This window comes from Peribacillus sp. P4_D6 (assembly GCF_056401795.1).
In genome coordinates this window covers 1-57671 of the sequence record NZ_JBFUIQ010000023.1, presented here as the reverse complement: position 1 = coordinate 57671, position 57671 = coordinate 1, and the positions used below count along the sequence as shown (strand labels likewise).

The window sequence follows — 57671 nt, the reverse complement described above, 5'->3', positions numbered from 1 at the left end:
CCTTCAACATCGCCACCGCTTCCTGAACGTCCGCACAAGATTCAACAATCAGTCTGCCAATCATGCAGCAGATGAAACCATCACCAGGGTTCTTGCGATTCATGAAGTTATAGCCTATCACCAACCCTTTTTCGTTCATTCCATCCATCCGGCCAGTCCCTCGCTGACTAGGGCCGATACTTGAATACCCTTGATCGGTTGGCTGGAATAAGACATAGCGTCCTTCATAAGTCTTCGGGTGGTAATCATAATTGCGAATGAGATAATCATTGCCTGTCATGATCGAACAGCCCGACCGGACATAATCCAATCGGTATCCACCGAACTCTTGCAGTACGCGGTCCATTGGCCATTTCAACGCTTCTTGCAACCCCAGTAATTCTTCCCAAACTCCAGGGGCGAATTGTGTAATGGCTCTCTTGACCTCTTCTTCTTCAACTGTAAACCTCGGCTGCCTGATCTTCCATTGATCTTCACGGTTCTTTACCGTTAGTGAATCTTTTAATTCCTCCCCTTGCATGTATCCAAACTTATAATGTGTACCCCGAAATTGTATGACATCACTATATATTTGCTTCACGGCTTATCCCTCATTTACAGTAGTAGCTATTCAAATTAAGGATACTTGAACTATTGTTGAAAATAAAGAAGATAAGCCTGGAATCATGTCATTAGTTGAGATATCAAGGAAGTATTTTGCCGTTATCTTACTATTGATGGAGACACGAATAAAGGCAGTGTAACAGATAAAAAGCATCTTCATAAATTAGGAAAACAAGCGGTTTTTTCGTGCTATATTAGTTATAATATAAATTTTTGAAATAAAGGAGGGGCTTACTTTGAAGGTACTCATTGGAACAATACTTTTATCAATTAGCCTTTTATTTTGGTCTTTTTCTAATTTTGACAATTACTATCCAACAAGAGAATTTATACATGTACATATAATAGTTAGTATCGTTGCCATTTATATATTACTGTCATCATTAATACAATATATTAAAAATCCAAATGAAAAAATATAAAAATGATGCCCCACTTATACAATTGGGGGATATCTCCCCACCCTGTTTAAACCATCTGAGTATTGCTGTACACTGATAGTCAATTCCTCACAACAAACTTTTTACTTACGGAATAAACTAAATTTATTTAATTTGTTATAATTTAGCCCCTACTCTAGATGAGTAAGGGCTCAGACTATTGAAAACGTATAAATAAAAAAGGCGAACTTCTCAGTTCACCTTTCAATCTACTTTTTCTTCTTTAATTTTCTACTGACTGTTTTTACGATCTTCACAATAATAAATACCACTACAACAAGAATAATGATATCAATTATACCATTTACTATATTAATACTGTGCAATGTCTTCCACTCCTTAAAATGCGTATTATTAAATGTACCAGTTTTAGTTTTAGTAGCAACTTGTACATACGCATCGGTATATGTGTATACGACTACTAATCCAGTATATTTAACTGTTTTATCCATACTAAATTCTTCTTTGTTAATGAATGATGCTATACAAGGTGGATAATTGTTTTCGTGCGCATTGAATAATTTCCTTTTTACTTTAATTTTCCAATTCTATCGACTCTGTGGATAATCTTATTCTCTATCTTGAATAACAACTCTAAAGGAACCAAAAGTTTGTTGACTCTCATAATTATCAGCATTTACTTCATAAGGAAATGGGAAGGCGATGAGTTGGAAATTATTTTCTCCTTCAACGTCGGGTAGATTAAAATCAAAAAGATGTCTAGTTTCTGGTGGAACAGTGGTATATAAGACGTCTGTGTTATCTCTAACTGCAACTTGTTCCCAATCTTTTAAAGCTATTATTGCATATCTGATCTCAGCATTTGTCTCATTTCCGGCAGAGAACTTAAGTTCCTTGCCTTCTTTTTCAGTCATAATTGATTGCAACTTTTCCTGACTATTTGTGATAGATATATTTTCATTGAATCCATCCTTTACAATAGCATCAGGTTTTACTTGCTTTACTTTTTTTGCATCTTTCCCGCTGTCAGCTTTGTTGATGGAATACCGCATACTTAAAACTTGTTCTAAAATCCCTGCCCTATTTAGGTCGAGCTCCTTCAATTTATACTCTGGCTTTTGAACGATTACAAAAGTCAATTCACTGGAATCGGAACGAATGGGAACAGAAATTTTGAAGTTTCTGGAGGTGTTAGGTTTCGCATCAAAGAAAAATTTATTTACTTCCTGCCCCTTATTTTCAGCTTTGAAATTTACTTGTTTATAATCTTCAAAAATAAGTAAAGCATACTTTCTGTACTCATCAATGTCATTGTCTACTGAGGCAATAACTGTCACTTCATTGTTTTTACTATTAAGTGCACTTCCTTCATCGATAAGTTTACCATTCAAATCTTTCAAACCATACCCAACCGAACCATACTCAGCCGCATTCGTTTCTTTGCTTTCTTTTTCAATATCATCATTATTAGACGTGCTTAATCTTAATTCTTTAGGTGGAGATGAAGCATAAAACCAGTAAAAAACCCCAAGCAATATCAAGACAGATAATGCAGCTATGTAGTATTTTTTCATAAAACCAATCTTCCCCTAATTAAAAGAGATATGCAATGAGCATATCTCTTCATTATTTTTCTACTACCAATTACCAATAGGCCTTTGTTTGACCATTAACAGTTTTATACCCTTTAAAAGTATGAGTCCCAATAGCAAAATCATTCCTGAAGTATATTTAATCGTTCAATGTTTTAACTCCAATATAGTCCGTCTTTGTAGAACTTGCCGATTTAGTTTGAATAAAGAACCATCACCATTAAAGGTTTTAGCTCGTGCGTAAATATAGTCCTATATCTTATCAGAAGATGATTTAGCGACTGCATAATTAGTCGATAAAATTGGGTTGTATGTACTTAAACTCATAAGAACTTTATTCTTTGCTAGGATGGTACTACCTGTACCATCTGGTTCTTGAGTAAATGATGTTTCTTGTGAATTTACCAGACCTTCAGTTTCAGCTACACTTGCCCCCGTAGCAGAACCTAGTATTGATAAACCTCATGCTGTAATAATGACCTTTTCAACTTCAATATAATAGCCTCCCCTCCGTTTAATATTTTACTATATAAGTAAATAAAATTAAATTTTACCAATGGTTAATTTTAGTGAAATAACATCCTTGGATACAAATTAATCCTTTAATTCATAAAGCAAACAGACAAGGAATTGAAGTTAATCAGATGTGGAGAGACTAAGTTGCCACCACACATAATAAACCAAATAAATACCTAACCATGTAATCTCCTCTTAAACTCGTTATTTACAACATAAGTTGTAAATAAGATAAGCCTTTAAATTTATGAAACAACTCACCACCCCGTACCTCCTTCATAATCTGTAACTAGGCACATTTATGAGGGGGACGAATCATGGAGATGGAATTAACGGCACTCCATTGGATTTATGTTGTATTTATTGCATTGATAATCGGGTTTATGGTAAAACGTCGTGATACTACCCTCATCTGCATAATTGGTATTTTCCTTTTGGCTTTAGTGGCTACAGGCAGTTTAGCCTCTTCCATAAGCGGGATATTCAACAGCTTCATTTTCGCAATCACGGAATTAATGTCCACGATATTAATCATTTCCATCATCGTTGCCATGAGTACGGTTTTGACGAAGTCGGGCATTAATGATGTCATGATTGCACCATTTGCGAAATTCATTAAGAACCCTACACTCGCCTTTTGGGTAATTGGAATCGTCATGATGGTGATATCCTGGTTTTTCTGGCCATCACCTGCCGTTGCCTTACTTGGTGCAGTCCTGCTCCCAGTTGCCTTACGGGCTGGCTTACCTGCACTCGGCGTGGCGATGGCGATGAACCTTTTTGGTCACGGAATCGCATTATCAGGGGATTTCATCATTCAGGCTGCTCCTAAACTAACCGGTGATGCGGCTTCGATACCAGTCGGTGATGTCATTGCTGCGAGCATCCCCCTTGTCATTACGATGGGGGTCGTCACTACCCTCTCCGCCTTTATCCTTTTAAAGCGGGATATGAAGCTTGGAAGAATCAAGGCGGATAATGAGGGATTTGTCCAAGATCAAACAATCAGTGAAAATCTGCTTACACTGGGACAAAAGAAGTTTTTTGCCGTCTTCATTCCGATCGCCTTTCTGTTGGATGTTGTGGCATTGTCGATTTTGAAGTTGCAAGGCGGAGATGCCACCGCGTTGGTTGGCGGGACAGCGGTTTTCATTTTGCTGATTTTATCCCTTGTCGCACATAAGCAGCAAGGGCTTGAAAAATCAACGGCCTATTTGATCCAGGGTTTTCAATTTGGCTTCAAAGTATTCGGACCCGTCATTCCGATCGCCGCGTTCTTCTATTTAGGTGATTCTGGATTCAATCAGATCATCGGTGACTACTTACCGAAAACATCCCTCGGCATCGTCAATGACCTCGGTGCCGCATTGGCGGCCTCCGTTCCTTTAACGAAAGAAATAGCCGCCGTCACATTAACCGGCATCGGTGCCATCACCGGCTTGGATGGATCGGGCTTCTCAGGCATTTCTTTAGCGGGATCTGTCGCTAAACTCTTTGGCACGGCAATCGGAGGAGGAACCGCCACCTTGACTGCACTCGGGCAAATAACAGCGATTTGGGTTGGCGGAGGTACCCTCATTCCATGGGCACTGATTCCGGCAGCTGCCATATGTAATGTCAGTCCCTTTGAACTTGCCCGCCGGAATCTGATTCCGGTAACCATTGGTTTAGCAGTGACTACAATAGTAGCAATGTTTCTCATTTAATCGAATTGCGCCGATTTGTGTGGACTCCTAAAAGGAGGTTCGATTGTTTTTTACTTTTTTATAAGGATGGACCCATCATTGATTGAAGAAATTAGCACATTCCTGCCGAATAACTGGCTAGCCGGGACCCCACAGGCGCTTCCGTCGAGGAAGCTTAGCAGACAGTCGGCCGTATGGGAGTGGATTTCTGAAAGCAACTGGAGCTTTTTAAATTTGTCTACAGTAAAAAGGACTGAAATAATTCAGTCCTTTTTAGATGAAGATTGGGTTTCATTGGTATCCAAACGGATGCTTACATTAGAGCAAGTTTTGGTCAGTCCGCTCTCTTAAATCAAGACTCCACAACGACTATTGAGTACATACTCTTGAATGATTTTTAAAACGATATCCTGGTTTTGCTTTATATAGAAATGATCACCCTTTAATATATGCAAGCCTTCAATATGTTCAATGTATTCATTCCAGCTTTCGATACTTTCCTTCGTCACGGTATCATTCGATCCCAATAGCAAAACGGCTTTGTTTCCCACCTTTTTCTCGCGTTTTTTTTCATGGTGGTAGTTGGCTAATACATTCAAGTCCGACTGGATTATCGGAAGGAATATATTCATGAAATCTTCCGTTTCCAGGAGTTCCTTGTTTGTTCCCCCGATTTTTTCAAGCGATTGTTTTAAATGTTTTGTATTTGAACAATCTATTTGATCTACTTTATATTCTGGGGATGACTTACTTGAAATGAATAAATGTTCAACTTTATTATCATCTCTCTCTTCTAATTTTGCCGCAATTTCATAGGCTACGATCGCACCCATGCTATGTCCAAACAAAGAGATGTTTTCCAGTGAATTCATTTGATGTTTCGTTTCCATTTCCTTCAATAATATATCCGTTAAATCCGTCATATGTTCACATAATGGTTCACTATATTTACTGCCATGTCCAGGGTATTCCAGCGGGATTACCTCTATCACATCATCATCAAATTTCCATTCTCTATAAAAAGATGCACTTCCCCCAGCATAAGGGAAACAAAAAAGTGTTTTCTTCAGTCCTTCCATCCCCCTTCTCTTACGATCCATTATTTCAACATGTACTTCATAAAGCTTTCAACATACCTTGAATCGATTTCCGGCATTTTCATTGATAGCAGTTCCATTTCCTTCTTGGTTTTTCCTTGCAGGATTTCCGACTCTTTTAATTTTGTTGATTCATCTATTAACTGGGACAAAGCACTTAATGAATGAATCTCGTTAGATTGTGTCTTTTCTTTTAAAGATTGTAACCATTCTTCCAACCCCATATTGGAGTAAGGTATTTCATTTTTTTCGAAGAAGGAGGTCACGAATTCACTTGAAACTCTCTGATCATTGAACATATGATAGATTCCGAGCTTCTGATTCTCTTTCAATCTTGATATTTTGTAAATAAACTCACTTACAAAATCGACTGGCATCAATTCAAAATGAATTTCCTCTTTAAATGGCAATATCCTTTGTTCAATAAATGATTCAAAAACCTTGTACAACATATCCTTCTCGTTCCAAACCCCATTTGAATTAGATGAAATCCTGCCTAACCGGAAAATATCGATTGTCAGTCCGAGTTCCCTTGCTTGAAGAAGCAATTTCTCGGCAACCCATTTGGACTGGCTGTATCCGATCATTAAATCAGGGGAATAAACCAATTCGTCTTCCTCGTCCCATTTCCTTTCTCCGGTCAAGACAGAAAGCGTTGATGCATAATAAATGTTTTTACGATTGCATGATGAAGCAAACTTAATGACTTCCACTACACCATCCACATTCGATATTTTTGATTTGCTATACGGCTCGAAGAAATTCGTTTCAGCACCGACATGATACACATGAGAGACATCATTGCTTAATTTCTCATATGTCACATCATCCAGACCGAAATGATGTTTACTAAGATCCCCTTCAATGACAACGATTCTACTTACGAATTCATCCTGCCAAAGACCATATTTCATTAAAGTATCTTTCAATCTATTTCTCGAAGGAAATCTAACCAAACAATAGATTTTGACATCTTCCAATTCCAGTAATAATTTGTTTAATAGGTGTGCTCCCAAAAAACCTGTTCCACCTGTAATCATCATATTTTTTTCAATTTGAACGGGTTTAGCGGATATTTCCCTTATTTTCTCCATCAATTCTCGATCGAGCACGGAATCCTTCTCCATCACTGCTTCCATGCTGCAAGAATAATCGACTTCAAGTGCTTCAACGAATTTATTCACTGTATTATTTTCCAATAAGATTTGTAAAGTGGCTTCAGGAAGTACCGTTTCCTTCATTACATAGACCAGTTTGGTAGCTAAAATGGAATGGCCTCCATGTTCAAAGAAGTTGTCGTCCAATCCTAGACTTTGATTTCCCAATACATTTCTCCAAATCTCCAATACTTCTTTTTTCTTTCCAGTTTCCTGATTGGCTAAGGAAGTTTTATTTTGCCCGATCTCCATTTCCAATAATTTCTCTTTATCGACTTTACCGTTGGCATTAAGCGGGAAATCATCCACTCTGACAAAAAAGTGGGGAATCATATATTTCGGCAATTCATTGTTCAGATAATCTTTAATATCCTTTTCAGCGTTTTCCGCTTTTTCATCTTCATGTTTGTAATAAGCGATCACATAATTTTCATCATTGATGTTTTTAACAGCAACGACTGAACTTTCAATCTTCATGTATTGATCAAGCTTGTCTTGAATTTCATTCAGTTCAATTCTAAAACCGCGAATTTTCACTTGACTGTCTTTCCGACCTTTATACAGGATCTCACCATTTCGTAACCGGATGCCATGATCACCTGTTTTATACCACTTCGTCTGATTCAAATCATCCTTGATCAACGCTTGATCCGTTAATTGCGGCTGATTTAAATAGCCTCTCATGACCCCTTGACCGCCAATGTAGATTTCGCCTATTTCCCCATCTGCTACCTCGACTAGTCCTTCAGATAGAATCTTGATTTCTACATTGCTCAATGGTTTTCCAATGGGAATAACATCTGCATCTTTTTCTTCGACCTCATGACATATGGCAAAAGTGGTGCATTCAGTTGGTCCATACCCATTAATCAAGGAGAAGTGACCGATTGTTTGCTTCAATCTCCTCACATGGGAAACCGAGATTTTATCTCCGCCAACCACAATTTTCTTTAATCCTTCAAAAATCATAGGATCCTCATCTACCATTGCATTGAAAAGACCTGTCGTAAAAAAGGCTACATCCACCTTTCCAATGGATATCGCTTCTTTCCAATCATCAAAAGAAGTGAACTCATTCGGCATCAGGAATAAAGTCGCTCCATTCAATAAAGCTCCCCATATCTCAAAGGTTGCGGCGTCAAAGCATGGGTTGGAAAATTGGGCCACTCTATTATTTTCATTAATTTCTAGTATTTCAGAGTTCAATACTAAATTGACTACACTTTTATGCTCTATCATTACACCTTTTGGCTTTCCAGTCGTACCTGATGTATAGATGACATATGCGAGACCATTCTCCGAGGAACGGTTAACGGGGATATGGCAGTCCCTGCTTAGTTCATTCATCTCAAATGGAATTGGTTCAATATCCAATTCCATTAGCTTTCCTTCTTGACCTTTAAACGATAAGAAGAACTTCATATCCGTATCTGCAAGCATATATTCCAATCTTTTTAATGGGTACTTTTCGTCGATTGGAACATAGCAACAGCCTGACTTTATTATGGCAAGCATCCCTATGATCAGTTCAATGGACCTTTTGCTTGGAATGCCGATCATTGTTTCTTCTTGAATCCCCAGATCAATGATCCTTTTGGCAAGCTTATCTGAAAGCATGTCTAGTTCTTTATAAGTAATTTGACGTTCATTTTCGCAAAGTGCCGCTTTTGATTGATTATCCTCCACGATTTTTTTAAAAGCTTCAGTTATTGACATCAATTTATTCGTCGTCATCGATTTACTTATCATCGGGCCCCAACTTTCAAGTGATTTATTAATTTCTTAATAGATGGCAGTGTTTCATTTTCTGTTAGTTTTAAGAATATTTCCTGCATGGAATCCATAAAACGTAAAATTTCATTTTCGGAGAATTTACTGTCTTTATAAATGATCTTATAATGCAGCTTGGTTTGCACTACAGCCGCAGAGAACGTAAGATCAAAATTGGTCGATTCACTTCCGACTGAATTTTCGATCATGATTCGCGAATCCTCTGCCGATTCTGTGCTCGGATAATTTTCGAATACAAATATATGTTGGAATAATTCCTTATCCCAAGGAATTTCAGCGTATCGCTTTATATCCGTAAGTGCACTGAACTCATACTCTCTCATTTGTAATTGCTTGTTTTGAATCGCAGTAAGATAGGATTGCAAATCATCATCCCAATCGATTTTCAACGAGAATGGCAGAGTATTGATCAATAAGCCTACAGCTGTTTCAATATGCGGAATGCTGAGGTTCCTTCCCGAGCTTGTCACCCCATAGCATACTGAGTCGCTCTCACTTAGGCACGATAGAACGATGCTCCAAACTCCTTGAACAACGGTATTGATCGTCTTTCTATGCCGCTTGGATAATTCTATTAATCTATCGGTAAGCTCTTCAGGCAGGCTATATTCAATAACTTTATCCGCTGTAAAAGCTTCCTTATCCGTTTTCTTACCTATTAGTGCTTTTACTTGTTCAAAATCCCTTAATTCTTCATTCCAAAAAGCTGCTTCATCCTGTTTATTCATATTCCTGACATGATTCATGACTTGCTTATAGGCAATCTTATGTTCATCACTGTCTTTTACCATATTGGATGGGTTTCGATAATTATCCAAAAAATGATTAATGACGATTTGCAGGCTCCAGCCATCCATTAAAGCATGATGATGTGTCCATATGAATTTATAGCGATGATCCGATAGCTGGATCAAGGTGATGTTCATGAGCGGACCATTCTCTAAATCCATTTGTCTGTTTTTGCTATGCTCTAAAAGATTTTCTATCTTGGATGCCGATTCGTCCTCACTAAACGTCGTTAGATCCACATGATTAAACACATAATAAATGTCATTTAGGATGATTTGGTAACGGTCCCCCAATTGATTGCGCCTGAAAACGGATCTAAGAACGTCGTATTTTCTACAGGTTTCATTCCATGCTTCTTCCAATTTGTCCAAGTCCAGATCACCTAATAAATCAATGGATAGCTGTGAAATATATTCAGGACTTTGAGTTACTTCACTATGGAATAACATGCCTTCTTGAAGTGATGTCACTGGGTAAATCTCTTCAATGTTATTAAACTTATTAATGAAATGGGTAATCGTACTTCCATCGACTATCTTCTCAGCTTGAAAATCCGTTTCGACAATGGAGTCATTCAAATCTGCGCTTCCACTTAAAATATTGTTTAAGTGTACTTCAACTTCTTTACATATCATTTGGTAGTTTTCATTGTTGCTATCGCCAATAATATTCAGCATGAGCCTATTGTTTACTATGCTGGCAACAAAATTGAGCTTATATGGAAATGTATAGTTCAAATCGATATTGCTGCTATTGGTTTGTTCCATATCACCAGTGTTATTAAATTGACCTAGATAGTTGTAACTCACAAGGCTGTCTGGATAGTTATGATTCCTAGTGGAAATATACTTTAGGATTCCAAAGTCAAACCCTTTGTTTGGCACACTTCTTAATCTGTTTTTTGTATTTCTCAAGGTTGAGCCCAAAGACGGCATTCCTTTAATCCTTACTGGATAAATGGAGGTGAACCACCCTACTGTCCTTGATAGATCAATATCATCTTCAATATCCTCTCTGCCATGACCTTCTAAATCGAGCCAAAATTCATCAATTCCCATTATATTGGAAACTGAATGGGCAATAACGGATAATAAAACCTCATCAATCGTCGTTTTATGTTTTCTTAAAGTGTTTTTAATGAGGTTTTGTGTTTGGTCCTCATCCACTTGTATTTTGTACATGTTTTCAAAATCACATGTTTCTCCTAAGCTATGCTTCAGCGGAGAAACTGGAATATTCATTTCCTTTTCCCAATATTGAACGGCATCTTCCGGTAGGCCAGTGTTCTGATACTCGTTCAGTTTCTCGGACCATTGTTTATAAGAAGTCGTTTTTAAAGGCAGTGATGGTTCTTGTCCATTCTTTATCTGTTGATAGCATCTTTCGAAATGATCAAGAAGTATCCTCCACGAAACACCATCAACCACAAGGTGATGAATCACCCAAAAAATCCTTACGTTCTTTTGATCCCTGAATAGAAGGAACTTCATCATGGGGCCATTGTGTATGTTTAAACTTTGTTGGGCGTTTTCTTCCAGCTCCTTAATTACTTTCAGACTATTTTCATCTTTAAAACTGGAAACTTGATACTCATGAAAACCGCATGCCGTATCAGCATTTGATATATTGCCAATATAAGAATCACCATGTTTTTCAAATAATGTCCTTAATATGTCGTGCTGATCAATTAATTTCATGATGATTTGTTTATATTGTTCGGTCGCCAATGCATGATCCTTCATCAAAACTACTGACTGATTCCAATGATGGATATTGTCATGATTTTCATTAAAAAACCAAGATTGAATAGGCGTCAACGGTACATAACCTGATATTTTTTCTTGGACCACTTGTTTTTGTTCCAGCTCATTTACGACATTCCCTAGCTCACGGACCGTTTGGTATTCAAATATATCCTTAGGCGTTATAAATAGATCTTTTTCTTTTGCAGCCGAGCATATTTGAATGCTGATGATTGAATCACCGCCACATTCAAAGAAGTTATCTTCCGGTCCTATAGCGGGATCGTTTAATACATCTCTCCATATTGTCAGAAGCTCTGTTTCAGTTTTGGACAGCTCTTGCACATCCGGCACTTTTTTCTTCCTCTCATCCAACTGTTCCGTCCATTTCGGCAGGGATTTCCGATCAACTTTTCCATTCGGCGTCAAAGGGAATTTATCCAGTTGCATAAAATGAGCAGGAATCATGAAAGCAGGCAGTGTTTCTTTCAGTCTTCTTCTGATTGAATCCACCGAAACCTCATCATCCACCGTATAATAAGCAATTAGCCTTTTATTCTCAAATCCATCTTCCATTGCCGTTACATAACTATCTTTGATTTCTGCTAGTTTTCGTAATGAAACATTAACCTCCGATAGTTCAACACGGTATCCTCTTATTTTCACTTGGTCGTCCGCTCTGCCTATATAAACTAATTCCCCAGCTTTGTTATGCTTAACTAAATCCCCGGTTCTGTATACTTTTTCAGCAGGGTTGAATGGATTGGATATGAATCTTTCATTTGTCAGGCTCTCATTATTCAGATATCCCCTCGCTAACCCAATTCCTCCGACATAAAGTTCACCAACCGCTCCTGCCGGCACTAGTTTCCGGTTTTCATCCAGCACAAGTGCAACCGTGTTAGTCAGTGGCCTCCCAATTGAAACAACGAATTCATCTGTAGCATCCTCATTCGGGGGAAACATTTTAAAACTTGTACACACCGAATATTCAGTAGGCCCGTAGCCATTGAAAAACGATATATGCTTAAACTTTGAAACGAGTTCGACTGGACATTCAGAACCTGCAGATCCCAACACTTTAATCGTGCTCAATTCATTGATTGGCAGTTCCTTCAACACAGCAGGCGGTAAAATGATATGAGAAATTCCTTCACGCTTAATTTGTTCAACAAGTTTACTCAAGTCAAATTGATTTTCTTTATCTACGCTTATATGCAGCTCGGCACCGAACAATAGTGTGCTGAAAATCTCTATGACGGATGAATCAAAATTAAACGTAGCGAATTGCAGCACTTTAGCTGATGTATCTAAACACATCATTTTATTTTGGTTATGAACCAAGTTAATGATTCCTCTATGTTCCAACATGACTCCTTTTGGCCTGCCTGTCGTTCCAGAGGTATAAATGACATAGGCTAAGTCCCGCTGATCCGCAATGTGAAGATTCTCTGTTATTGACAAATCCGATTCATTTTCAATATCTTCAAAATATATTATTTTGGATGGGTCAATCAAACCATTCTTTCCGAGTTCTTTGTGACTCAAGCAATAGGAAATGGACGAATCTTCAACCATGTAGCTTAATCGTTCATTAGGATAATGAGGATCCAATGGAATATACGCAGCACCTGCTTTAATTACTGCCAACATCCCCGTCACCATATCAATTGATCGATTCACATAAATTCCGACTCTTTCTTCTTTAGAAATCCCTTTGCTTAGTAAATAGTGTGAAAGCCGATTGCTCTTATCATTCAATTCGCGATATGTAATGGTTTTGGAACCATCAACAATGGCTACCTTTTCAGGAAATCGCTCAACAATTTTATGGAAGGCTTGTGGGATTGTGTCATTGATCCCCTCAAAGCGAATGGTTTCTCCCTGCCATTCTTCCAATAATACTTTCTCCTGCTTCTTACTCACGACGGATACCTTGTCAATGGATTGTTCAGGCTGATAAGTAATCTTCCTGATCCACTCCAGGAAATTTTCAGCTAATGATTGAATGGTTTGTTCATTGAAGATCCCTGAATTATACTCAAAGGCGAATAATAGCTTATCTTCATATTCTTCTGCAGCTAAACTCAAATCGAATTTTGCTGCCTTTGATTTTATTACTTCAGGCGTTATCTTTATGTATTCACTTTCCAATGCAGCTTTGGCATTATTTTGTAAAATGAAGACGGTTTGAAATAAAGAAGTGCTTGCTAAATTTCTTTCAGGGTTAATGACTTCAACGATCTTCTCCAATGTCATTTGCTGATGATCATAGATGTCGATGATATGGCCTGTATTTCTTTGAAGTATCTCTTCAAATGTTTCCTCATGTCCCAGCTTTAATCTAAAGGGCAGCGTATTGACAAAATAACCTATCGATTTTTCTGTCCCTTCAATCATTCTATTCGCCAAAGGACTACCAACGATGATATCGTTTTGACCTGTATATTTTGCTAGGAAAGACTGGTACATCGTTAGCAGTGTCATGAATAATGTCGAGTTTTTTTCCAGGGAGATCCGCTTTAAACCCTGGAGCTCTTCCCTTGATAGTTCCACTATAAAACTACTGCCATCATTGCGATTTTCTTTTGTACGAACCGTATCTAAAGGAAGCTCCAATTTAGGTAAATCCCCAGATAAGTTTGTTTCCCAAAATTGCGATTCTTCTTTCATGTTATTTTCCAGCCAGTTTTTCTGCTCTAATGCAAAATCCTTATATTGTTTAAAGTCATTTCCAAGGATAAGTTCCTTTTCATTCACTTCACTGTCATAAAACGATAACCATTCATCTAAAAATATACTCACTGACCATCCGTCAAAAACGAAATGGTGGAGATTCACAAATAAAACAAAATCCTTTTCACTCAATTTAACAAGTTTCACTGTCAGGAGAGGACCTTTTTCAATTTCAAAGATTTCCGATTGGACATCGTCTTCAATTTGCAGCATACGAGTCTTTTGCTGTTCGGGCTTTAACGCAGAGAGATCGATTTCATCTATTTTTATGTACAAATCTTCCCTGATTTCCTGATAGCCTTTACCGGCTTTTTCACGGACGGTGGTCCTCAAAATCTCATGTCTAGTAACGACATGATTTAAGGCTTTTTCCAGCATTGAAGTATCCACTCTTCCAGTAATTTTATATTTCTGAGGGATATTATAATTGGCTGTCTTACCGTTGAGTTTTTCGTTGAACCATAAAGCCTCTTGGTTACTGGATAAAACATGATTTTCTTGTTGCGCTTCTATGTGCTCTTTGTCATGATCTGAAATTTCATTAATGATGAAGTCTGTCAACGAATCGATTGTTGAATTTTGAAAAATATTTTTCAAAGTTAGAATTTGATTGTATTCTTTGTTTAATTTGGTCAATAACTTCATGGCTAAAATCGAGTGTCCGCCCATTTCAAAAAAATCTGCATCTTTATCGATTTGACTTGTTGATAAGACTTCCAAAAATGTCTTTTCCACGAAAGATGAAACGACCTGCGTTTCATTTCTTGGAGGTGTACTCATTTCCGGAAAGATCTTATGATTTAGCATTTTCAATGTAGGATTTTCAAACAAATCAGCTAATTTCATATTCGCATCAAGTCTTTTATTTATTTTAGACACCATTTTCATGGCTGTTATCGAATGCCCGCCCAATTGAAAGAAATCAGAATCACCATTAATATCGCTGTTCAAGAAAAACTCTTGCCAAACTTCTTTAAGTCCTTGATTAACGGATGTGGATGTGATCGAATGGGCATCCGTTGCTTGATCGTCTTTACTCACATTATTTTTTAGTTTTGAAAAGTCAATATCCACATATATTTCATCAATTTGCTGAGCTTCAGTAATTTGATGGGCAATCTGCATGAAGGCTGATTGGATATCATATACTAGCGAACGCTGTAAGTAGCAGGTATTAAAGTACAATTTGCATGTAATCGTTTCTTTATTATCCTGGGCTTGTAACGATAACGGAAAGCTATGTGACTCTTTTCCGCCTTCGACCTCCCAGTTAATGCTAAAGCCTTCATCTTTCGCTTCCGGATAATTTTCATAAACAAATAAAGTTTCGAAAATCGGATCTTCCTTCTTTAATTTCGTATGCCGTTTGATATCCACTAAAGAAATTTGGGAGTAATCCAGCATATTATTCAATGTTTCCTGGAATCGTTTCAGTAAATCGGTAACGCTGTCTGTATCGTTTATTTCAGCTATCATAGGAATCGTATTAATGAGCATCCCAACGATTTCTTCCGATTTGAATAAGTTGTTCGACCTGCCAGAGCTAACGATTCCAAAGACGATTCGATTTTGATTGGACATTTCCTTTAGGACGATTGACCAAATTAACTGCAGTAATACATTAAGCGTTACATGGTTTTTAGCGGCAAATTCTCTTAAAAGCTTACTTTGTGTTTTATCCAGCTCCCAGAAGAGATCATTGTCCTGGTGGTTTTCCTTCACATGTTTCATGATGGGAAATGTGATCGTCGGCTGCTCAATATCCTTTGCAAGCTCTTTCCAAAAACGATTTATATCTTCCGCATCTGTTTTATTCATATACCGGATAAAATCTCCATATTGCTTTGGCTTTTCAATAAGTCCTTTGGAGTCTTTTCCTACAATTCGGCTGTAAATAACAAAGAGTTCATCGATGACTATGCTGGTACTCCAGCCATCCAAAATTATATGGTGATGAGTCCAAATCAAGATAAACTGATTTTCTTCAATTTTCACTAATTGGAGTCTCATCAAATTGGAGTTATTAACATCCATCTCCTGGGATTCGGAAGTCACTCTTTTAATTTCCATTAATTGTTCATGTTCACTCAACTCTGTCAAATCGATCATTTCTGGTTGATAATCCATTGTATTGAAGACAACCTGAACATTATTTTCAATATTTTTAGAGATGACCTTCATTCTTAATGCTTCATGTCGTTCTACAACCTGACTCCACGCCTCGAACAATGCATCTACTTCAAGAGCGCCCGTTATCCTGATTCGCATTTGAGAAATGTAAAGGTTCTCTGTTGAATTGTTCATTTCCAGTTCATAAAGGATTCCTTCTTGAAGCGGAGTTAATGAGTAGATATTCTGAATAGATTTCTCCAATTTTGCGCCTCCCGATTCCATTATCTTCGTGTCATCCATACCCGCTGACTACAATCATTCTATTAAACCAGTAATCACCTTATTTATTAGAATTCAATATATGAAACAAATCTTCCTCAGTGAGCATTGCATCCGGGAAATCACTTTCTATTAAAGAACCTTGGTCAAATTCAGTTCCCTTGATTTCCATGACAGCATCACCAATAGCTTCCATTATTAGATTCATCTTTTCTTCGGCTAATTTTGAAATTATTTTTATGATTAGTTTTCCATCCTGGATAAATGACAGGAAATGCAGTTTTGGTTTATTTTCAAATTCACCAAAGTCCCTGCTATTGGATGATTCAAATTGAGAATCCAATCTTCCTAAGTAATTAAAAGTAACGTAGATATCCGGCTCCTGAATGACCCCAGGTCGTAAATACTTGATGACGCCATAATCAAAACCTTTATTTGGGATTTCCCTTATAGCATTCTTCGTGTTTTTTAAAGTATCGTCAAACGTCCCATCTGAATGCAGCAATATTGGATACATCGCAGTAAACCAGCCAACGGTCCTAGTAACATCGATTGTTTCATCCACCATTTCCCTGCCATGCCCTTCTGCTTCCAACCAGAAGTTCTTCACTTCAAAAGATTGTTTCAAACCCTTTGCGATTAATGTCAACAATACTTCTTCCACAGTCGCTTTCGATTGCCTTGATAATTCCTGGATCAAGAATTCAGTTTCTTCCTCACTGAATGATTTCTCCATCGTTCTTTCTTCTTTAGCTATAAAGTCTTCCGCTATCTTAAAATCCGTTATTTCACTTTTTGTTTTTTGTTCCCAATAACGGAGTGTTTCAGGGTCCATCAACGATTCATTGTATTTCTTCAAGAAGTTTGACCAGTCTTTGAATGATGACGTTTTATGAGCAAGCCTTCCTGTTTGATTGTTTAATGCGAGATCATGGAGGGTATTGAAATCCTCAAGTAAAATCCTCCAGGAAACGGCATCAATCAATAAATGGTGGATTACCCAAAAGAAGCGATACTTGTTCTGCTGTTCTTTTAAAACAAGCATTTTCATGATCGGTCCATTACTTATGTCCAATGAACCTTGAGCCTTACTTTCCCATTCATCTCTCACCCTTATTCGCGTTTCCTCATCCAAATGATGTATATCCTTATAGACTAACTCCCATGTTTTGTTTTCAGAGTTTATATTCCCGATATATTTATCGTCACGTTTTTCAAATAGGGTTAACAATCCATCATGATGTTCCACGATATGTGATAGATTTTTTTCAATGTCCTCCAATTGAGCACAGGAATCTTTACTAAAAGCAATGGACTGGTTCCAATGATTGATGGAAGCAGTGTGCTCCGCAAAGAACCATTCTTGGATGGGGGTCAGTTCCACATTCCCTCTAGTGGCTATAGGTTGAATCATTACCTTGTTTTCAGTTTTCGCTATCGCAGCCAGCTCTGCTACCGTTTGATTTTCAAAAATTGATTTTGGACTGATGATTATACTTTCCTGCCTTGCTAGTGAACATATTTGAATGCTCTGAATGGAATCGCCGCCAAGCTCAAAAAAGTTATCCCGGATACTGATGTCATCCAACCCTAAGACACTTTTGAATATTTGAAGAAGCACTTTCTCATTGAACGTCTCAGGTTCTTCCAATGTATTGCTTCTGGTTACGGGTACCGGAAGAAGTGCTGAATCAATTTTCCCATTTGCATTTAACGGAAATTTGTCCACTTGCATAAAGAATGAAGGAATCATGTAGCTTGGTAATCTCTCTTTTAAAAATGCTTTTAAGTGATCGTACTCAACTTGTTGTTTGGATGTGAAATAAGCGATTATTTGTTTATTTAAGTTTGGCTGAACCTGAACCTTAATGAATGAGTTACTTACTTGCGGATACGCATTGAGGTTGACCGAAATCTCATCCACTTCGACACGGAAACCTCTGATTTTCACTTGATTATCTTTACGCCCCAGAAAAATCAACTCACCATCGCTCGTGAATTTTGCAAGGTCACCGCTGCGATACAAACGCTTTCCAGCTTTAAAAGGATGTTCAATGAACTTTTCTTTTGTTAAATCATCATTATTCACATATCCAACAGCTAACCCTTCACCACCAATATATATTTCCCCTGCAGCACCGATTGGTACGAGTCTTTGATCAGGACTCAATAAATAAACGTCAGTATTCAGGATGGGTTTGCCTATCGAGACTTTATTATTGGTAGTCCCTTTGTTTTCATACGCTTTAAACATTTCAATCGTGGTCCATACTGAATATTCCGTTGGACCGTAGGCATTATAGAAATTTATACTTTGATAGCGACCCAGCAAGGTTAATGGACATTCAGACCCGGCTGAACCGACAAATTTCACATGGGAGCCCTCTATATTGAGCTCTTGCAATACTGCTGGCGGCAAAACTAGATGCGTTAACTTTTCACTTTTGATTTGATTTTCCAATGCGAATAAATCAAACATTTCCTCCTTATTATTCCCGATATGCAGCTCTGCACCATTTAATAAGCTTCCAAAAATCTCATATATAGAAGCGTCAAAATTAAAAGTGGCAAATTGTAATACCTTTGAGGTCTCATCAAGTTGTAAGTACTTGTTTTGGCTTATTATTAAATTCACTACGCCTCTATGGGATAACATGACACCTTTTGGTTTTCCTGTCGTTCCCGAAGTATAGATTATGTAAGCTAGATCGGAAGGTGCAATAGATTCGTTACAGCACTTGGTAGCCACGTAATGTACGGATTCAAGATCAATCACCTTAGCTATTTTTTTAATGGCAGGAGCCTCAATTTGATTCGTAATGCATATATCCATTTTCGAATCATTGATGATATATTCCAATCTTTCAGCTGGCATCATAGGATCAAGCGGAACGTATGCACACCCGGCTTTAATGATTCCCAACATGCCGATTACCATATCAATCGATCTGTTTACATGCAGGCCTACCTTATTAGAACCGTTTTCGGTATGATTTCTGACCAATTTCGCAATCACATTCGATCTTTGATCTAATTCCGAATAAGTAATGGCCTGACCATTATCAGCAACGGCTAATTTGTTTGAATGCTTCTTGACGATTCTTTTGAATATGGAGGTGATCGTCTCATTTTGATGCGCATCCGAAACCTCACCTTGCCACTCAAATAACAATTGATTCATTTGATTGTCATCTAAATACTCCAAATGACAGATAGGTTTATCCGCATTTCTGCAAATTTGGAATAACCATTTTTCGAAACTCAGCATGAGTCTTTCAATTGTTTCCCGCCTGAAAAGTTCATCGGAATACTCGAATTGCAGGATTAAATCATGAGAACCCTTCACCTTTATAGTCAGGTCATAATTTGAATAAGGAATTTCGAATTTGTCTTGTTCAAGAGTGAAGAATGCGTTGCTAAAGTTCCCATCAAAGCTTTCTTCCATTGCCAAAGCTGTTTGGAACAATGGGGAATGGCTGAGATCCCTGTCTGGATTAATGATTTCAACTATTTTTTCAAATGGAAAAGCCTGATGTTCCAATACATCCAAAATCACTTTACGATTCCGGTTCAATATTTCATGAAATGATTCTGATGGATCAACGGTCAGCTTCAATGGCAGCGTATTGACAAAGCATCCAACTGTCCGGGCAAATTCTTCTTGGCCACGGTTTGCCACGGTACTCCCGACAATGATTTGATTCTTCCCGGTATACCGACTTAAAAACACTTGATAGGCAGTCATCATAAAAGCATATAAAGTCGTACCATTCTCCTTTAAAACCCTGTCAATCAATAAACGAAGTTCATTCGTTATGGCCATTTCCAGTCTTTCGCCTGAGTAAGAAGGTGATTTTGGACGTTGAAAGTCAAACGGAAGTTCTAATGCTTCTTCCTCTTGATCTAAATAACTTTCCCAAAACCTCCTTTGGCTTGGCATACTTTCCTTGACCCACTCCTTATGCCAGACAGCATAATCTAAATATTGCATGTCCAGAGGGGGAATATCCCCAACCCTGCCTGTTTGAATTCTTTCATAAATCTCCAATAACTCTTCGAAAAAGGTGACAAACGATACTCCATCAAAAATGATATGGTGAAAATTGCATACCAAATAATGTTTTTCTTCATCAACTCGAAATAGTTTCATATTAAATAAATGATCATTTTCCAGGTCGAAGCATCTTTCCATTTCTTCAGTAAGATGGGAGGTGACCATTATATCGCTGACTTCTGGATCTAATCCCCGACAGTCTTCATAGGCAATCATGTTTCGGCTTTTTTTTGATAAGAATTGAAGGATTTGATGTTCTTCCCCTTTGAAATTAGTTCGCAAAGTTTCATGGCGTTCAATCATGAAATCTAATGCCTGTTGCAGGTCATCAATGTCCACAACGCCATTTAAAATGAACTTAAATGGCATATTATAGAGCATTTCCCTTTCACCCAGGCTGTCGAACAGATACATTCTATCTTGATTATGAGAAAGCATTCCTTCACTTTTCCCACGTTTATAAGGCTTATTTACCTCGTCTTCCCTCATGTCGAGGAGCATGTCCAGAAAACTTGCCAGTTTTTCTATATTCCATTGACTTGAAATGATTTCCGGTGTTAATTGAATACCAAACTCCTGTTTTATCGAAGACAAAAACTCATCTTTTTTTTCACTTGTGCTTAGTGATTCATTCATGTCCTCTACTAGTGATAGTTTTAAAGGTTCAATAACAATTGAAATCAAGTTTAATAGCCTATTTTCCGTTTCACTGATCATCCTGTTCATAGAAAAACACCTCAATTCTTTTCCATTCAACTTAACTTATGCATATCGTCCAATTGTTTGATGAGTACAGATAGTTCCTTTATGGTGGATTGTTCGAACATCACCTTGATTGGTAATCTCACTCCCAGGTTATTCTTCACCATTTGAATAAATTGCATCGCTAAAAGGGAATTCCCACCTAAGTCAAAGAAGTTGGAATCTGTATCTATTGTCTCTTGTTCTAAAATTTCTTTCCAAAATCCAATAAGTTTTTCCTCAATTAACCTTTCCTTCACCGCAATTGTTATCTCCATATATTTCCCCTCATTTCACTTTCGATTTTTCCAGCATTTCACTTAAGATTTGATTAAATATAGAAAGTACGGATGACCTTAACTTTGGATTGACCGCTGCCTCATTAAATTTAATTTGAACACTTGAACCAGGGGTGATGATGATGACGATTGGATAATGGGTCGTTTCCCGTCCTTCTTTCAAACTCACATTGATTTCATCATTATTAGCTAGTTTCATCGGATAGTTTTCAAAAGCATATAATGATTCAAATAGTTGGTTTTCCAAATTAGCCCACCCATAAATCTCTGATAAAGGTGTATTCTCATAGGCACTTAATTCCAAAAATTCATTTTGAACCTCATCCAGTATTTCCATGTAGGTCTTTTCGTGGCTGATACGCTTGATGAACGGCACAGTGTTGATAAATGGACCAACCATTGCCTCAATATTTTGGATAGGAATATTCCTGCCGGATGTCACTACGCCGCAGCATACATTTTCCGTACCTTTTACTTCTTTCAAAGTGGCTAGCCAAACGGTTAGAAAGAAAGTATTCATGGTAATCTTGTATTCCTGACAGAATCGTTGAATGGAATCACTTAATTCCTCATCCAATACTTTCAAATAGCTATTCTCAATGTACCCCTCGCCTTCTTGCCCTCCCATTAAACTGGATCCGGAATTCCGGGCACCTTCCAACTTTCCTGCCCAATAGTCCCGCAGTTCCTTATTACTTGTATAATCTTTCATATATTCAACATACTTTTTAAATGAAGGACTCACGGATGATGTTGGTGTTATTGAATGATAAGCAGCAAAAATGTCATTAATCACCATCGAGTAACTCCAGCCATCCATAATAATATGATGGAATGTCCATATTAATTGGTATTGATTTTCCGTAAGCTTAACGATCATGAAGCGATTCAGCTTATTATTCTCGATATCTATGATCTTATATTGATCTGCTAACAACTTTTCCAACTTCTCTTGATGATCGATCATTTCTTCATATTCAATCTCGGTATCCACGGAACTCATTAACAGTTGGTAGAATACCCCTTTTCTGCTTGAATACAATTTGGTTTTTAAAATGTCATGTTTCCCTGCAGTTGTCACAATGGCATTGGTTAATTTTTCGACGTCCAGAAAACCTTTAATATCAAAAATGAGCTGCACTTTATACTGGCTGCTTTCACTATCAAACAAGCTATGGTACAACATCCCTTTTTGCAAAGCCGTCAATTCATAAATATCAATAATGCCAGTTTCGTGGTGCAAGAGTTGGTTAAGTTCCTCTTCGGACATATCCACCAATGGAAAGTCTTCCGGACGGTACATCTGTTTTCCCCTTGTTTCTTCTTCCAATGTCCGTAACAATTCCTGCATATTGAGTTGCATATATTGCTCAAAATCTTCTCTTACGAAATGTCTGTTATAGTTTATTTTTATGGTTTGCTCCTCATTCACTACAAGCAATTCGATATCGACTTCATGTTCGGTATAGGAATTATGTTGAATATCTTGTTCACTAAAAAAGGTGACCTCTTTTGCAGCCCATTCATTGTTTTGGTGAAATCTACCTAAATTATTGAAACTGATGATCGGCCTATTTTGTTTCATATATGTCTCGTTGCATAATTCGGTTATGATCCCATACTCAATCCCTTTATTAGGCAGGGTCCTCAACTTTTTCTTTGTACCTTGAATCGTGTTCGAAATCGATTCTTTATTTTCTATATAAACCGGGCACATGGTCGTAAACCAGCCTACTGTCCTGGACAGATCGACACCTGCAAATAACTCTTCGCGGCCATGTCCCTCCAAAGTAAAATGAATATCTTTTTTATTGAAATATTTCCCGATTAGCGTTGCGAAAATGGATAAGTATATTTCATCGATAGATGCTTTATACGCTTTTGTCATATCATTATAGATTTTGCTTGTAATCTCTTTATTCAGCTTCATTTCAAATGATTTTCCATCGTAAACATTTCCTGTTTTGACCAGGGCGTTTTCATATACCGTTTCATGTTCATTCAGCCAGTACTCTTTAATGCCTAAAGGAATGCGATTTTTATATTCATTGAGGTTATTCGCCCATTCCTTATATGATGTCGTTTTATTATCCAGTTTTAGTTCCTGATTGTTTATATCCTGAATATATAGCCGGTCAAAATCTTCGATCAAGATTCTCCAGGAAACCCCATCAACAAGTAAATGATGAATGATCCAATTGATTACATGCTCGTTTTGCCCAGTATTGATGCATACTATTTTCATTAGTGGTCCGTTTGAAATGTTGATGCCCTGTTGTGCACCAATCCCGAGTCTAGCTATTTCCCGTCCCTGCTGGTCCTTATTCAGGTTTGATAGATTCACGTAATTCAAAGTCCAATTTTCAGACGGGCCGATATGCTTTTCCACCTGCGAAAATGATTCTTCTCTATTGAACCGTGATCTGAGCCCATCATGATGTCTGACGATATGGGCCATGATTCTTTGCAGCCGTTTCTCATTCAATTGCGGGTAGCCCTTTAACGTTACAGATTGATTCCAATGATTAAAATTATTTATTTGTTGAGTAAAAAACCAACTTTGAATAGGTGTAAATGGTGCCTTTCCAAAAACATCAGACTGATTTATCGTTACATCGCCCGTCAATTCCACAACCTTTGCCAGCTCTTCGATACTTTGTTTTTCAAAGATGTTTTTTGATGTGATGAGAAGATTTTCTTTCTTGGCAAGTGAACAAATTTGAATGCTTAGGATGGAATCTCCTCCACATTCGAAAAAGTTATCAAAGATGGTTATTTCCTGATTATTCAGTACCTCTTTCCATATATTTAACAATTTTTGTTCCGTTCCATTCATGACACTTTTACTGTTAGTTCCTTCCGGGTTCGTTTTTGTATCCGGCAAGCTCTTCGCATCCACTTTGCCGTTAACGGTTAGCGGAAAGGACTCCATTTTAATGAAATAAGAAGGAATCATATAATGGGGAAGATGATTCTTCATATAATCCCGGATATAAATTTCTTCAAGGTCATTGTCGGAGATATAATAGGCCATGATGAATTTCTTCGATTTAGATTCATCTTTTATCGCTATAAAGCAATCCTTTATACCAGGGCATTTATTTAGAACTGCACTGACCTCCCCAAGTTCGATACGATATCCGCGTATTTTCACTTGGTCATCAGCCCTGCCTGCAAAAAGTAGATTTCCATCCTCGGCATACTTAACCAAATCTCCAGTTTTATATAGTTTCCTTGAGGGATTGAACGGATTTTGAATGAAGCTTTCATCGTTTTTCCCCGGATTATTTATATATCCCCTTGCAATGCCTTTCCCGCCGATATACAGCTCGCCTATTTGACCTTTAGGAACAGGCTTCATCCTGGAATTGAACACGTATGCTTCTGCATTTAAGATTGGCTTTCCGATCGGAATCACTGTATCATCACTTGGAAGTACCTTATATGCTGTTGCAACGACAGTGCCCTCCGTTGGACCATAATTATTATATAAATCAAAGCTCAAACGATCGGGTATCGTTTTTAAACGATCTCCCCCTGTCAAAATAGCTCTGATTGATTCTGGAAATTTCATATCGTTAATAAATAATTGCTCGAGCAGCCCCGTTGAAAAAAACGCGAGTGTGACCTTCTCCTTTTCCATCTTCTCCGAAAGGATCTCTACATCCAATAAATCATAGTAATCCAGTATCAGGAGTTTATTTCCATTGGTCAGATAAGGGAATATCTCCCAAACGGAAGCATCAAAAGATGTATTCGAAACCAGTACTGCTGCATCCTTTCCATCTACTGAATAATAATTGATATGCCAATTACAAAGATTGGCCAACCCTCCATGTTCAATCATGACCCCTTTAGGTTTTCCCGTTGTTCCTGAAGTGTAGATGATATAGGCCAGATCACTTTCCGATATCTTTGTTGAACCGAATACTGTGCATTCAATTTCTGGTTCTTTTAGTATGTCTTCGATACATAAAAGTTTTCCTTCATCACCGGGATACTTTGTAAGTCCTTCTTCATTACTTAAACAATATGTGATTTGAGAATCCTCAATCATATGTTTCAACCGTGGCACTGGCTGTGAAGGGTCCAAAGGCACATATGCCGCCCCAACTTTCATAATGGCTAAAATGGCCGTAACCATATTGATCGATCGATCCATAAAAATTCCAATTCTATCCTCTGCACCTACATGATTTAGGAATAAGCGTTGTGCCACCTGATTTGCCCGGGCATTTAACTCGGTATACGTCACTTGATCATCACCATGAACAATGGCAACATCATTGAAATTTGTACTCACTTTATTCTCAAACCTGGTTATTACATCTTCAAAACGATGATCTTCCACTTCTTGAGTTACATTGCCTGTCCCCATTTCGATTAATGATCGCAACTGTGCAGGCTCTAAGTAGGTAATGTCCTTTATCCGCTTGCTTTCCTTGGTTGTAATCTCTAACAGCCAATGCTGAAAATTACTTGCCATTCTTTGTATCGTCTTTTTATTGAATAATGCTTTGTTATATTCAAACGAAATGAGTAATTCATCATCATCCATTTCTTCTGCCTGAACAACCAAATCAAATTTAGCTTTAAAGGTATTGATTTTTTTCGGTTTTAACTTGAAATTCCTATATGCCAGCTTTTCTTTTTGGTTATTTTGCAGGACGAATACTGTTTCGAACAATGGCGTATTTTCCATGGTTCTTTCTGCCGATAAATATTTCAAAATCTCCTTAGTAGGTAAATTTTGATGGTCAAAAACACCTGCAATATTTTTTATGTTTTTTCGCAAAATCCCTTCAAATGAATCTTGCTGGGATACATGTAATTTAAAGGGCAAGGTGTTGACGAAATATCCTATCAATTGTTCAGTATCCACATGGTTTCTCTTCGCCAAAGGGCTGCCGACGACAACTTCCTCTTCATCAAAGTAAACTGATAAAAAGGTTTGATAGGCGGTAAGTAAACTCATGAACAAAGTCGATTTCGTTTTTTTATGAAGACTTTCCAGGTTGTCTTGAATTTCTTTAGGTAACAAAAAGCTGATAATATCGGACGTGCTTTTACCTTCTCCGGTTTTTTGATGATCATATTGTAAAAAAGACTTTTGCCGTAATGCCGTTATTTCATTACTCCAGAACTCATTATCTTTATCTGTTACATAATTTGGTGAGTTTTTTTGCCATAAAGCATAATCTCCATATTGGATTGATTGGTTATCTCTATCATTTCGGTCGCCATTCTCGATTTCCTCATAAATGGCAAACCAATCATTGATCAATAATGGAATCGACCAACCATCAAAAATAATATGGTGGATGTTACATAATAATTGATATTCACTTTCATTCCTCTTCACTAACGTCATTGATAGGAGGGGACCATTTACTAAATCAAATTGCCGTTCCGTTTCTTCCTTCACAAAGTGATTCATTTTTTCTTCCTGCATGTCTAAAGGAAGATCCGAAACATCGAAATAATTAATATCATGATGAATCGACTCATCGAAAACCAAGATGCCCATTCCAGCTTCTTCCCTAATGACACTTTTTAAGATTTGATGTTTATTGCTTAGCTTATCTAACGATAATTCCAGGTTTCCTTCATTCACTTCACCTGCTATTTCATACGAAAAAACGATGTTATATAATGATTTGTCTACATTGGTTTGATGAATGAACCACAAATTTTCTTGCTCATATGTTAAAGGATATGTATTTCTGGCATTGATATGGATAGGTGTATAATCTTGCTTTACCTCTTCTTTTTGACGAGCTTCTATGACTTCGGATAATTTCATAATCGTATCGTTTTCCAATAAAACGGAAGGAGCAATTTCAATATGAAATTGATTTTTAATATTGACAATCAATCTCATTATCGATAATGAGTTTATTCCACTTTCAAGTAGCGACTGATTATTTTTTATAACCCCATTGCCTATGATGCTAACCACTAATTCCCTTACTTTTTCACTTATTGTTTCATCTGCTGGATTCTTGAAATTCGGTGTAGTTTCACGGTCTTTTATTATGAATTTTGGTAATGAAGATTTATCCAGTTTTCCATTTACAGTTAGGGGGATGTAGTCCACCTTGATAAAAAAGCTTGGTATCATATACGCTGGCAATGAGCTTTTTACACTTTCCCTCAAATAATCAGCAGCTAATTCTTCATCAGCAACATAGTATAAAAATAAATGCATATCATCATTAAACGCTTTATCCATCGTAACAACTGCGTTCTTGATGTTTTGCAATTCATTATACGCGCTCTCAATTTCCCCTAATTCAATCCTGAAACCTCTTAGCTGCACTTGCTCATCATTTCTGGAGATATATTGCAGATCACCATCATCCAACAGTTTCACTATATCCCCTGACTTATAGTAGCGGACATTATCGATATCCATAAATTTCATCTCATTCATCATCGGGTTTTTATAGTAGCCAAGCGATACACCTTTTCCTGAAACGTATAACTCGCCCTCTTCATCTCCAGTTACTTCTTCTCCATTTTGATTCATCACTTTGAACCCAAGATGAGGCAGGACTTTTCCGATATTGGTCATTCCTTTTTCAACATCACCCTTAGCGATTTCTTTGTAGGTTACATGAACGGTGGTTTCAGTTATTCCATACATATTTATTAGCTTTGGCAGCCTGCCATTTTCGGGTGAAAACCACTGCGCCAATTTCTTGAAGTTTAATGCTTCCCCTCCAAAAATAATGTATTTTAAACTTAATTCATTTTGACGATTTATGAGCTCACCACTCACTTCGAAGAAAGCGCTTGGCGTACAATTAAAAACGGTTGTTTGTGTATTTATCAATAATTCAACAAAGGATATTGGATTTCTGCTTTCTTCAAATGAAACCACAACAACTTCTCCGCCATATATCCAAGCCCCCCACATCTCCCATACGGAGAAATCAAATGCGTAGGAATGGAAAAATGTCCATTTATCTTTATTAGTAAACTCGAACAAATCGTCGCAGCCATAAAACAAGTTCATGACGTTTTCATGTGAAACACAAACTCCTTTAGGCTTTCCTGTTGAGCCCGATGTAAAAATGATATAGGCTGGATCTTCTGGTTCAATTAAAGTATGTACATTCTCACCTGTCATACCTTTTGATTTATCTATCACTTCATCAATGGATACATAATTACAACCAATGTCGCTAATCCGGCTTTTATCCCCAATTAATAACTTCAATTCTGAATTCTTTATTATATGCTTTACTCTTTCATCAGGACTTTTAGGGTCGATAGGTACATAAGTAACACCCGATTTTAGCAGGGCTATGATTAAAAATAAAACCTGCTCGGATTTTTCAATATAGATTCCGACATTGTCTCCTTTATTTATCCCTTTGTCTTTTATGTACATTGCCATTTTATTTGCCAAAATATTCGTTTCTTTATATGTAAATTGCATATCCTTATTTCTTACTGCAATATTATCTCCATATTGCCTGACACTTTCTTCAAATAAATTCGCTAAAGAATTCATATTCATCATTTTCCCCCATTATTTTAAATATGTGCCTGATGCAACTGTCAACATATGAAAAACCAAAGAAACCAAAGCGATTACAATCGTTATGATCCATGCATTTCTTCTCTTAATGAGCGCCAATTTTTCCAGACTATAGCTGAATAGAATTAAACTGACAATGTAAAACAACTCAAACTCAGCCATGAATGTGTGAAGGATGGAGCTTTTATCATGCACCAGTAAGGATAAACTAGTGAATGTCGTTTCCTTGCTCTTAACCAATAATGCGATGATCGCATTAACACCGGATCCAATCACGATGCATACCCCTGCATTTATGACAGCTTGGCAAACCCCTTTTATATTTACCGGTCTTTCTTTTAAAACTAAAAATAATAGGCACACAATTAATATTTGAATGATGAATGTAACCAATAATCCAAGAGCTCCCATTACAATTGTGTTAATGGCAAAACTAAGGGCTCCGATCTCTGAAATGGACATGCCATTTAAGACGTTCATCCCTTTTTGATCTGCAGAATATAACAAAAGCGTCGTTTCGATACCTGCTATTAAACTGAGTATCAATAACGAAATGATTAACTTGTGAACTCTATCCTCTTTTTTAAAAAGATATTGTACTAATTTGTTTTTGTTTTTTAATTCAGCATTTGCTGCCATTTTTAATTCCATTGGTATTCCCCCTCAATTATTTTCGTAGAATTTATCGGAAAGGTAACACTTCTTATTTCATCATTCACGAGTACAACCGTTGATTTATATTGGGTAAAATTTTTATAGAAAAGTGAGATGTTATCATGATCCATGTCAACCTTGGAAATTTCATAGATTTCAAGTGGAGAGGTCAATCCTGTTTTTAGTATCTTTGATAGACTTTCTTTTGCACTAAAGAAAACTTCTTTACTTAAAACACCATCGCTTTCCTTAATCATTTTTTTCTCGGATTCCGTTAAGTAGGTTTCTAAAAATTCAGAATCGGATTTCGTTTTAGTCTCAATATCGATTCCCATTGGATGCAGTTGATCAAAAAGCAATATTCCGAATGTTTTATCCGTATGTGTGATGGATATACCTATGTTCATTAAAAAGAACAAGCTTGTAACAATGACCGGCTGTCCAAAGACTCCTTTCAACAGGGATACATTCTTTATTTCATCCAAACCAATACCAAAAAACTCCATAATTGCTTTTTTTCCAAAGTACAAACTTTTCTTTGCTTCGATGGATCTTTTGGGACCATTTTGCAAATTTAAATAATTCCATTCTTTTTCGTTAAAAATATCATCAATATAGTCCAAATTGACTGAATTCGCTTCATAATACTTGATATAAGATTTATAAATTTTTTTCTTATTCATAAAGTATTCAATCATTTATAATTTTCCTCCCCTCTTTTTTCTAGAAATCCCGCATTTTTTCTCCATTTTTTTCCTCTAAAATTTCTTTTTTTAAACAATTATTTCATTTTCTGGGTCAAATATTACCTATTATCATTATCGATAACACTTTATCACAACAATTTTGCCGAGTCCATTAAAAATTTGTAAATTATCTACATTACATAATAACTTTACCATTTTTTATTATTTTTCTACTTTAGTAGTATTTTCATAGGACTTATCGTGTGAAATTTAGAATGAAAAAATCAACTTGAAATTTTCTAATTAAAAAAGCCATATTTTATTTTTCACTATAATTTGTGAAAAATAAAATATGGCTTTAATACTGTTCAATCATTTTGGTTGTTTAATGAAAATGTGCATGGCCTTTTTTAATATCTCATTCTCTTCTTGTAGATCTTTAATTATTTTATCCTTTTCCTCTTTCATACTGAGCCCTGAAAAGCCATTACTGGATTCCGCCGAGCCAACTTCATTTGTTTCTTTATAGATATTGATCCAATTTCTTAATGTAGGTATGGATATATTAAGTTCTTCGGCCAATTCTCTAGGCTTTCTGCCTTCTTCCAATACTAATCGAGCAGCATAAATTTTAAAATCTTTATCATGGTGCTTCCCCATAATAAGACACTCCTTTTTTAAATTTATTTAGTGCCGATTTTCTGTACTTCCTTTATCAAACGAAAATGTTTTTCTAATATAAAGACTTTCATAAATTTAATTTCAATCTATTAATCAAAATGGAATTGATCGCTATTGCGATCATTAAAATCATTAACGCTCCAATCAGGGGTTGGACACTGAACCAAACCAAGCCAAAATGAATCGCTGTTACCAAGATCAATAATGGCAATCCATAAAGCAGGCTTATTAATACATTGGGGTTGGATTTAATTGCAGCAGATGGGTTCTCCCATTCAATACTAGGATTTTTCATATCATATAATGGTGTTAGAAGATTATAGCAAACCACTAAACAAGAAGTGATTAATAACATGACTGCATTTTCCATTTCCCAATAGCCAAATAGGGCAAATATCAAAAAGCTGATCACCACGGCTATAATACTGATGATTGATGAAAATATCACTTTAGAAAAATAAACATATTTTTCATCAAACGGGACGCTTTTCAGTAAATAATGGTATTTACCTTCTCTTGAATATGGGGTTCCGCTTATATTATTTATACAACATAAGAAAAGGACCGAATAGGAAAAGTATTTATCGAAGACTCCCTCTTTCGTTATATTCAAATTATTCGGGAATACTTCATTCTGAATCAGCAATAACATGACAAGTGAAAAGATCGGAGGCAAAAGAAGACCTAAAGCGATTTGCATCTTAAAATATGCTTCAGACTTAATGATCCATATCTCTCTTTGTAAATAGTTACTCCATTGATTTTTTGATATATTAACCTTTGAGTTTTTCATATTCGTTTTGTTGTTTCCCAATATCCCATTTTTAAAGTAATGAACAGAAATGTTCTCTATAATCATTGAATACAAAAGGAAACCTATTACCATTATCGAAATATAAATAATGAAAAATTGAACGGTTATTTCATTTGATACAAAAGCATCCAATATCCATTTGATCACTGGAATCATATTTGCAGTTTCAAATATATGTCTCATTAACAATTCCAACGAGTTTTTTAGCCCTTCAAAAGAATTCAAATCTATTTCCGAGATGACCTTTGAAATGGCAACTGATGATTTTCCTGCAAAATATACAATGGAAATAATCATAAGCGTTAGGATGATAGCAATGTTAACCATTAAGTATGCTACTTTACTTTTGAATCTATAATAATGCCTATTCATGCACGATAGGATAAAAAGCAGGAACAAGGCCGTTAAACCATTGACAATTGGTAAAAACGTGATTAATTTAATCGCTTCGATAAACTTTAGATCGACTATCAAGAAGCCTAATGTTGGCACTTGGATCATCATTGATAAGATGATCGGGACCCATAAGCTACTTAACACTTTGGCCCTTGATATTTCCTTATAGGTGAGTGGCAGAGGTGCCAATACTTTAAATTCATCATAAGAAAATATTTGTGATGTGGACAAATAGCAAACCAACGCAAAGACCAGAATGCTGGAAATCGTTAAATTATAAAACAGGAAGACCTGGGTATCTCCAAGAAAATAAACAAAGGCGTTAACGACAGTCAGCTGCAAAAACATATAAAAAACGGCTATTATCAGGACAGCCTGCAACATTGTCTGCTTGGGCATTTTATAGAAGGAAGAAACGAAAAATCTAGTTAACTGAAGTTTTTCCTTCATATACCTGAGCCTCCATAAAGGTAGATTCTAATGAACTTTCACCTATTATATTTTGTATCTCATCATGCAGGATGATTTTTCCCTCTTTTAAAATAGCCACTGTATTACAAATTTTCTCTGCCACATCCAGCAGATGCGTCGAGAAAAACACTGTACCGCCCATTTCAACATATTGTTTGATTAACCCCTTAAAAACTAAAACAGCGTTTGGATCTAATCCGTTCAATGGTTCATCCATAATGATGATCGGGGGATTAATGGTAAAAGCCGCTATCAGGGATATCTTATGCATCATTCCATAAGAATAACTTCCCATTGGCTTTTTAATGGACTCCTGCATCCCAAACCGATTGATATATTTCCCCAACCGTTCTTTGTCATCATTTCCATATAGGTTCATCAAGAAACGAATCCAATCAAATCCCGAAACATTGTTAAACACATTGATAGTATCAGGAATGAAGAAAAATTGTTTTTTATATTCTATGCCGTCTTCTTTGGTCAGGCCATTTATTTCAACCTTTCCATTTTCTGAATCTAAAATGCCTGTAATGATGTTCAGCGTCGTGGTTTTCCCTGCACCATTTGCTCCTATAAAACCTAAGGTTTCCCCTTTTTTGATTTCTAGATTTACACCATTCAAAATCTTCTTGGCCGAGTAGCTTTTCTCCAAATCTGTGATGCTTAACAAAGTTATCATCCTCCCATCACTTCATGATTAACACATTTCCATCCTCAACTTATTCATTATTGAATTTCTTTTTAGAAATCCATATGTTCGTTATCAATATCGTTACTGCCGTCCATGCAAGTGCAGCTAATGCACCCCAAACCGCTTGTGAATTGACTGTGCCTAAAATCAGTACTTCCATGGCATGCTTACTCATGCTTGCCGGATTCACATTGTCTATTACCGGAGTTAATCCAACTATGATTCTGCAGCCGAGGAGAAATACTATCGAAATTAATGCAATGATACCCTGGCTATTAAAAATGGTACTGATCATCGTCGTGAATGAAACGATGAATAGGATCCACAGCAGATAGAACAGTAAAGCCACTATTAAATCCCCAAAATCAACACTCGTAAACAAAAAAACTACATACAGATATGAAACCAAATATCCCAATGCCACACTGCAGGCAACAAACAGGTAATTGGAAATGATTTTCCCGCTTATATAAGATCCAACCGTCACAGGCCTTGTAAGTATGAAAGCAAGCATCCCATTTGCTTTATCGGATTGAACGACTCCCATCATGGAAACGATGATGATCATGACCCCTAACTGATCAAATTGAGACCCTAAAGTACTGGCAAGAACTTCGCCGCCTTTTTGGGCAGCCATGCTTGGATCAATGGTGATCCCTTGGCCCCCGCCCAGTGCCTCTAATATTGAAGGTAAATAATAGCTTACAACTGGTTGAGTTATTCCTAAAAATATAAATACGAGCGGCAGCCAAATCACTTTAAATTCACGTACCATCTGAATAAATTCCTTTTTAGCTAAAACGGCAAAGTTATTCATTTTTCCACCACCAATTTTAAGAATATCTCTTCCAATGTATCGTTATCTATTTCGAACCTGACAAGATCAACATTATGCTCCAAAGCATTCGCCAGTAACATATTCTTGTTTGACTCAATATCTTCCACTTCTATCTTCAATTTGTTCCCCATTACCTCTACACCTTTGACGAAATTCAAGCTTTTAACGTTTTCAATCCATTTTTGACTTTTAGAGGTTATGTCGACATTGATTTTATTTCCGCTATTCCTGTTCAATAATTCTGACATCGTTGTGTCCTCAATTTTTTTACCGCTTTTTATAATGACAAACCTCTCACATATTTCTTCTGCATCGCTTAATATATGCGTCGATAATAAAATTGTCGTATCTTTCTTTATCTCTTTTATGATATTCAACACTTCTCTCCGGCCGATGGGATCTAATGCCGAAACCGGTTCATCCATGACAATCAATGCCGGTTTATGTAACAGCGCCTGTGCAATGCCAAGCCTTTGTTTCATTCCGCCCGAAAAAGTCCGCACCTTTGAATTCTCTTCCCCGCTCAACCCCACTTTCGACAATATCTCTGGGATGCCGTTTAATAATTCTTCCCTCTTGATACCCGAAAGCTGCCCCATGAAAGTAAGGGTTTCTTTGGCTGTCATCCATTGAAAGAAGTTAGGGTATTGTGGTAAGTAGCCTATTTCCTTTTTCATTTTTGAAATTTTCTTACCATCAAGCAATACTTCTCCCGTACTTGGATCTATAATATCTGCAATCACTTTTATCAGTGTCGATTTACCAGCCCCATTTGGCCCAATCAATCCAACACATTCCCCTGATTGCAATTCCATTGAAAAATTATTGACCGCTGTTTTTTCTTTGAATTTTTTTGTAACATTTTTAATTTCTAATTTCATATTCTTTCACTGTCCTTTCTACCGATAACGAAGTACAGAATTGGACCGATAGTATTTGCAAAAATAATGATGAGTGTCCACAATAAAACATTTTTCCTCGTCTTTCGATTTCTGTATAAATCAATTAATGCTATAAGCACTAAAATCATTCCAATTGCAATTACCGGTAAAATGATCGGCAGAATAGACATGAAATCAATATCTTTCAATTCGTTCCATCCATAATGCAATTCCATATATACCACTCCTTTGGTAACGAAATATTATTATCATTATCGATAATGATAACATCTAATTTGGAATTTTGCACCTATTTTTTTCTTAACAAAATATTGTTTTAGTTTTTATTGTTATTTATAATGATAATATTATCATAATGAATAATAATAAAAATATAGCGATATTTATTAATTTTCATTAAATGTAGACATTTTTTAAAAATTAAAATAATTAAAAAATACTTATTATTTACTTAGAAAAAATATTTCGGTACTATTATTTTTCGAACCGTGTCATTTTCATGTAAATGACAATGATTCAAACATTACAATATATGAAGAATTAAACGTATTATTCATGACCAACAGGAAAGTTCACTAAAAATTATCCAGTTATAATTTCCAATGTGAGGAGAATAAGATGATTAATAAAGCTGAAATTTTAATGCACCCAGTAAGAATAAAGATTACCCAAGCTTTAATGAGAAATAGGGAAAATGGTTTAACACCATTAGAAATGTTAAAAATCATTAAAGATGTACCCCAAGCAACATTATATAGACATATACAGGTCCTTTTGGATTCAGGGGTCATTCGCATAGTGAAAGAGAAAAAAGTGAGATCCGTTTCCGAAAAATACTACGTTTTAAATGAAGAAGAAGCACGACTTAGCGGGGAAGAATGGAAAAAATCCTCTAATGAAAAAAAGGTGAACTATTTTTCTTATTATCAATTATCCCTTATGACCCAATATCAAAACTATCTTACTAAATTGGAAGAAAGAGACTGCGCAGAAGATGGTTCAACCTTTTCCCTTTTAGAACTAAAGCTTGATGATGAAAGCTTCCTTAACTTCCAAAATGAATTGAACGATTTAATGTTAAAATACTACAAAGCAACGAATCAAAGTGCCAAACAAGACTCTCCTATTCGAACAATCGGCGTTACAATTATTCCAGAATCCTAAAAAAATGAAAAGGCTGTTCCAAAACCTTGGACTCAAAAACGAATATTATAGAAAAAAACGTTAGGAAACATATCTATATATTCACCAACCAGTCAGATTGCAGTCCATGTTTTGAAACAGCCCTATAAATTCCATAATGGCTTACCACCCGTTATGGGACATGACTAAAAGTGAGGCACCCGCAATCAGCAACTCCCCAATGTTTCCTTGATACTGCTGTATACTTCGTCCCACAAGTGTTTTTCTTCAGCAAAAGCCGCAGTTATCTTTTTAATAACTGCTTTTTGCTCTGCCTCGAAACGTTCATCATCCTTGGCAGGCAGGTCAGACCTTAACTCCATTACGAACTCTTGTACCTTTGGTGCACGAGGTCCCCAAACAGCTTTTTCTTCACCATCCTTATCAATGAATATAAAAATGGGAATCGAACGCGCTGTTCCATTCGTTAAATATTGATCCATCAGTTCAAGATTTTGATCTCGTAAAATCATGCGAGTTTCAATATTTGCCGCTTCAGCTATATTCAGCAGTATAGGAATATTCATCATCGCGTCTCCGCACCAGTCTTCAGTAATGACAATAACTCGAAGTTCCTTCTTCTTTAATGCATCAAAAAAATCTTGGTCCTCTGCAGAAGTGGAAAAACCTTGCTGGATCGATTGTAAGTTTTCTTTATGAACTTTCATCGAAGATACAAATTCTTGAGCAGGAATCCCCTTTTCAAACCATTCATTCAGTGTCGTCATCGTATTTCTCCTAACTGTTTTTAAGTTAAAAGTACCATAAACCCCTTATTTTTTCATTGTTTCCACCCTGAAAAATAAAATTCCAAATTGGTAAATTAAAACCATGTTTCCTTTCCCGTGTAAAGGGAAAACTATACATACATTTAATAGCTTACTAACTACCTATTTTATAGTCATTAGAACATTGTTTTCTAGTTTAGGAGATGAAATTTGTGGAAGGTTTTCTCTTTGCGCTACTCCCTGCATTGACATGGGGCAGCTTAGTACTTGTTTCCGAAAAACTCGGAGGCAACTCTTATAATCAAACACTTGGCATTACAATCGGCTCATTACTGTTCGCCATCATGATGTCTTTCATCAATCCTCCGGAATGGAGCAGTCTAGTGTGGATTGTCGGCATCATTTCCGGGATAGGCTGGGCATTCGGGCAGTTATTTCAATTCAACAGCGTCAAGGAAATCGGGGTATCGAAAACCGTTCCAATCTCAACTGGACTGCAAATTCTAGGAAATACATTTTTTGCGGTCATCATTTTCAGGGAATGGAATGACAGGATTACAATCATCATCGGCATTGTTGCAATCATCTGTTTGATTACAGGTGTCTTGCTGACAAGCTATGGCGATGGTGATAACAAAAAAGAAGGAAGCATGAAAAAAGGGGTTTTTTACCTTGCCATTTCTACGGTGGGTTATGTTACATATGTCATCGTCGTCAGATGGAATGAGGTTGACGGATGGTCGGCGATCCTGCCGCAAGCAATTGGCATGTTCCTGGCTGCCTTGCTCCTTTCCATCAAACATAAACCGTTTAATAAGTATGCCGGACGGAATATCCTTACCGGAATGATGTGGGCTGTCGGCAATATCGGTCTCCTGCTCGCTAATCCCAAAGTGGGCGTGGCCATCGCATTCTCATTTTCCCAAATGGGAATCGTCATTTCCACTTTAGGCGGCATCTTTCTTTTAGGAGAGAAAAAATCCCAAAAGCAAATGGCCTTTGTCATCATCGGGTGTGTACTCGTAATTGCTGGCGGAATCATGATTGGCTTTACAAAAGAATAGTCAAAGGAGAGTTGAACGATGTATGAAGATTTAGAGAAAAAAGTCGTCGTGATCACTGGCGCGGCAAAAGGATTAGGAAAAGCCATGGCCGAAAGGTTCGGTAAAGAAAAAGCACATGTCGTATTAAATTATCACACTGAAAATGTCGACCATAAGGAAATCATCAAAACGATTGAAGCTGCAGGCGGGAAAGCTGCAGCCATTCAAGGTGACGTTTCAAAGGAAGCGGATGTGAAGAAATTGCTTTCTTTCGCTGTGGACACCTTTGGTACAATCGACATCATGATCAACAATGCTGGTATTGAAAATGAAGTGCCCAGCGAAAAATTGACTCTTGAAGATTGGCAGAAAGTCATCGATGTAAATCTAACGGGGATGTTCCTGGCAAGCAGGGAAGCAATCAGTTATATGCTCGATCATGGCATTAAGGGCAATATCATTAATATGTCTTCCGTTCATGATAGGATACCTTGGCCTCATTTTGTCCACTATGCAGCAAGTAAGGGCGGAGTCAAGATGATGACAGAAACCCTGGCACTTGAATATGCTCCTAAAGGGATCCGCATTAATAATATTTCACCTGGTGCAATCGACACACCCATCAATGCCGAAAAATTCAATGACCCGAAAGCTAAACAAGAAGTCATCAACCTGATACCGATGGGATACATCGGAAAACCGGAACAAATTGCCGCTTGTGCCGCTTGGCTCGCTTCCGCCGAATCGAGCTATGTAACGGGAATGACCTTATACGCTGATGGCGGAATGACCAAATATCCAGGTTTCCAAGCAGGAAAAGGCTGAACTTAACTTGTTAGTTTTAGTAGCGGTTGATATTTAGGAGAAAAGAATTTGAGGGACTAGGATTTCTCCTATGTCCCTCATTCCTTTGTACTCCCATTATATATGACTTTAATGATTCTAATGAAAATGCGAGATATCCCTTATTCCAAATAATTTGATATTTCTTCATTAGCAAAGCGATTTTTTGGATTCATTAATCCAAGGTGATCACGGAGAGTGTCTCCTTCATAGTCCAAGCGGAACAAACCCCTCTCCTGTAAAATTGGAACAACCTTCTCGACGAAATCCTCTAAGTCGCCTGGTAACAATGGAAATTGAAGCATAAAGCCATCTGCAGCTTTTTCAGTAAACCATACCTCCATTTCATCAGCTACTTGAGTTGGTGTACCGACAAATCTATCTCGTCTGGCAGGACTGAAAAATCTCGCATATAATTCACCCACTTTTATGTCTTCTTCACCAATAATTTTCTTCATTTCATTAAAGTTACTTTGTATGCTATTTACTAATGGAAATTCAACATCCTTCGCTGGTGTATCTAAAGAATATTTTGAAAAATCCACGTTGCCCATATAACCAGAAACGAATTTCAAACTCTCATAAGGGTCGACGAGACTTTGGAGTTTATTGTATTTTTGAATGGCTATTTCCTCGGTTTCTCCGATAATAGGGGAAATGCCGTGAAGGATGTGGAGCTCTTCCACGCTTCTTCCAAAATCCAATAAAGACGTTTTTAATTCTTGATAATATCGTTTGGATTCTTCAATGTTATCCCAATGTGTGAAAACGACTTCGGCTGTTCGAGCGGCTAATCGCTGCCCTGGTATAGACGCACCCGCTTGAATGATAACCGGCTGCCCCTGCGCCGAACGTGCGATATTCAATGGACCTTTTACCGAAAAATAGTTGCCTTTATACCGAAGCTCATGCACTTTATCAGGATCAAAAAATTGTCCCGTTTCTTTGTTATGCACAAACGCATCATCTTCCCACGAATCCCATAATCCTTGGACAACGTCGATGAACTCCTCCGCTCGTTCATAACGATGATCGTGTGCCAAATGTTTATCACGACTGAAATTCAAGGCCGTCTCTCCGGTCGCATCAGCTGTAGTAACAACATTCCATCCCACCCGTCCGCCGCTTATATGGTCAACAGAAGCAAATTGGCGAGCGAGTACATATGGTTCACTATACGTTGTAGAAGCTGTCGCCCCAATGCCGATTTTTTCTGTCGCTGCGGCTAATGCTGTAATTAGTACAATCGGATCAAATCGATTAAGTATCTGAGGATGCGATTCATGATTAATGGCCAAACTATCTGCCACAAAGGCAAGGTCAAATTTCCCTTTTTCTGCAATTTTCGAGAGTCTTTGCATAGCTTTCATATCAATACTTGCATTGGGATTTGATGCCGGATGCCGCCACGACGCAACATGCATACCTGTTCCAATCAGATAAGCAGCTAACTTCATCTGTCTGTCTTGAGCCATTTCTAATCTCTCCTTCCTTATTTATTAGAATAAATCTCCTTATAACTGCTCAATTCTTTCAAGGTAATGAATGTTGGAATATAGTTTCCATTGTAAGTCTCTTCAATAAATTTAGCCGTTTTCTCTGATTGATAGAGATCAACTAATTTTCGGTAAATTTCATTGTCTTGATCTTCACTCCTAGCCGCTATGATATTAATATAAGGCTTTGCAGTACTGCTTTCATAAATAAGAGCATCTTTTAAATTTAGTCCCGCTTCTACCGCAACTCCATTATTAATCACCGAACCAGCTGTATCTTCCATCACACGCGGGGCACTGGCACCATCGACAGGAACAATTTTGATTTTCTTCGGATTTTCCTTTATTTTGTCCTGTCCGCCATTCCCGTCAAAGTCATCCACAACCTCTAAGAGTTTTGCTTCTTGTAATAGCAATAAAGCCCTTCCCCAGTTAGCTTGGTCATTGGGCACAGCAATTTGTGCACCATTTGGGATCTCTTCCACCGATTTATATTTGCTTGAATACAAACCGAGAGGAGCAATAATTGTAGTCCCAATTGGAACGATGTCTGTATTATTGTTCGCATTAAATGAATCTAAATAGGCAACATGTTGAAAGGCGTTGATATCAATATCCCCTTCTGCCAGCGCTTCGTTCGGATCATATGCCGAAGAGAAATTAACAAGTTCAATTTCCACCCCTTCTTTTTCAGCCTGTTCCTTTAAAAATTCCCATGTTCGAAGTTCAGAATTTCTAATCCCTACCTTCACTTTCTGTTTCCCTCCTGCATTCGTTGAATCACTTGAGCAACCTGCCAATAACACCCCCAAGATAAGCAGTATAGGTAAAATGCATTTTTTCATCATTCATTCCACTCTCCCTTTGTACACTACCGCCACTACACTCTTCTAATTTTCCGTTCGAATATATTTCCTAAACTTTGTACTCCTTGAACAACAATTACTAGAATTACAACGGTGACGAATATCGTAATAGTGCTAAAGCGTTGATAGCCATATGTTATCGCTACATCTCCAAGTCCACCGCCACCTATAGCTCCTGCCATGGCTGTAGCGCCCACTAAACCAATTGTTGCAGTTGTTATACTTAGAATTAATGACGCAAAAGCCTCAGGCATTAAAAACCTGAAAATAATTTGTATCGGCGTTGCTCCCATGGCTTTCGCGGCTTCAATAATGCCTTCATCCACTTCCAATAGCGAATTCTCCACAAGTCTTGAGATATATGGGCCAATATGAAGCACGAGTGGCACAATTGCTGCTGTTGTACCAATCGACGTACCAACCATTAGTCTTGTAAATGGAATAATCGCCACAAGCAAGATAATAAACGGAATCGATCGGAAGATATTCACAATCGGATTCACGATAGAAAAAATAAATCTATTTTCATAAATATGACCTTTTCTTGTTACAACCAATAAAATGCCTAAGAATATTCCAATGATGCTTCCAAAGAAAAGTGAAATACTAACCATGTACAGCGTTTCCCACAAGGCGTTTAAAATGAGCTCTTTGCTTACTTCCATCCTTCGTAACCTCCTTCACTTTGACATTTTGATTCTTTATAAACTGTAATGCCCGATCAATTTCATCCTCATTTCCTATTATTTCAACAATTAAATTACCAAATGGGATGCCTTGTAACTCAGTAATATTGCCGAACAGAACGTTTATTTCCACATTAAACCTCTTCGCTGTTTTTGAAACGATAGGCTGCCCAGAGCTCAATCCCAAAAAATCAATTTTAAAAATTCGACTGAAATAGGCATCCTCATTGAGCAATCCATATACACTTGATGGCACTTCATCGCGAACAACCGATCGAATGAAGTTACGTGTTGTTTCTGTTCGTGGACGGGCAAAAATATCGATCACATTTCCTGATTCAATCACGCTCCCATCCTCCATCACTGCAACCCGATTACAAATTTCTTTAATCACTTCCATTTCGTGCGTGATAATTAGAATGGTAATTTTATATTCTTCATTTATCCGTTTCAACAGATTCAGGATTGATTTTGTTGTTTGTGGATCCAATGCCGATGTTGCTTCATCGCATAATAAAATCGAAGGGTTTGTAGCCAAAGCACGTGCAATCCCGACACGCTGCTTTTGTCCACCTGAAAGTTGATTTGGATAGTTCATTGCTTTGTCTTCTAGACCAACAAAACGGAGAATCTCATTAACTCGTTCTTCAATCTCTTTTTTCTTTTTTTTACTTAACAATAATGGCATCGCCACATTATCAAAGACTGTTTTGGAATTAAGTAAATTAAAATGCTGAAAAATCATGCCAATATTTTTCTTAGCTTCACGCAAATCTTTTTCAGACATCTTGGCAAGATCTTTTCCTTCTACAATCACTTCACCTGAAGTGGGATATTCAAGTAGATTCACAGTTCGGATGAGTGTACTTTTTCCGGCTCCACTAAAACCGATAACCCCGAATATATCCCCTTTTTCAACGGTTATATTAATCTCCTTTAACGCTTCAATTTTCTTCTCCCCCCCCCCCCCCCCCCCCCCCCCTTAAAACGCGGGCACGACGGCTCCTTCATATTGATCAAAAATGAATTCTTTGACCTTTTCCGTCGTTAATGCATTCGCAAGCTTTTGGATCGCTTTATCGTTTTTATTGTCTGGACGAGCAACTAAAATGTTAACATATGGTGAGTCCTTCCCTTCAATTATCAGTGCATCATCGAGAGGTTTTAACCCTCCTTCCAGAGCATAGTTTGTGTTAATGGCCGATGCTTCCACATCATCTAGCGAGTGAACTAAAAGAGGGGAATCGACTGGAATGAATTCTATTTTTTTATCATTTTTTGTAATGTCCCCAATCGTATAATCCCCTGACTTGGAAGCATCCAACTCAATGATATTATTTGCCGCAAAAAGCTGTAACGATCGCGAAAAGTTTACTGGATCTTTCGGTACGGCTACATTCGCTCCGTCTGACAATTCACCTATAGATTTAATTTTTTTGGAATAGACACCAAATGGTTCAATATGTACATCCTTCACATTAACCAAATTCAAACCACTATCTTTATTTACTTGCTCTAAGTAAGGGGTATGTTGGAAGAAGTTTGCATCCAATTCTTTGTCTGCTGTTTGTTGATTCATTTGAATACCATCTGTAGAAATCACTACATCCAGTTTCACGCCTTGTTTTTCTAAATCCGGTGCGATAAACTCTAAAATTTCTGCATGTGGTATTGAGGCTGCACCAATTTTCAAAGTCACTTCCTCATCCTTGTCTCCTTTACTCCCCGATGATGTTTGCTCATTACTTCCACAAGCTCCTAATACCAGCAATACTACTGTTAAAACCGTAACGGACAGCCATTTAATTTTCTTCAATGTTTCTCGCTCCTTTTTTATCCTTTTATATTGGAAATAACAAATATTTATCAGCTGCTTCATGCCCTCTGGATCTTTTCTATATGTTGGTCTCTTCCCCTAAGAGAAGCGGACTCAACAACTGAAAGGATTGGATCCGTTCTGCTTCTCTTCGAAGCGGTGTATGCAAAATAAATTCATCCACCTGAAAAACTTTCTGAAGTTCCTTTAAAAACCCGTTAACATATCCTGGAGTTCCAGCAATAACACTTGCGGTCTGCTCTTCTATTTCGTAAGCTTCACCAGCCTGCTTCTCAAATGACTCAGCCTGCTCACGTGATTGAACTGTCAGCGTCCGGCCACTTTGTAGATGAACTTTAAATAGTTTGTGTTCGCTTGCCAGCTCCTCTGCTTTTTGTTGGGTAGGAGCTGCCACAACCGCTACTGATACGATAAAGCGACCTTCTGGGTACTTGCTTCGGTAAGCAGAAGACGCTTCATACAGCTTGGTATCATCACTATTAATAAATCTGGCGAATACAAAATCCATTCCGAGGTTAGCGGCTAGTTGAGCGCTGTCTGAACTAGCACCAAGCAGAAAGATTTCTGGCTTTTCAGGCGGTATCGGTGTTGCTTGAATACCAGAGAGCAAGTGAAGATCATCGATTGAATTTTCAATTATCTTTCGCAATAAGGATGCACGTTCCCCAAAATCTTTTCCATCATTCACAGTTCCAAATTGTAACGCCTTTGTTGATAAAGGAAATCCACCTGGTGCTTTACCAATGCCAAGATCTACCCTGCCCGGGGCAAGAGTGGATAAAACATGAAAATTTTCAGCGACTTTATAAGGGCTGTAGTGCTGAAGCATGACACCTCCCGAACCTACACGAATGGTTGTGGTTTTCGATAATAAATAAGAGATTAATACTTCCGGTGAAGACCCAGCAACTTGTTCCATATGATGATGTTCCGATACCCAAAAACGGGTATATCCCCATTCTTCAGCTTTTTGAGCTAGGTTTACGGTTTGCTTAAGTGCATCAACTGCCGATTCCCCAGGAAAAATGAGGCTTTGATCTAATATTCCAAGCTTAAAACTCATATGACTTTCTCTCCAATCATTAATACCGAGTTAACAAATCGAATTAGTTGTTTTTAATGTAATTGAAATTCATCCTAACATTGTAAACAAGCACTTGACAACACCTTATTTGATAGGAAAATTTATTTAATTGATAAAAAAATTCTATTAATTGCTTATGAATTTGGAATGCCTTTGCCTAATAATTAACCATGCTCTCGCCTATCATGGTTTGAGGTTTATTCTTCTTACCGCTATCAGAATAGAATTAATCAATGAGAGGGAGAGGAGTCTATGAAAAGCTGGAATAAAAAAATGAAGAGTGACTATGTATGGAAGCTAAAATGGGGGGAATGTTCGCATCATGAATATGCTTTGAAATCAAATTGGACCGAAACCTTAGGAATTACAACAACAAAAGTGCTAGGCACAAAATTGTGTCTGGCACCTTTGTCATGTATATTCACCACTTACCATGGTTATATAATAAATCCTTGGCACTTTCAGATAAAAAATAAGCGGCCTTAATAATGGCATTTTCATCAATAGTAAAAGCTGGATGATGCCAGTCTTCGTTTCCGTTTGTACCAAAAAAGGCAAAGGTACCGGGGATATGTTGAAGGTAATAAGCGAAATCTTCACCACCCATTGAAGGTTCTGGATTGATTACATGCAATGATTGCTGCCGAGCAGACAAGCGGGCCATCTCTGTGACAGCTGGATGATTATGAAGCGCGGGTGGTCCAGGAAACCAACCAATCACAGGTTCCTGTGAAAAAGCAGCGGCGATATGATTCACAATCGAATAAAACTTTTCTTTTACTTCTTCGCGTATCTCAGAACTAAAGGTTCGAATCGTTCCTTCCAATATGACGTCACCCGGAATTACATTCCACGTGTTTCCACCTGTTATTCTCGTAACACTTACCACGGCACTTTCTAAAGGGGATACATTCCGGCTGACGATAGTTTGAAGAGCGGTAATAAGCTGAGCCGCTGCTGCTATTGGATCTTTTCCGTGTTGAGGGATGGCCGCGTGGCTCCCCTTCCCTTGAAGAACAATATGAAAACGGTCTACTGCCGCCATTAACGGACCATCTTTTATCCCAATGGTGCCTACAGGCAAATTGGGTTTATTGTGCAGCCCAATCACAGCCGCTACATCGTCAATTTGACCATCTTTTATCACATGTACCGCTCCACCACCTAATTCTTCTGCGGGTTGAAAAAGCAATCGCACTGTCCCGCACAACTCTGATTGATATTCTTTCAAAAGGTAGGCAGCACCTATAACGGCAGCCGTATGAAAATCATGGCCGCAAGCATGCATCACCCCTTTTACTTTCGAAGCAAATGGAAGCCCGGTTCGTTCCTCAATTGGAAGAGCATCAATATCCGCCCTTATGGCTACTGTCGGTCCGGGTCTGCCACCCTTTATATCTGCAAAAACACCTGTTTTCAATCCTGTATGACGGATTTCAATGCCCTCTTCCTCGAGCCACGTTTGTATAGATTTTGTCGTTTCAAATTCTTCATTTGATAATTCCGGATATTGATGTAAATGGCGCCGTATCGATATTAAGCGCTTTTCCAGCTCTCGACTCATACAGTCGCCTCCTTCTATAAATCCAAGCGATAGCATTTTACTAAAATATCCTGATTTTGAAATTCTTTCGTTCGATCCCGTTTAAAGCCAAACCATTCATATAGTTTAATGGCCTTATGCATCTTATCAGTAGAATGTAGATACAATCTGGACGCACCTTGCGATTTTGCATAATTTACACTAGCCTTTAATAATTCCTGAGCGATACCGCGTCCCCTTGATTCGGGATGAACGGCCAACAACCGAATGATTGGTGAAAAAATCCCAAGTTCCGGCTTTTCATATGCTTTTTCAGATGATTGAAAAAGCTGTAATGTGCCCAGGATATCCTGATTGCACTTTGCAACCAACACCTTATCAACATGTGGATTATCCAACGAGGATTCAATATTTTTTAAATATCCTTCCCAAGCTTCCGGGTTCGAATATTCATGTTCATATTGTTGATAACTTTCTACCAATAAGCGGCGCACCGTCTCTTTATCTGCTTCAATCAATTCATCGACTACGATTGTATTAATCATACGTCCTCCCTTGGCCCCTTCCTTTAATTGGCCCTTTCTTCTAAAAACGATACGGAAAAGTCTCTTGATATCCGATTTAAAAATTGTCGTGTTCGATCTTCCTTTGGCGCATTGAAAATCTCCAATGGTGAACCTTCTTCTACAATCACCCCGCCATCCATGAAAAGAACACGATCCGATATCTCTTTAGCAAAACTCATTTCATGGGTTACAATCACCATCGTGATGCCTTCCTGTGCAATTGCTTTTATGACGGAAAGCACCTCCCCAACCAACTCAGGGTCGAGTGCCGACGTTGGCTCGTCAAATAGAATGACCTCCGGATTTAAAGCAAGTGCCCTGGCAATTCCAACACGTTGCTGTTGACCTCCTGACAATTGCGAAGGAAAATGGTTATGCTTATCTCCCAAACCTACTTTTTCCAATAACAGCTCACTTTCCCGTTTCGCCTCAGCTTTCTTATATTTTTTTGTAACAATTAACCCTTCCATTACATTTTCCAAAACAGTTTTATGAGCAAATAAGTTATAATGCTGAAAAACCATTGCCGATTGTCTCCTAAGGGACAAGATTTCCCTTTTGGTCGCCTTCTTGGACTTCACCTGTATATCTCCCACTTGAACGATACCCTCTTCTGGTTTCTCCAGAAAATTCAAGCACCTAAGCAAGGTCGTTTTCCCAGATCCACTTGGTCCTAGAATGGTAACTACTTCTCCCTTGCCTATTTTCAAATTAATCCCTTTTAAAACAGGCTGCTGGTTAAATGATTTTTTTATATCTTTTAAATAAATCATTGTACTCCTCCTCGATTATAGGCAGTGGCCTTTTTCTCAATTAAAAACGAAAGCCCCTCTGCAATGATTGTGAGACCCCAATAAATTAAACCAGCAGCGATAAAAGACTCCAAAAATTTCAAATTGGTGGATGCAACAATATTGGCTGCTCCTGTCATTTCTTTTTGGGATACAATGAAAGCAATGGATGACGTATGCAGAAATCCAATGAAAATATTCGTGAAATTCGGGATGGACTGAGCAATGGCCTGTGGCAAAACAATTCGCGTCATGGCTTGAAACGAATTCATCCCCACTGAATAGGCTGCCTCCATTTGGCCATTGGAGACACTGATAATTCCCGATCTGAATATTTCTGATAAATAAGCACCCGCACTCAACGATAAGGCGGTTAAGACAAATAAAATGATCGGAATGGAATTAGATTGTATACCCAAATCAAACTTTTTTGAAATTTGATCGATTAATAATGGGAAACCGAAATAAATGAGCATTATGTGCATAATAATCGGTGTTCCTCTAAAGAAGGAAACATAGCCATTTGCAATTCCACTTAGAAATTTCACTTTATAAATCCTAATCAAGGCTACAGCGAGGCCGATAATAAAACCTGCAAGAAGAGGAAGAATCGTTAAGATAAGTGTGATCGGAAGTGCTCTAATAATCTCCTTAAAAGCAGTCCAAATGAATAATATATCAATCGTCAAGTCCTTCCCTCCTCCCTTTGTTATCCAGTAACAGACACATCTACAGATTGATGCCGATTAATGCGGTTTTCATAAAGTCTGAATATCTTCTCGAACAATAGCACGACTGCATAATAGATAACGGCCAATGAGAGATAGACTTCGAGAGCATGTGCAGTTGCGGCAATCAATGTCTCTCCCCTCCCCATCATATCCATTACGCCAATGGTAAAGGCAAGTGAGGTATCCTTTAAGGATCCGATAATAGAGTTTGCGATATTCGGAAAAGCAATCCGTATGGCCTGAGGAAGCACAATTCTAAAAAAGCTTTGACTATTATTCATTCCAACAGAATAGGCTGCTTCCGTTTGCCCATAATCGACAGCCTTAATCGCTCCCCGGAATATTTCTGCAAAATGAGCCCCATTACTTAATGCATACGTAATAATGACAAAATACAGAGCATCCATTCTTGAAATATCAATATTAATGAATAACAGGATTGCAGGCAGTCCATAAAAAACTAGAAATAATTGTATTAAAATAGGCGTTCCCCGAATGAATGAAATATATAATATGACAAATTGATTCAAGACAGGGATACGAAATACTCTCAGGATGGCTGCCGCTATCCCGATGACCATTCCTAATAAAACGGATGCTGCCAGAATTTGCAATGTTACTCCAAGATAATATATTAATGTCGGAATGAAATCGACGATTAATGAAGGATCAAATGCTTTCCCCATGCTTTAGCACCTCCGCGCTTACTACTATCTAATTAAAATCCCACTGAATAGTCTGCGCCCAGCCACTTTTTACTTAGTTCGCTAACTACCCCTTCTTCTTTCAGTTCCACAAGTGCTTCATCAATTCTCTTCTGTAAAGGCGTTTCGTCTTTTCTTAGCAAAAAGTATACTTTTGAATTAAGAAGCGGCTCACCCACAACCTTTTGCTGTGCATCTGCTTGTTTATTTAAGAAGTCGACTGCAAATGGTGTAGTAATGGTAGCATCCGCCCGACCAGTTTTGATTTGATTCTTCGTATCATCTGCGCCTTGGCCAGAATAGACAATTTCAATACCGGCATTATTTTCTTTATTATACTTTTCAAGAAAAACAGCAGAATTGCTCGTTGCACTCACTATCGCTTTTTTTCCTTTTAAATCTTTAATGGAATGGATATCATTGTTGTCCTGATGAACTGTAACTTGAAGCGGAAAGACATTGTATGGTTCTTTATTAAATAGAAATTTTTCTTCCCGTTCATCATTCACTTCCATTTGATGAGCAACAAAATCTATTTTGTTCGTTTCTAAACTTAATAATAGATTAGAAAATTCCATCGTTTTAAATTCAAATTCATATTCAGGCAGTTTTTCATCGATTTGACGAACCAACTCGACATCATACCCTGTCAGCTTACCATTACTATCCAAAAAGCAAATGTTAGGGAACTGCGTCCCTGTTCCAACAATGATTTTCTGAACTTCTTTATCTTTTGAATCCCCAGATTTTGCTGTACTGGTTGTTTCTTCTGAAGAGCAAGCTCCTAAAAAAGTTAGTAGCAGTGCCATGACAATTAATAACGTTTTTTTCATCTCAATTCCCCCGAACATTTTTAATTACTAACAATTGGTTCTTTATTTTCAATAATGCGATACAGCGTTTCATCTAGAATTTTACGAAGATACACAATTTTTTCTCCATCGTGATCTCGTTCTGCAAAAATCTCATAGCCTCTTCTTTCATAAATGGAAACAAGCCAAGGATGACGTTCAGCTGTCGCCAAATATACGGCCGGCGCTTTCACCTGTTTCCGAAGTATGTTTTCTTCCACGTAGGTTAACAAAGTCGAGCCAATACCTTTTTGTTTATAAAGGGGGTCGACTGCAAACCACCAAATGAATGGGTACGGACTGAAATGATCAGGATCATTCCATGGATGACGAACTGTCACGGTGGAAACAATTTGGCCCTTCTCCTCTAAAACATAAGTGAGATTCCGCCTAATATTATTCGTCACTAGCTGCAAATCAGCTGTCGCAGCCAGAAAGTTAATATTCAATTCCCTGATTGGTTCATAAGCCCGAAGTGTGACGTTTAGCACTTCTGGAGCATCGTTTACAGTGGCAAGACGGATTAACTGTGTCATGATTAACTCCCCTTTTCTATAACATATTATTTACACAAGAATAGTCGGATTTATTTTTGCAATCTTTCCTTAATTCAATCAGTCATACTTATAGACTCAGATTTAAGGGCGTGATATTTTTTGTTATTGTACTCGTTTGAGTACTTTTTCAAGATGAGGAATTCCAATTTCCGTAACGCTCTCATATATACTACCTCGCCCAATTTCAATAATGGGCACATACCGAACTCCATATTTGATTTCTAAAATATCTCGCCGATCATCATGATTGGTAACATCCACCGTTTGATAAGCGATCTTCTTTTCTTTTAAGTATTGTTTAACCTCTTCGCAATAGTGACATCCTTGTTTTGACCAAACGACGACAGATAACGCTTCTCCCATTTCTTATTCCTCCTTCAATTTTTCAAATGATTCTTCAATCATTGATTAATGCTTTCTTTCGCATAACGATTTTCCGGGAATGGAAGGCCCAAGTTGCCTCTTAAGGTTTCTGCTTCATATTCAGTACGATATATTCCCCTTTTTTGAAGGATAGGGATCACATAAGATACAAAGTCACTTAAAGCATTGGGAACACTTGAAGCAAAGATAAATCCGTCCGCCCCCTTCTCTTCAAACCATTGCTGAATCAGATGCGCTACTTTCTCGGGTGTTCCAATAAAAGAAGTCCGGGGTGTAGTCTCTTTAACTGCTACTTGACGGAGCGTTAACTGTTTCTCCTTGGCTTCCTGTTTAATTCGATCTGTTGTACTTCGGAAACTGTTTTTTCCGATGTCTCCGAGATCTGGGAAAGGTGCATCCAGTTCATATTGGGAAAAATCATGATGATCGAAGTATCGTCCTAAATAGTCAAGCGCCTTATCTATAGAAACCAGGTTAGCGAGTTCTTGATATTTGCGCTCCGCTTCTTCCTCAGTTGCACCAATGATTGGCGCGATACCTGGCAGAATAACAATTTCATCAGGATCTCTCCCGAATGCAATAGCCCTGTTTTTCACATCTTGATAAAAAATCTTGGCATCTCCCAAAGTTGGTTGACCTGTAAAGATTGCATCCGCTTCTTTAGCCGCAAGGTTTTTTCCAGCTTCTGATGAACCTGCTTGAAAAACGACTGGTCTCCCCTGTTTTGATCTGGCAATGTTGAGTGGTCCTTGCACGGAAAAAAATTCTCCTTTATGCTTTAATTGATGCATTTTAGAAGGATCAAAAAACTCACCGGACTCTTTATCCCGAGTAAACGCGTCATCCTCCCATGAATCCCAAAGTCCCTTGGTGACTTGTATATATTCTGATGCAATCCGATAGCGTTTGGCATGATCAGGGTGTTCTTCAATCGTTTTGTTATAGTTCAAGGCAGTACTCTCAAGAGGGGTAGTAACAAGGTTCCATCCGCCACGACCTTGACTAATGTGATCAAGTGAAGCAAATTGCCGGGCTACAGTAAATGGCTCACTGTATGAGGTGGAAACTGTTCCGACAAGCCCTATTCTTGATGTGAAAGCAGCGAGTGCGGATAAAATGGTAAGTGGTTCAAATCGATTTAAAAAATGCGGAATTGACTTCTCATTGATAAACAATCCGTCAGCAATGAAAAGTAAATCGAACTTTCCCTCTTCAGCCTTCTGGGCCTGCTCCTTATAAAATTCAAGACTTACACTGGCATCAGCTTGAATGTCTGGATGTCTCCAACCGGATATACTCCCTCCTACTCCATGAATAAGCGCTCCAAATTTTAACTTTCTCTGTTCAGACATCGATACTCCTCCTTTAATTAATCGGTTTATAGCTTCATCCCACATCTCCCCTGATTGCTGAGTCCTTTTTAATTTTGGCTCGTAACGTGTTTCACTTCAGATACTGCTAATTGAAGTGGACTCAACAATCGAAAAGATCTGAACCTTTCTGCTTCCTTTAAAATCGGCGAATGTAGGATAAACTCATCTACCCCGTACTTTTCATGTAAATTTGCTAAGACTTCTTTTACATAAGAAGGAGTTCCAGCAATAATATTGGAATCCTGTTCTTCTATTTCGTAAAGCTCCCCAGACTGCTTCCCGAATAACTCTGCTTGCGCTAAGGTTTGGACCGTGACAGAGCGACCGCTTTTGAGATGAACTTTCACAATCTTCTGATCACCTGTTAACTGTTCCGCTTCTTGTTGTGAAGGAGCAGCAATCACTGAAACCGATACCTTAAAGCTACCAGTTGGATAGATACTTTGGTAAATGCGTGCAGCATCTTCAAGTACAGTCTCATTACTGTTGATAAATCGAGCAAATACATAAGCTATCCCAAGTTCGGCTGCTAACCTGGCACTGTCAGCACTTGCACCAAGCAGAAACATCTTAGGCTTTTCGGAAGGTAGCGGTGTCGCTTGAATGCCTGCAAGCGGGTGAGTTTCATTAACTGAATTTTCGATTATTTCTTGCAGGAAAGATAACCGCTCTTCGAAATCTTTTCCATCATTCACAGTTCCAAACTGTAGCGCCTTCGTTGATAAGGGGAGGCCACCTGGTGCCTTTCCGATGCCAAGGTCTACCCTGCCTGGCGAAAGATTCGATAACACGTGAAAGTTTTCCGCCACTTTATATGGACTATAATGTTGTAGCATAACACCTCCGGACCCTACCCGAATCGATTTTGTCTGGGCTAATAAATAAGAAATCAATACTTCCGGGGAGGACCCCGCCAGCTGTTCGGCATGATGATGCTCCGATACCCAGAAACGGGTATACCCCCACTCTTCTGCATGTCTAGCCAGATTAATGGTTTGCTGTAGTGCATCAAATGCTGAAGCTCCTGGAAATATCGGGCTCTGGTCTAAAATGCCAAGCTTATAACTCATATTCTCTCCTCCGCTTTAATTCAAAGTTTACTTATGCGAATAATTATATTTTGACATATCCTATCACCTAAAACATGCTAATGGCAATGGTTTAACTAATAGAAAAAAATATTGTATTGATAGAAAATATCTATCAATTCGATTGTATATGTAATTGCTGAGTGTTTTTCTCAAAGTTCCGAATTGATAAAAGAATGTCTTTCCATAATAAAGGGGATTCCATCCCGTTATTTAAATGCGTCAGATAGATGTGCTGCTTTATCTTGATTAAATGTGACACATCCACTTCAATCAAAGTTCCCTGTTCTAACTCTTTTTTAATACATAAGAACGGTAAAAATCCGATACAGCTTCTGCTAAGAATTAGCGACTTCGCCACTTCCAAGTGATCAACCTGAAAATCAATGCGCGGCTCTACATTAGATACTTCAAAAATTTTATGAACGTGGTTCCAGTCAAGCGCACCACACTCAAAAAATACCAACGGCTCCATTGATAATTCCTGTACTGTTAGCCCAGTTCGAAGTTGAAATGGATGTCCTGGATACACGACTAAACGAATCGAATTATCAAGGGTTTTGTAATTTTGCAGACCATTATGTGTAACATCCTTCATAAAGGCTATATCAACCTGTTTCAGAAGCAATTTTTCCATTAATGCATCATTTGTTGCTGAAATAAATTTAAAGCGTAAATTGGGGTTTTCCTTTTTCCATAGAGGAAGAGCAAATGGAATAAAGTATTGCGATGTAATGATATTAGCCCCTATCGTTATTTCCTCCAGTTCGCTTCCTGTTTTCAACTGCTTTTTCCCCTGGTGAAAGGTACGAATAATTTGATCCGCAAATGGAATGAAGGCTCTCCCTTTTTCGGTTAAAATAATCCCTCTTCCTTGCCTCTCAAATAGTACTGAATCGAGTTCACTCTCAAGCGTCTTAATTCTTGCCGAAACCGTTGGCTGTGATAAAAACATTGCCTCTGCGGCTTTATGAAAACTATTAAGGTGAACAACATACATAAAAGCTTCAATATGATCAATATTCATCTTGCCCACTCCTTTTTCCAAAATGAACGCAAAAAGCTCCTGTTCGCTTATCGCGTTCAGGAGCTTTCGGTTGTCCAATCAGCTCATCTACTTATAATAATTCTTTCTCCGATTTTAATCTGATAAAACCAATAAGTAAAGTATAATTTAATTAACTTAACAAAGAATAAATCATATTTTTTTTGCATTATCTTACAATTTTATTCAAGGGACGCAATCTATTATGCAGATGAAAATTTCAGGATTCTAAGTAAATAAAACGAATAATCCCATTCTCTTACTGCCCGCTTTTCAATCCTGAGTGTGCATCTTTTTTACAAATTTGGATTGTTAAATTGTTTTTCCAAATGGACTTTTTTGATCGTTTCAGAACTTTTCCAAGCTGTCCATCCTGTCTACGTTATATTTTTTTCTCCTTATAAAATAGAAAAGAACGGTCATCCTAAGGGAGTAATTTCAATAATGACATAAGGAGAGAAACTACATGCCTCAACAGCAAATTGATATCAATCAATTAAATCAAGCAAAAGCTAACGTTACCCTTACGCAAACCTTACTTTCACAAGCAATTGAAAAATCTTCCTCGGATCCAACTTTGGCACAAGAAGCCATTAAACAAGCTGCTCAAGAAATCGCCCAAGCCCAATCTTCCGTAAATCAGGTTTATAGTACAGTACAAGCTCAGCAAGCGGAATGATTCTGGGGATTATCTCGAATAATTGATTCAAAACAAGAAGAAAGAGGCCTATATCCTAATTCAGGAATAGGCCTTTATATAACGAATGTTTATGGTGTTCCAAGCTTTTTCACCCCCACTTATTTAATGGCGGTATGCTTTGTGGGAACTTAAACGCATTGTATGGATCATACCTCGTTTTCACTTCCCTAAGCCGTTTGAAATTTTCTCCATAATACGCAGTTGGCCAATCTTTGATTAGAGTATCCGGCCAATTTACATAGTCACCGGTAGTAAATGGTGACAAGGCATGCTTCAGGTCCTTGATCCAACGAATGTTTAGCCGCTCTTCTTCTGGATTGGTCCATGTAGCCTGATACTCCTGGGCGATGATGGCATCTCGATAATAAAAAGCTGTCTCCTTTGGATCTTTAAGGCTCGCCACTCCTCCTAGGGATTGGTGCCAAATGGCTGCATTTTCATTTGGAGCATTTCCCAAAAAATGTTTCATAGTTACGATTGCTTGCTGTGGAAAAGCTTTTTCAATGAAAGATCCTGACCTCTTTCGATGCGCCGGTTGATTTCCAGCTGGATAATCAAAGAATCTTACGGCTTCAATGTATGGGACTTCCTTTATCATGACATTTATTGGTGAACCTGTTTTTGTCAAAGGCTTTAATAGCTGCTTCAATCTATGTGACGTTCCAACAAATTCACCTTTAGCAAAAATTTCGTTTGCTTCCTTTGCCTTGAATTCTATTTCTGAAGTTAAGCCTTCATCAGCTTGAGTGGCCCAATCCTGCCAGGCTTCAAACACCGCTTCGAAATCTTCCCACCCCCATGTGACGGAGAAAACGGAAACCCTTGATACGGGGGTTACCCTGAAAGTAAGAGAAGTGACTATGCCAAAGTTTCCCCCTCCTCCCCCGCAGCATGCCCAAAATAAATCACCATTGGTTTTCCTATTCGCTTTAATGAGTTTGGCTCCCCTCTTTCCACAAGCCCTTACCATTTCTATTTCAAGTAGATTGTCACAAGTAAGTCCAAAGCGCCTCGTTAACATACCTATTCCACCGCCGAGCGTAAGACCTACAACACCAACACTGCTTTCGGTCCCTGCCGGAATCGTCGTGCCATAGTTCCATAACGTATTATATACTCGCCCTAAATCAGCTCCGGCTTCAATTTTTGYGATCATTTTTTCACGATTGACCTTGATATTGTACATTTCACTAATATCTATGACTAGACCGCCATTCACTAATGAAAAATTTTCATAACTATGCCTGCCGCTCCTAACCCGGAAAGGTGCATGATTTTCCCGGGCCCACTTCAATGAATTCAACACATCATCGGAATTTTGACAAAACACAATGACCTTTGGGAATTTAGAAAAACTTAAGTTATTATTTATCCTGGCACGCTCATACTCAGCATCATTAGGTGTAACGATACGCCCGGTAAGCTTTGTTCTTTCCAAAAGATAACCCCTTCCTCGGGTAAATATGTAACATCCTATGAAAAAAACTGGAAGGAAGATACATTCCCCTTGCTATCCCTCCCTTGTTACGAGGTCAAATTAGCTACACTCGTGGAATTCGCTGTTTTACTCGTGAATTCAACGCCTTCTCGTGAATTTCGCTATTTTACTCGTGAATTCAACGTCTTCTCGTGAATTTCGCTATTTTACTCATGAATTCGACGACTTTACTCGTGAATTTCGCTATTTTACTCGTGAATTCAACGTCTTCTCGTGAATTTCGCTATTTTACTCATGAATTCGACGACTTTACTCGTGAATTTCGCTATTTTACTCGTGAATTCAATGACTTTACTCGTGAGTTTCGCCGTTTTACTCGTGAATTCAACGTCTTCTCGTGAATTTCGCTATTTTACTCATGAATTCGACGACTTTACTCGTGAATTTCGCTATTTTACTCGTGAATTCGACGACTTTACTCGTGAATTCCGCTGTTTTACTCGTGAATTCCACGACTTTACTCGTGAGTTTCGCTGTTTTACTCGTGAATTCCACGACTACACTCGTGAGTTTCGCCGTTTTACTCGTGAATTCCACAATTGATCTACAAGGACAAAAAAGGCCCTTCTCGAATTAGAGAAGGGCTTTTTACTAGAATTTCTTATCCTGAAATCTCATCATCGGATTTAACATCCAATGGTGTTCGTTTATCCATTTTCAGCATGTAATAACTTGCTATTACCAAGGCTAGGAAAACGATCCCGACAACCAAGGAAATCCTTGTACTAGGATTGATCCACATACCTACCAGCACCATCAGTAAAAAGGCTATTGTCGCATAGTTACTGTAAGGGGCCAACGG

The 57671-nt window shown here is 37.9% G+C and carries 43 protein-coding genes and 1 pseudogene (1 of these 44 running past the window's edge); 6 read left to right on the top strand and 38 right to left on the bottom strand.

Translation table 11 applies throughout. The annotated features are described in order from the left end of the window. The 3 genes from AC1DVB_RS10300 to AC1DVB_RS10290 all read right to left on the bottom strand — a co-directional run. A protein-coding gene (locus AC1DVB_RS10300; protein WP_477589163.1) for a C45 family autoproteolytic acyltransferase/hydolase crosses the window boundary here: on the bottom strand, positions 1-580 show its 5' portion. 485 nt of this gene lie to the left of the window's left edge; 580 of the gene's 1065 nt are visible here — the first part of the coding sequence; its start codon is at positions 578-580; its stop codon lies off the left edge, out of view. A 672-nt stretch (positions 581-1252) separates the two neighbouring features. Next, the gene (locus AC1DVB_RS10295; RefSeq protein ID WP_095678629.1) at positions 1253-1495 is read right to left on the bottom strand and encodes a hypothetical protein; all 243 of its coding nucleotides are present in this window, start codon (positions 1493-1495) and stop codon (positions 1253-1255) included. A 117-nt stretch (positions 1496-1612) separates the two neighbouring features. Beyond that, positions 1613-2578, bottom strand: a complete 966-nt coding sequence (locus AC1DVB_RS10290; RefSeq protein ID WP_328118834.1) for a hypothetical protein — start codon at positions 2576-2578, stop codon at positions 1613-1615. Between the two features lie 851 nt (positions 2579-3429). Here AC1DVB_RS10290 and AC1DVB_RS10285 point away from each other — a divergent pair. Together AC1DVB_RS10285 and AC1DVB_RS10280 are read left to right on the top strand one after the other, a co-directional pair. Then, positions 3430-4818 carry a hypothetical protein gene (locus tag AC1DVB_RS10285; protein ID WP_057278682.1) on the top strand — a complete coding sequence of 463 codons (1389 nt, stop codon included), beginning with the start codon at positions 3430-3432 and terminating at the stop codon, positions 4816-4818. A 78-nt stretch (positions 4819-4896) separates the two neighbouring features. Then, positions 4897-5148, top strand: coding sequence for a hypothetical protein (locus AC1DVB_RS10280; RefSeq protein ID WP_477589160.1), 252 nt, complete (start codon positions 4897-4899; stop codon positions 5146-5148). Here the strand turns inward: AC1DVB_RS10280 and AC1DVB_RS10275 are convergent. The 14 genes from AC1DVB_RS10275 to AC1DVB_RS10210 form a co-directional block, all read right to left on the bottom strand. Further along, entirely contained in the window at positions 5145-5876 is a 732-nt protein-coding gene (locus tag AC1DVB_RS10275) for a thioesterase II family protein (protein ID WP_057278681.1), read from the bottom strand. The genes AC1DVB_RS10280 and AC1DVB_RS10275 overlap by 4 nt on opposite strands. 20 nt (positions 5877-5896) lie before the next feature. Continuing rightward, positions 5897-8800, bottom strand: coding sequence for a non-ribosomal peptide synthetase (locus tag AC1DVB_RS10270; protein WP_477589158.1), 2904 nt, complete (start codon positions 8798-8800; stop codon positions 5897-5899). After that, positions 8797-16482 carry an amino acid adenylation domain-containing protein gene (locus AC1DVB_RS10265; RefSeq protein ID WP_477589156.1) on the bottom strand — a complete coding sequence of 2562 codons (7686 nt, stop codon included), beginning with the start codon at positions 16480-16482 and terminating at the stop codon, positions 8797-8799. The genes AC1DVB_RS10270 and AC1DVB_RS10265 overlap by 4 nt, the downstream gene beginning before the upstream one ends. Positions 16483-16561: 79 nt before the next feature. After that, entirely contained in the window at positions 16562-21280 is a 4719-nt protein-coding gene (locus AC1DVB_RS10260) for an amino acid adenylation domain-containing protein (protein WP_477589154.1), read from the bottom strand. A 26-nt stretch (positions 21281-21306) separates the two neighbouring features. Further along, a complete protein-coding gene (locus tag AC1DVB_RS10255) occupies positions 21307-21573 on the bottom strand; it encodes a phosphopantetheine-binding protein (protein WP_048679062.1) in 267 nt (88 codons plus the stop codon). A 10-nt stretch (positions 21574-21583) separates the two neighbouring features. Beyond that, positions 21584-29119: an amino acid adenylation domain-containing protein gene (locus AC1DVB_RS10250; protein WP_477589152.1), complete on the bottom strand. Its 7536-nt coding sequence runs from the start codon at positions 29117-29119 to the stop codon at positions 21584-21586. Between the two features lie 12 nt (positions 29120-29131). After that, positions 29132-29791, bottom strand: a complete 660-nt coding sequence (locus tag AC1DVB_RS10245) for a hypothetical protein (protein ID WP_095678636.1) — start codon at positions 29789-29791, stop codon at positions 29132-29134. After that, entirely contained in the window at positions 29782-30492 is a 711-nt protein-coding gene (locus AC1DVB_RS10240; RefSeq protein WP_095678637.1) for a 4'-phosphopantetheinyl transferase family protein, read from the bottom strand. Before AC1DVB_RS10240 ends, AC1DVB_RS10245 begins: the two co-directional genes overlap by 10 nt. A gap of 360 nt (positions 30493-30852) precedes the next feature. Continuing rightward, positions 30853-31140 (bottom strand): transposase, encoded by a 288-nt coding sequence (locus tag AC1DVB_RS10235; protein WP_063577392.1) that lies wholly within the window; start codon positions 31138-31140, stop codon positions 30853-30855. An 88-nt stretch (positions 31141-31228) separates the two neighbouring features. Next, a complete protein-coding gene (locus AC1DVB_RS10230; RefSeq protein ID WP_095678638.1) occupies positions 31229-32821 on the bottom strand; it encodes a hypothetical protein in 1593 nt (530 codons plus the stop codon). Then, on the bottom strand, positions 32796-33512 hold the full coding sequence (locus tag AC1DVB_RS10225) for an ABC transporter ATP-binding protein (RefSeq protein ID WP_170946889.1): 717 nt from the start codon (positions 33510-33512) through the stop codon (positions 32796-32798). The genes AC1DVB_RS10230 and AC1DVB_RS10225 overlap by 26 nt, the downstream gene beginning before the upstream one ends. Before the next feature lie 49 nt (positions 33513-33561). Continuing rightward, positions 33562-34350, bottom strand: a complete 789-nt coding sequence (locus AC1DVB_RS10220; protein ID WP_095678640.1) for an ABC transporter permease — start codon at positions 34348-34350, stop codon at positions 33562-33564. Continuing rightward, complete coding sequence (locus AC1DVB_RS10215) at positions 34347-35252, bottom strand: ABC transporter ATP-binding protein (RefSeq protein WP_034305544.1); 906 nt, start codon at positions 35250-35252, stop codon at positions 34347-34349. Before AC1DVB_RS10215 ends, AC1DVB_RS10220 begins: the two co-directional genes overlap by 4 nt. Next, positions 35249-35488 carry a PLD nuclease N-terminal domain-containing protein gene (locus AC1DVB_RS10210; RefSeq protein WP_034305547.1) on the bottom strand — a complete coding sequence of 80 codons (240 nt, stop codon included), beginning with the start codon at positions 35486-35488 and terminating at the stop codon, positions 35249-35251. The genes AC1DVB_RS10215 and AC1DVB_RS10210 overlap by 4 nt, the downstream gene beginning before the upstream one ends. A 403-nt stretch (positions 35489-35891) precedes the next feature. On the opposite strand from AC1DVB_RS10210, the gene AC1DVB_RS10205 reads away from it, so the two are divergent. Continuing rightward, a complete protein-coding gene (locus AC1DVB_RS10205) occupies positions 35892-36437 on the top strand; it encodes a helix-turn-helix domain-containing protein (RefSeq protein ID WP_034305549.1) in 546 nt (181 codons plus the stop codon). Between the two features lie 185 nt (positions 36438-36622). Here the strand turns inward: AC1DVB_RS10205 and AC1DVB_RS10200 are convergent, their stop codons facing one another. Next, on the bottom strand, positions 36623-37183 hold the full coding sequence (locus AC1DVB_RS10200; protein ID WP_230135350.1) for a thioredoxin family protein: 561 nt from the start codon (positions 37181-37183) through the stop codon (positions 36623-36625). 212 nt (positions 37184-37395) lie between these two features. Here AC1DVB_RS10200 and AC1DVB_RS10195 point away from each other — a divergent pair, with 212 nt between their 5' ends. Together AC1DVB_RS10195 and AC1DVB_RS10190 are read left to right on the top strand one after the other, a co-directional pair. Beyond that, entirely contained in the window at positions 37396-38247 is an 852-nt protein-coding gene (locus AC1DVB_RS10195; RefSeq protein ID WP_230135349.1) for a GRP family sugar transporter, read from the top strand. An 18-nt stretch (positions 38248-38265) separates the two neighbouring features. After that, positions 38266-39051, top strand: a complete 786-nt coding sequence (locus tag AC1DVB_RS10190; protein ID WP_057278670.1) for a glucose-1-dehydrogenase — start codon at positions 38266-38268, stop codon at positions 39049-39051. Positions 39052-39191: 140 nt separating this feature from the next. Here AC1DVB_RS10190 and AC1DVB_RS10185 read toward each other — a convergent pair whose 3' ends face one another. The 17 genes from AC1DVB_RS10185 to AC1DVB_RS10105 all read right to left on the bottom strand — a co-directional run bounded on the left by AC1DVB_RS10185 (position 39192) and on the right by AC1DVB_RS10105 (position 54653). Beyond that, the gene (locus tag AC1DVB_RS10185) at positions 39192-40544 is read right to left on the bottom strand and encodes an LLM class flavin-dependent oxidoreductase (protein ID WP_057278669.1); all 1353 of its coding nucleotides are present in this window, start codon (positions 40542-40544) and stop codon (positions 39192-39194) included. Positions 40545-40561: 17 nt separating this feature from the next. Continuing rightward, positions 40562-41410 carry a MetQ/NlpA family ABC transporter substrate-binding protein gene (locus tag AC1DVB_RS10180; protein ID WP_082609436.1) on the bottom strand — a complete coding sequence of 283 codons (849 nt, stop codon included), beginning with the start codon at positions 41408-41410 and terminating at the stop codon, positions 40562-40564. Between the two features lie 35 nt (positions 41411-41445). Beyond that, positions 41446-42096 carry a methionine ABC transporter permease gene (locus AC1DVB_RS10175; RefSeq protein ID WP_057278667.1) on the bottom strand — a complete coding sequence of 217 codons (651 nt, stop codon included), beginning with the start codon at positions 42094-42096 and terminating at the stop codon, positions 41446-41448. Further along, positions 42038-43066, bottom strand: a complete 1029-nt coding sequence (locus tag AC1DVB_RS10170; RefSeq protein WP_477589170.1) for a methionine ABC transporter ATP-binding protein — start codon at positions 43064-43066, stop codon at positions 42038-42040. The genes AC1DVB_RS10175 and AC1DVB_RS10170 overlap by 59 nt, the downstream gene beginning before the upstream one ends. Positions 43067-43099: 33 nt before the next feature. Beyond that, a complete protein-coding gene (locus tag AC1DVB_RS10165; protein ID WP_454862373.1) occupies positions 43100-43933 on the bottom strand; it encodes a MetQ/NlpA family ABC transporter substrate-binding protein in 834 nt (277 codons plus the stop codon). Between the two features lie 79 nt (positions 43934-44012). After that, positions 44013-45017 (bottom strand): LLM class flavin-dependent oxidoreductase, encoded by a 1005-nt coding sequence (locus tag AC1DVB_RS10160; RefSeq protein WP_057278666.1) that lies wholly within the window; start codon positions 45015-45017, stop codon positions 44013-44015. Between the two features lie 442 nt (positions 45018-45459). Beyond that, the gene (locus AC1DVB_RS10155) at positions 45460-46602 is read right to left on the bottom strand and encodes an amidohydrolase (protein WP_034305569.1); all 1143 of its coding nucleotides are present in this window, start codon (positions 46600-46602) and stop codon (positions 45460-45462) included. Positions 46603-46616: 14 nt separating this feature from the next. Next, a complete protein-coding gene (locus AC1DVB_RS10150) occupies positions 46617-47126 on the bottom strand; it encodes a GNAT family N-acetyltransferase (RefSeq protein WP_454862372.1) in 510 nt (169 codons plus the stop codon). Between the two features lie 23 nt (positions 47127-47149). Continuing rightward, positions 47150-47920 carry an amino acid ABC transporter ATP-binding protein gene (locus AC1DVB_RS10145; protein WP_057278664.1) on the bottom strand — a complete coding sequence of 257 codons (771 nt, stop codon included), beginning with the start codon at positions 47918-47920 and terminating at the stop codon, positions 47150-47152. Continuing rightward, positions 47917-48627, bottom strand: a complete 711-nt coding sequence (locus tag AC1DVB_RS10140; protein ID WP_063577403.1) for an amino acid ABC transporter permease — start codon at positions 48625-48627, stop codon at positions 47917-47919. Before AC1DVB_RS10140 ends, AC1DVB_RS10145 begins: the two co-directional genes overlap by 4 nt. Before the next feature lie 20 nt (positions 48628-48647). Next, positions 48648-49355, bottom strand: coding sequence for an amino acid ABC transporter permease (locus AC1DVB_RS10135; RefSeq protein WP_057278662.1), 708 nt, complete (start codon positions 49353-49355; stop codon positions 48648-48650). Between the two features lie 32 nt (positions 49356-49387). Continuing rightward, on the bottom strand, positions 49388-50206 hold the full coding sequence (locus tag AC1DVB_RS10130; protein WP_057278661.1) for an amino acid ABC transporter substrate-binding protein: 819 nt from the start codon (positions 50204-50206) through the stop codon (positions 49388-49390). Between the two features lie 20 nt (positions 50207-50226). Continuing rightward, positions 50227-50760 carry a GNAT family N-acetyltransferase gene (locus tag AC1DVB_RS10125; RefSeq protein ID WP_057278660.1) on the bottom strand — a complete coding sequence of 178 codons (534 nt, stop codon included), beginning with the start codon at positions 50758-50760 and terminating at the stop codon, positions 50227-50229. A gap of 123 nt (positions 50761-50883) precedes the next feature. After that, complete coding sequence (locus AC1DVB_RS10120; RefSeq protein ID WP_057278659.1) at positions 50884-51144, bottom strand: glutaredoxin family protein; 261 nt, start codon at positions 51142-51144, stop codon at positions 50884-50886. Positions 51145-51182: 38 nt separating this feature from the next. After that, a complete protein-coding gene (locus tag AC1DVB_RS10115) occupies positions 51183-52517 on the bottom strand; it encodes an LLM class flavin-dependent oxidoreductase (RefSeq protein ID WP_057278658.1) in 1335 nt (444 codons plus the stop codon). Positions 52518-52585: 68 nt separating this feature from the next. Beyond that, positions 52586-53608: an LLM class flavin-dependent oxidoreductase gene (locus AC1DVB_RS10110; RefSeq protein ID WP_057278657.1), complete on the bottom strand. Its 1023-nt coding sequence runs from the start codon at positions 53606-53608 to the stop codon at positions 52586-52588. Positions 53609-53741: 133 nt separating this feature from the next. After that, a complete protein-coding gene (locus AC1DVB_RS10105) occupies positions 53742-54653 on the bottom strand; it encodes a LysR family transcriptional regulator (RefSeq protein ID WP_477589141.1) in 912 nt (303 codons plus the stop codon). Positions 54654-55137: 484 nt separating this feature from the next. Between AC1DVB_RS10105 and AC1DVB_RS10100 the strand changes: the two genes are divergently transcribed. Next, positions 55138-55350, top strand: a complete 213-nt coding sequence (locus AC1DVB_RS10100; RefSeq protein ID WP_034305596.1) for a hypothetical protein — start codon at positions 55138-55140, stop codon at positions 55348-55350. Between the two features lie 109 nt (positions 55351-55459). Here AC1DVB_RS10100 and AC1DVB_RS10095 read toward each other — a convergent pair whose 3' ends face one another. From AC1DVB_RS10095 to AC1DVB_RS10085, 3 genes and pseudogenes are all read right to left on the bottom strand, one after another. Continuing rightward, entirely contained in the window at positions 55460-56809 is a 1350-nt protein-coding gene (locus AC1DVB_RS10095; protein ID WP_477589139.1) for an FAD-binding oxidoreductase, read from the bottom strand. Between the two features lie 384 nt (positions 56810-57193). Then, positions 57194-57406 carry a hypothetical protein gene (locus tag AC1DVB_RS10090; RefSeq protein WP_477589137.1) on the bottom strand — a complete coding sequence of 71 codons (213 nt, stop codon included), beginning with the start codon at positions 57404-57406 and terminating at the stop codon, positions 57194-57196. Positions 57407-57470: 64 nt separating this feature from the next. After that, positions 57471-57671: pseudogene (locus tag AC1DVB_RS10085) on the bottom strand (amino acid permease); the annotation flags it as partial.

Bases quoted from the DNA above. Each gene is read 5' to 3' on its own strand.
- AC1DVB_RS10295 (WP_095678629.1), bottom strand. From the start codon at position 1,495: ATGGATAAAACAGTTAAATATACTGGATTAGTAGTCGTATACACATAT.
- AC1DVB_RS10290 (WP_328118834.1), bottom strand. From the start codon at position 2,578: ATGAAAAAATACTACATAGCTGCATTATCTGTCTTGATATTGCTTGGG.
- AC1DVB_RS10285 (WP_057278682.1), top strand. From the start codon at position 3,430: ATGGAGATGGAATTAACGGCACTCCATTGGATTTATGTTGTATTTATT.
- AC1DVB_RS10275 (WP_057278681.1), bottom strand. From the start codon at position 5,876: ATGGAAGGACTGAAGAAAACACTTTTTTGTTTCCCTTATGCTGGGGGA.
- AC1DVB_RS10270 (WP_477589158.1), bottom strand. From the start codon at position 8,800: ATGATAAGTAAATCGATGACGACGAATAAATTGATGTCAATAACTGAA.
- AC1DVB_RS10260 (WP_477589154.1), bottom strand. From the start codon at position 21,280: ATGAACAGGATGATCAGTGAAACGGAAAATAGGCTATTAAACTTGATT.
- AC1DVB_RS10255 (WP_048679062.1), bottom strand. From the start codon at position 21,573: ATGGAGATAACAATTGCGGTGAAGGAAAGGTTAATTGAGGAAAAACTT.
- AC1DVB_RS10250 (WP_477589152.1), bottom strand. From the start codon at position 29,119: ATGAATATGAATTCTTTAGCGAATTTATTTGAAGAAAGTGTCAGGCAA.
- AC1DVB_RS10245 (WP_095678636.1), bottom strand. From the start codon at position 29,791: ATGGAATTAAAAATGGCAGCAAATGCTGAATTAAAAAACAAAAACAAA.
- AC1DVB_RS10240 (WP_095678637.1), bottom strand. From the start codon at position 30,492: ATGATTGAATACTTTATGAATAAGAAAAAAATTTATAAATCTTATATC.
- AC1DVB_RS10235 (WP_063577392.1), bottom strand. From the start codon at position 31,140: ATGGGGAAGCACCATGATAAAGATTTTAAAATTTATGCTGCTCGATTA.
- AC1DVB_RS10230 (WP_095678638.1), bottom strand. From the start codon at position 32,821: ATGAAGGAAAAACTTCAGTTAACTAGATTTTTCGTTTCTTCCTTCTAT.
- AC1DVB_RS10220 (WP_095678640.1), bottom strand. From the start codon at position 34,350: ATGAATAACTTTGCCGTTTTAGCTAAAAAGGAATTTATTCAGATGGTA.
- AC1DVB_RS10215 (WP_034305544.1), bottom strand. From the start codon at position 35,252: ATGAAATTAGAAATTAAAAATGTTACAAAAAAATTCAAAGAAAAAACA.
- AC1DVB_RS10210 (WP_034305547.1), bottom strand. From the start codon at position 35,488: ATGGAATTGCATTATGGATGGAACGAATTGAAAGATATTGATTTCATG.
- AC1DVB_RS10205 (WP_034305549.1), top strand. From the start codon at position 35,892: ATGATTAATAAAGCTGAAATTTTAATGCACCCAGTAAGAATAAAGATT.
- AC1DVB_RS10200 (WP_230135350.1), bottom strand. From the start codon at position 37,183: ATGACGACACTGAATGAATGGTTTGAAAAGGGGATTCCTGCTCAAGAA.
- AC1DVB_RS10190 (WP_057278670.1), top strand. From the start codon at position 38,266: ATGTATGAAGATTTAGAGAAAAAAGTCGTCGTGATCACTGGCGCGGCA.
- AC1DVB_RS10185 (WP_057278669.1), bottom strand. From the start codon at position 40,544: ATGGCTCAAGACAGACAGATGAAGTTAGCTGCTTATCTGATTGGAACA.
- AC1DVB_RS10180 (WP_082609436.1), bottom strand. From the start codon at position 41,410: ATGAAAAAATGCATTTTACCTATACTGCTTATCTTGGGGGTGTTATTG.
- AC1DVB_RS10175 (WP_057278667.1), bottom strand. From the start codon at position 42,096: ATGGAAGTAAGCAAAGAGCTCATTTTAAACGCCTTGTGGGAAACGCTG.
- AC1DVB_RS10160 (WP_057278666.1), bottom strand. From the start codon at position 45,017: ATGAGTTTTAAGCTTGGAATATTAGATCAAAGCCTCATTTTTCCTGGG.
- AC1DVB_RS10155 (WP_034305569.1), bottom strand. From the start codon at position 46,602: ATGAGTCGAGAGCTGGAAAAGCGCTTAATATCGATACGGCGCCATTTA.
- AC1DVB_RS10150 (WP_454862372.1), bottom strand. From the start codon at position 47,126: ATGATTAATACAATCGTAGTCGATGAATTGATTGAAGCAGATAAAGAG.
- AC1DVB_RS10145 (WP_057278664.1), bottom strand. From the start codon at position 47,920: ATGATTTATTTAAAAGATATAAAAAAATCATTTAACCAGCAGCCTGTT.
- AC1DVB_RS10135 (WP_057278662.1), bottom strand. From the start codon at position 49,355: ATGGGGAAAGCATTTGATCCTTCATTAATCGTCGATTTCATTCCGACA.
- AC1DVB_RS10130 (WP_057278661.1), bottom strand. From the start codon at position 50,206: ATGAAAAAAACGTTATTAATTGTCATGGCACTGCTACTAACTTTTTTA.
- AC1DVB_RS10125 (WP_057278660.1), bottom strand. From the start codon at position 50,760: ATGACACAGTTAATCCGTCTTGCCACTGTAAACGATGCTCCAGAAGTG.
- AC1DVB_RS10120 (WP_057278659.1), bottom strand. From the start codon at position 51,144: ATGGGAGAAGCGTTATCTGTCGTCGTTTGGTCAAAACAAGGATGTCAC.
- AC1DVB_RS10115 (WP_057278658.1), bottom strand. From the start codon at position 52,517: ATGTCTGAACAGAGAAAGTTAAAATTTGGAGCGCTTATTCATGGAGTA.
- AC1DVB_RS10110 (WP_057278657.1), bottom strand. From the start codon at position 53,608: ATGAGTTATAAGCTTGGCATTTTAGACCAGAGCCCGATATTTCCAGGA.
- AC1DVB_RS10105 (WP_477589141.1), bottom strand. From the start codon at position 54,653: ATGAATATTGATCATATTGAAGCTTTTATGTATGTTGTTCACCTTAAT.
- AC1DVB_RS10100 (WP_034305596.1), top strand. From the start codon at position 55,138: ATGCCTCAACAGCAAATTGATATCAATCAATTAAATCAAGCAAAAGCT.